This is a genomic window from Shewanella colwelliana (assembly GCF_001735525.1).
Classification (GTDB): domain Bacteria; phylum Pseudomonadota; class Gammaproteobacteria; order Enterobacterales; family Shewanellaceae; genus Shewanella; species Shewanella colwelliana.
In genome coordinates, this window is the sequence record NZ_MCBT01000046.1 from 113,773 (window position 1) to 171,443 (window position 57,671).

The following is a 57,671-nucleotide window of genomic DNA, read 5'->3' on the forward strand; positions in this document are numbered from 1 at the left end:
GTAATACCACCTCTTTTTGCAGCATAAAGTGCATATTCTCAATATGCTCTGCAAATTCGAAAAGATGAAACATCAGTGGTGTTGAGATGTTGTATGGCAGATTGCCAAATACTTTCATCTGCTTACCTTCTTCAACCAATTGGTTGAAGTCGAACTTCAATGCATCGCCTTGATGAATATCGAGTTTATCTTTTAGAAATGGGTGAGTTTTTAGCCTTTCAACCAGATCTTTATCGAGCTCAACAACGGTGAGTTTATCGATGCTCTCAGCGACAGGTTCTGTCAGTGCCGCTAGGCCTGGACCGATCTCAACCATTACGTGGTCATTATCGGGCGCAATCGCGCCTACGATACGGTTGATCACATTACTGTCGGTCAAAAAGTTTTGTCCGAAACGTTTTCTAGCGGTATGGCCTAAATGTACTTTATTACTCATTACTACTCTTCAAAGACTCGTTTTTAGTGGCTAGTTCAATAGCCTTGTTTAGTGCGCAGACGAAGCTGCCGATATCGGCTTCACCGGTTCCAGCAAGCGCAAGGGCTGTGCCATGATCGACTGATGTGCGAATGTAAGGTAAGCCCAATGTGATATTAACCGAACTGCCAAAGCCCTGCGACTTAAGTACCGGAAGGCCTTGATCGTGATACATGGCTAATACGACATCCGCATCTTCTAAATATTTTGGTTGGAATAAGGTGTCAGCAGGTAAGGGACCTATCAGACTTATTCCCTCAGCACGCAGTTCTTCAAGCGCGGGAGCAATAACATCTATCTCTTCTCTGCCAAGGTGGCCATCTTCACCTGCATGTGGGTTTAATCCACAGACATAAATTTTGGGCTGTTCAATGGCAAATTTTTCTACCAAATCATTGTGTAAAATCTTAATAATTTGATGTAAACGATCGCGGGTAATGGCTTTTGACACATAGGCGAGTGGAATATGTGTAGTCACCAGCGCAACCTGTAATCCTGGGGCTGCAAGCAGCATCACTACATCTTGGCAGTTAGCCTGGTGAGCGAAAAACTCCGTATGGCCACTAAATGGGATACCCGCTTGGTTAATAATCCCTTTGTGCACAGGCCCAGTCACGACGGCATCAAATTCGCCGCTCATATTCTTGTTGCCCGCATAGCTTAATGTGTCGATGACATAGGCACTATTTTGCTCATCCAGCGTGCCACAAATAGCTTCATTTGTTAGCTCAAAGGGAACAATGGTCAAGGTTCCGGCTTCTTGCGGTTTAGGCGGTTGACTCGGCTGATAGGGGCGCAGTTGAAGGGGCAAGCCAATTTTTTTGGCTCGCGCTGTCAATAAAGCTGGATCGGCACAAACAACAAGCTCAGCGGGCCAAGCGCGCTGAGCAAGTTGAATGACTAAGTCTGGACCTACACCCGCCGGTTCGCCGGGTGTGATTGCGATTCGTTTAGTCGTCAATATAATTAACCTCGATTAAAATCGGCATCGAATACTTCAATGTAAGCTTCAGATCTCATTTCATCCAGCCAGTTTTGCAGTTCTTCGTTAAATTTACGGCGGAAGATAAGCTGGTGTGCACGATTAGTATTGAATTTATCGGTTGCATCGGTTTTGCGTTTTTCTTCTAGTTGGACAATGTGCCAGCCGTGACTAGAGCGGAATGGCTCACTGATTTCATCAAGTGATAGTGCATTTAATGTTTGCGCAAACGCTGGTACATAGACGGATGGGTCAGCCCAACCAAGCTCACCGCCTTTCGCCGCAGAGCCTGGGTCTTCGCTATACTGGCGCGCTAAAGCGGCAAAGTCTGCTTCGCCATTGCGAAGTTGTTGCACAAATTTATCTAGCATCGCTTTTGCGCGTTCTTCAGATAAGATAGGCGAAGGCTTAATAAGGATGTGGCGTGAGCGCACTTCATCGATCTCTTGGGTCTGTAGCCCGCGCGCATCCATCACTTTAATTATGTGGAAACCAGCACCACTTCTAACTGGGCCAATAATGTCATTGTTTTTAGCTCCGCCAAGAAGTTCGGCAAACAGCGTCGGCATCTCGTTGATGTTCATGTAGTCCCAAATACCACCTTCTAGTGCTTTAGGACCTGACGACGAGGCAATGGCTGTTTGTTTAAAGTCAGCACCATCTTCAAGACGCTTCAATACGGTATTGGCACGCTTACTTGCCGCTTCCAATTGTTCACTCGTTGGGCTGCTTGGCACTTCTATAAGAATATGGCCAATTTGATATTCAACCTGTTGCATACCTTGCTCTTCAATCAACTTAACTAGGTTGTTGATCTCTTGTGCAGAGACTTGAATGCGTCGTTGTACTTGAATACGTTGAATCTCGCCTAGGGTGATCTCTTCACGTAACTGCTCACGGTACTGACCCCAACTCATGCCCTCTGCTTCAATTTTCTCGCGCATTGCTGCGGGAGTTATTTTCTGCTCTTTAGCGATATTGTCGATGGTTTGGTCAAGTTGCAGATCACCAATATGTAAACCGATACGATCAGCCATTTGCAGCTGCAGACGAGTCATGATGAGACGCTCAATGACCTGAGTACGCAATGCGGTATCTGAAGGCAATGCTTGTCCGGCAGCCTTTGCGTTAGCTTTGACGGTTTTAAGCATATTAGCAATTTCGCTTTCTAACACTATCCCTTCATTGATCTGTACTGTAACGCGATCTAATGGCTCATTTGCCGCCATAACGCTGTGGCTCATCGCCAATGTCAGAAAAGCAATAATCAGTTGTTTACAGGGTCTCATCCACAAAAATCCTTGGCATATTGAAGTCGGTCTTTACGATTAGTGGCCGACAACTTAATTCGATTATTCTGATTGGACTACAAGTCCGTATCTAGGTTCAGCAAAATATTAACTAAATATCAAAGCTAGTTTTTCAAATAGAGCGGCTTACGATAGTTGAATAGCCCATCATCAAGCATATCCGACACACCCAGTGGGCCAGAGCCACCTAATCCTTTAATCACAAAATTAAGATAGAAGCCGTGTTCGAATAGCTCTCTATCCTCAAATGTTGGTGCTAAATCGTCATCATAATTGGTTTTGATGCGGTAATGATAACTTAAGCGTACCGCCCAACAACAGGATTCATATTGAAAGCCTGTATAGGTTTCAACACTTCTGCTTTCATTGAGGTCGTAATACCAGTTGCCTACGATATACCAGTTATCGTTGATTGGCCAAGCTGCTCGGACACCCGCTTGTGAAATATTGACCGACTCATTGGTGTTACTGTTAACTAGGTCTGGCACATAGCGATAGCTTACCTGCATTAGCTTATTGATACCTGGGCGGAAGTCGAGCGTGACTTCGCTCTTCTTATTCTCACTCTCTTTGGTATCGTATTGAATTGCACCGCTGACAAACCAGTCGTTGTATAGCTGGGTATTTAACTCTGCTGCTAATACTGAGTTCGAGGTGTTTTGTTCCTCCAGTACGGTATTAGGCTGACTTGGGTCAATGAGGCCTACTTTGCTGTCTTCAAAATAGTAGATTTGACCTAAGCTAAATTTGAAGGTTTCGCGGTTATGTTCATCAAATAAGCGCGTGGTTAAACCTAAGGTCATCTGGTTGGCATCGGCGATTCTATCTAAACCTGAAAAGCGGCGATCCCTAAATAGTCCATAGTAGTCATCTTGTAGCAAGGCGGTGTCGTAGAGACCTATGCCAGTTTGGTCTTCATAACCCACATAAAGGTACTGGAACTGCGGCTCTAAGGTCTGGCGATAGTTGCTATCAAAATAATCGGTATAGCGCTCAAAGTTGATCTGTCCATGTATTCGCACTTGTGGCAAGGTACGGCTGACTGAGCTGTCGAGATCTTGATTGATACTGTAGTCATTAGTATCTTGCCAATAATTGGTTTGTAGTAACTTTATTTCGCTGGTTAACGAACCCGCTGGGCCGTGGATAGGTAGCGATAATGTTGGCTCAATATGTACGCGATTTGCGGTGGCATACTGATCCTCTTTATGTCTAAAGTTGGTCGCTTCACCAAGGATACTGAAATCTAAGCCTTGCCATAACTCAGGCGCTCGGTAGTTAAAGGCGACTTGAGGCATGACTTGATAGGGCGACTCATCTTCACCTAATACTTTAATATCTTGCACCCGAGCTGTGACGTCCCAATTATTGGCAAAATAGGCAATTTCGCCTATTCGCGATAGTTGATTGTCGGTTGCTCGCAGCACATCTGAATTGAGATCGTTAAAATAGTTATTATCAGAGACATCTGTAAAGTTAGCGAGTACTCGCCAATTGTCATCTATCGCCCCTTGATGCTGCCAATGATAAAGATAGCGGTCGGGGCTGTTAGGGATTAAGTCATCATTGCCCAAGTATTCAACATTAAGCTGACCTTGCTGGGCTTCTCCTGCTAAATACCTAAATTCACTTTTTAAAAACAGACCGCGAGCTGACATATAATGCGGTGTAAATGTAAGGTCATATTCAGGCGAAATGTTCCAGTAATAGGGCGTCGCGACCTCAACACCATTGGTGGTACTGGTACTGAACAGCGGGAAAAGAAAGCCTGACTTACGCTTTTCGGATACCGGAATAGTCATATACGGCAGATAGAACACTGGCACATCACCAATTTTTAGCTTGGCATCCCAAAGCTCTCCCCACTCCTCAGTGCTGTCGATTTTGATGGTTTCAGCTTCGAGCAACCAAGAGGTATCGCCAGGGGGGCAAGTGGTAAAGTTGGTATTGGTTAGATGTAGGTTATTGTCTTGAGTAATTTCAAGCTTCTCAGCTTCGCCATGTATCTGTTGTCCATGTAGCCAATATTGTGCGCCGGATAGCTCGGCACTATTACTGCGCATCTCGGCACTGAGTGAGTCTGCGGTAACAGTAAACATGCTGTCTTGAAATACCAGATTGCCATTGGCATCTAAGCGTTCGTTTGCTTGGTCCAATACAGCGTTATCGGCGGCGATATGGCGTCCACCTTGGCTAAAGGTCACGTCACCGGCAAAAGTGGCTTTATCGCCCATCTTAGCTGTTGAACTGTCGGAAACAATTTTAATTTGCTGAAGGTCAAGCGGTAGATCTCTATCGTCGCTTGATGGAACGGGCACAGGCGGTTCCACAAGGCATTGAGTGCTGGTGTCGACGGTGCTATCTAATTCGTCTGCCAAGAGAAGGTGCGGAAGCAGCGCTAAAGCCAATAAGTAACGGTTATGCATCTTTAATCGTTTTGTGAATTCTTAGTCTTGACAAATTATCGGAGAGAATAGTTGCATTTAATTACACAAGCAACTTAGCAAAAGAGATAGAATCATCTTAATTGCTGTTTCCATTTTGCTTTATAATAAAGCAATTTTTGCCTAAGAGCCATGAGGTGCCCTTGTCAGATCCAAGATTTATTGCCCTTTGTGATTGGATAGCGCGAACTTTAGGCGATGATGCCAAGGTTATGTTGATATCAGGTGATGCCAGTTTTCGTCGCTATTTCCGCGTTTTTCATCGCCAAGCCTCCTTTATCGCAATGGACTCTCCACCTGAGATGGTTCCAGTGCAGCCTTTTATCGCGTTAGCGAACGAATATCAACGCCAAGGACTGAGTGCCCCTTTGGTGATTGCTGAAGATATTGAATCGGGTTTTTTACTGCTAAGTGACTTAGGGGATCTGCAGCTGCTTAGTGTGTTAGATGAGGCCAATGTCAGCGCTTATTATCAGCAAGCCCTCTACCTTCTCGACAAAGTGGTTGCCATCACCGCCGCAGGTGGCGAGTCATTGCCTATCTATGATGATGAGTTTGTGCTGCGAGAGTTGCGAATCTTTTGCGAGTGGTTGGTTGAACATCACCTTAAAATTGTTATCGATAGACCAACGAAAGCCCTGCTTGATGAGACATTTAGCCTACTGGTAGCCAACGTGGCCGAACAGCCTAAAGCGGGGATGCACCGAGATTATCACAGCCGCAATTTAATGCTAGTAGAGGAAAACCTTGCGGTGATCGATTTTCAAGATGCTGTGATAGGCCCAATTACCTACGATGCGGTGTCGCTGCTGCGTGATTGTTATGTGCGGTGGCCAGATGCCATTGTAGACCCACTTAGAATGCAGCATTATCAGCAACTGTTATCGCTTGGTCTCATCAGCAAAGAAGTCAGTTTTCAGCAATATTGTCGCTGGTTTGATTTGATGGGTATTCAGCGCCATTTAAAAGCGGCAGGTATCTTCTGCCGCCTTAATTACCGTGATGGGAAACTTGGGTATATGCAGGATATTCCATTGACCTTGGAATATGTGGTGGATATTGGTAAGCATTATCCCGAACTTGACAGCTTTACCCAGTGGATAACTGACACTATTTTACCTCGAATGAGTCTTCAGTCATGAAGGCGATGATATTAGCTGCAGGTCGTGGCGAGCGATTGCGTCCGTTAACCGACACTTTGCCCAAGCCGTTGGTTGAGGTGGCAGATAAGCCGCTTATCGTTTATCACATCGAACGCTTGGCTGAGGTTGGGGTTACTGACATTGTGATTAATCATGCATGGCTGGGTCACAAGCTTGAGCAAGCTCTGGGCGATGGCAGTCGTTGGCAGGTTAAATTACACTATAGCGCCGAAGTCGAGGCGTTGGAAACCGGTGGTGGTATTAAGCAAGCTTTGCCACTGCTTGGCGATAAGCCATTTTTAGTGATCAATGGTGATGTGTTTATCGAACAATTACCACGGATACAGGGTCGAACCTTGAGTGATGCAAGCGCCTTGGTCGCATTGCGACATCACCAGGCGTACTTATGGTTGGTTGATAACCCCACGCAACACCCTGAGGGAGACTTTGCGCTTGCCGATGGTCAATTGTCTATAGAAGGGGAGTCAAAGCTGACTTTTTCAGGCATAGGCCTATATCACCCAAGCCTTTTTGATGATACGCCACAGGGACGATTTGGCTTAGCGCCTTTATTGAAGCAAAAAATGGCTGTGCAAAGTGTTGCAGGAGAGTATTTTGGCCATCTTTGGTGTGATGTTGGCACTCCTGAGCGTCTATACGCATTAGATGCCCAGGTTAGGGCAAAACAACTACGTGATTAATGTAAAGGTTAATGAATGAAAATTTGGGGTAAGTTATTTGGTTTTGCTATCGGTTTTATGTTCGGTCGCATCGTCGGTGGCATTATTGGACTCTGGCTGGGTCATCTTTACGATAAGAAAAGAGCTCAGTTAAGTGCGGTGATTGGCAATGGAACCAATCGACAAGCGTTATTTTTCAATACCACGTTTGCGGTGATGGGTCATGTCGCTAAGGCCTCTGGGCATATTACCGAAAATGATATTCGTATGGCGACGGCGCTGATGGACCAGATGCAGTTAACGGGTGAGGCAAGGCGTGATGCTCAAGCTGCATTTAATGAAGGCAAGGCCAGTAATTTCGACCTCAACGCCTGTTTAAAAACGTTTCGCTTAATTTCGATGGGGCGCAAAGAGTTATTGCAGATGTTTTTGGAGATACAGATCCAAACGGCACTGTCTGATGCAACGCTCGATGACAAGGAGCACGAAATATTACTTACCGTAGCTAAGGAGCTAGGCTTTAGCCGCCTTCAGCTTGATGAGCTGCTTAAACGTTGGCAAGCAGAGTTTAATTTTCACCAAGGTGGTCGCAACCAACAGACATCAATTGAAGACGCCTATGACTTGCTAGGTTTAACCGAGGCTGATTCCGATCAACAGGTAAAACGTGCTTATCGTAAGTTGATGAATGAGCACCATCCTGACAAACTCGTGGCAAAGGGATTACCCTCTGAAATGATGGAGTTAGCCAAGAAAAAAGCACAGGATATCCAAGCGGCTTATGATAGAGTGAAACAAGATCGTGGCATGAGATAGCCGTTGCTTGTAGGCCATATTATAGGGAGATTCGTGATGAAAATGAGATTAGTGTTCACAACAGGCATCTTGTCATTGTTGTTATCTGCACCGCTAATGGCTAACTCAGAGCTGTTTGTCGCGCCATTTACGGGCTACAGCTTTGCTGCCAGTGATCTGGATGCAACACAGAGCAACAGTGAACAGAATACGTCGGTTAAGATTGGTGAGTCGGGTCATTACGGGCTGATCATGGGGATGAAAACTAAAGACCCTGGCGATATTTACCTGCTTTATAGCCACCAAAGTACAGATATGCGAGCGGGAGGAAGCTTCACTCCCGACACCTTGGCAGATCTAAACGTCGATTATCTTCACGTGGGCGGGTCGCTCTATTTCCCTAATGGGTCGCTGCGGCCATATGTCACGGCAAGTGTTGGTTTAACACAAATGCGTCCTTCTGGTGAGTACTCAAATGAGTCACGCTTTTCTATGGGCTTCGGTGCAGGTGTCGAATATCAACTCAACAAGCGTTTCTCTCTTTTTGCTGATGCCAGAGGCTATGCGACGTTTGTCAGCAGCGACAATGCGCTGTTTTGCGATGCAAGTCAGTGCATTTGGAATATTCGCGCCGATATTATGTGGCAAGGTCAGGTTAACGCCGGCATTAAGTTGAGCTTTTAAGGCTGAGATGTAACAGATGAAAATTGTGATTCTTGACGGCTATACCTTAAATCCAGGCGATCTAAGCTGGCGTGGTTTTGAGGATTTAGGCGAGGTAAGCAGTTATGACAGAACGTCTCCTCAGCAACTTATTGAGCGCGCTCAAGATGCAGACGTATTACTGACTAATAAGACAACGCTTAATGTCAAAGATATCGCCGCATTGCCAAAGCTGAAATATATCGGTGTATTGGCCACCGGAACAAATGTCGTCGATGTCGATGCTGCGGCTAAATACGGGGTTGCCGTCACCAATGTCCCAGGGTATGGCCCTGATGCGGTGGCTCAGATGGTCTTTGCCCATATTTTGCATCATACGCAGGCCGTGGCACCCCATCATCAGGCCGTGATGGACGGGCAGTGGAGTCGAGGCGAAGATTTTTGTTTTACCTTGTCGCCGTTGCAATCATTAAAGGGAAAGGTGATAGGTTTGGTCGGCTATGGGGATATTGGCCATCAGGTGGCAGATATTGCGCGCGCTTTTCAAATGCAGGTGTTGGTTAACAGCCAAAAGCCAAAGCGTGATCTGCCTGAAGGCACCACGTGGTGTGAGCTTGATACCTTGTATCACCAAGCCGACATCATATCGTTGCACTGTCCACTTACACCAGCAACCGATAAGATGATTAACCACCAAAGCTTGGCATTAATGAAATCGAGTGCGCTATTGATTAATACGGCGCGCGGTGGGCTAATCGATGAACCGGCCTTAGCGCAAGCACTTGAGCGCGGGATCATTGCTGCTGCGGGGTTAGATGTCTTATCTACCGAGCCACCATCGGTCAATAACCCACTATTAACGGCGAGCAATGTGACCATCACACCACACAATGCTTGGGCGACGAGAGAGGCTCGACAAAACCTGATGGATATAGCTGTAGCAAATCTTCAGGGGTATCTGGTAGGTGAAAGCGTTAATCGGCTTTGTTAATGGGCTTGATGAACCAAAAAGGCGCATTTAGCGCCTTTCTTGTTCTTTCGGTTAGCAGATGTTAAAGAATAACCTCAACACTTGCTGCAACGTTAAGTGCTTTATTGACCGCTTCATCGGTTGAGTCTGCACGTGCTAAGCCTACGCCCAGACGGCGACGCCCATCGATTTCAGGTTTTGCAAACAGGCGTAATTGGGTATCACTTTCCTGTAATGCGGCCGCCATGCCCTGATAGCGAATATTACTAGACTGTCCTTCGGCCAAAATGACTGCTGATGCCGATGGGCCGTGCTGAGCAATATTAGCAATGGGCAGACCGAGAATTGCCCGCACATGCAGAGCAAATTCAGACAGATCTTGACTGATTAGAGTGACCAGACCTGTGTCGTGTGGGCGAGGAGAAACTTCTGAAAAGTACACATCATCCCCCTTAATAAACAGCTCGACGCCAAACAGACCATAGCCGCCAAGTGCCTGTACCACTTTTCGCCCGATCTCCTGAGATTTAGTCAATACGCTGTCAGACATTAACTGTGGTTGCCAAGACTCTCGATAATCCCCATCTTCTTGACGATGGCCTATCGGGGCACAGAAGTGGATGCCGTTAACGGCGCTAATGGTTAACAGAGTGATCTCATAATCAAAGGGGATAAAGCCTTCAACGATTACGCGACCACCGCCCGCACGGCCGCCTTCTTGGGCATATTGCCAAGCTGTGTCGATTTGGTTGGTGTCGCGAATAACGCTTTGCCCTTTACCCGATGAACTCATCACTGGCTTCACCACACAGGGTAACCCAATCTTTTCCACTGCAAGTGTAAATTCAGATTCGGTGTCACAGAAAAAGAAAGGCGAGGTTGGCAGGCCTAAGGTCTCTGCAGCAAGTCGGCGGATGCCTTCTCTATCCATGGTCAGTTGAGTGGCTTTGGCTGTCGGGACGACATGCAGACCTTCAGCTTCCATCTCTACCAGTGTTTGGGTCGCAATGGCTTCTATTTCAGGAATAACCAGATGAGGTTGCTCTTGCTCTATGATGCCACGAAGGGCTTGACCATCGAGCATGTTGATCACATGAAAACGGTGAGTGACTTGCATGGCGGGTGCATTGGGGTAGCGGTCAACACCAATTACTTCAACGCCTAAACGTTGTAGTTCAATGGCGACTTCTTTACCAAGTTCGCCGCAACCAAGCAGCATGGCGCGTAACGCACCTTTTGAGTGGGGAGTGCCTATCATTTTTGGGTACCTTTTTTTATTGTTAACATTTGGTCAGCGAGGCTGCCAATAGTGCTTTTATTTGCAGTTATCTTACCTTTTTGCAGTTAAATGAGTGGGTTTTGAGATGACAACTGTGTGCTCGATCACTCTGGACAGGTGGAAATATCATGAAATAAGCGTAAATGATGACTAGTATTGATAACGTATTGTTGAGAGAATGTTTTGAATTTGGCTGTGTTCACTAATAAAAACAAAGCGATAATTGCACAGGCTTGAGTGTGTTTAGCTTTTAAGGAGTGAGTGGTGTTTCTAGACTATTTTGCGTTAGGCGTGATCGTTTTTGTCGCGGTGTTTTTGTTTTATGGAATCATTGTGATCCATGATATTCCCTACGAGATTGCCAAGAAGCGGAATCATCCGCAGCAGGATGCATTGCATGTGGCGGGCTGGGTCAGCTTATTCACTTTGCATGCGATTTGGCCGTTCTTATGGATTTGGGCAACGTTATACCGTGAAGATCGCGGTTGGGGATTTAATCAAGTTGTAAAAAGAGAACTAGAACTCGAAGATGAAGTGAAGCAGCTGACACAAACCGTGGTTCAATTGGAGCAGCGTCTGCAAGCCGTTGAAGGCAGCAGTGCTCAAACCATTGCTGCGAGTCAAGCGCAACCATCTGTGACTGATATTAACGAGAAGGAGTCATAAGATGGATCTATTACTGATTTTAACTTATACCGCAATCTGTATCGCAGTGTTTAAAGTGTTTAAGATACCATTGAATAAATGGACTGTGCCCACAGCTATTTTAGGTGGTGTATTTATTGTTGGCGCATTAGTCTTGCTGATGAACTACAACCATCCTTACACACCATTTGCTAAAGAGGCATTCGTCTCTGTTCCCATTAATCCAGCGGTTCGCGGCGTTGTAAAAGAAGTTAACGTTAAACCGAATGTGCCAGTGAAGAAAGGGGATGTGTTATTCAAAATTGACCCTATCCCGTTTGAAGCAATCGTTATGCAAAAGCGAGCAGCATTAGCGGCTGCAGAGCTTGAGGTACCACAACTCGAAGCTGCGTGGCAAACGGCACAAGCCAGTGTCGAGCGTGCGACTGCCGATAGAGATAGAACTAAATCAGCGTTTGACCGTTACGAAAAAGGCCGCAAACGTGGTGGGGCAAACTCGCCTTTTACTGAACTTGAATTAGACAATAAGCGTCAGCTCTACATGGCATCTGAAGCGCAGTTGATGGCGGCAAAGTCGGAAGAGTTGAGAGTGCGTTTGGCGTTTCAGTCTAATGTCGACGGCGTCAACACTAAAGTGGCTGGTATTCGTGCCGAGCTTGATAAAGCGCTTTACGATCTTGATCAAACGGTTGTATTGGCACCGACCGATGGGATGGTGACACAAATGGCTCTACGTCCAGGTCTTGTCGCTGTGCCTATGCCTCTGCGTTCAGTCATGAGCTTTATTCCTGATGAAGAACGTTATATGGCTGGTGCATTTTGGCAGAACTCCTTGATGCGTCTCAAAGAGGGAGACGAGGCAGAAGTGATTTTAGATGGTGCGCCAGGCGTAGTATTTAAAGGGAAAGTGGCTAAAGTCTTACCAGCTATGGCAGAGGGCGAAATCCAATCGACAGGTAGCTTGATTTCATCAAGAATGTTAATGCAGTCAGGTCGGGTTATCGTGTTGGTTAAAGTGGATGATGATGAGATTAAACAACATTTCCCCGCTGGTGCCGCAGGTCAAATAGCCATTTATACTGAGCATTTTTCACATGTATCAGTGATGCGTAAAGTGCTGTTAAGAATGCAAGGCTGGTTGAATTATCTGTTTCATTAACGGCCTGCTTTGTTAATATCGAAAGGCCCGCTTGGCGGGCCTTTTTTGTGGTGATGAGTATTAAGGATTAGACAATGCAAGACGTTAGGGATCTTACTGCAGTATTACGCTCAAATACGCCGATAGTGGTGATTGAAACCTATGAAGAGCATCGAGTCATTGAGCTGTTAAAGCGTGTATCCAGTGTTCTCTACCAACCGCTATTTACCTGGAGTATCACCCAGGGCCTGACCCGCGCTGATGTGAAGATGGGGACACAGAAGTTTAATAGTGATCCAACCGATATATTGGGTCAGATAAAATCGACGACTCAGCAGGGGATCTATGTTCTGTGCGACTTTCACCCTTTTGTCGATAATGCGCCTAAAAATGTTCGGTTGCTGAAAGAGATCGCTCTCGAATATGAAGCATTGAAACACACGCTGGTGTTGGTGAGCCATGCATTCGATATTCCGCCTGAAATACAGCGATATTGCGCCCATTTTCGTATCTCACTGCCCGATAGCGCGCAACTGCAAAACCTGATTTATGAGCAGATAGACAAAGCCCGCAGTGATGGGTTAGTCCAAAGTGTCGATGATGATGCCGTGGTGAAGTTGGCCGACAACCTCAGAGGATTAACCTTTGATGATGCGCGCCGACTCGCCCATAAAGCGATTGTCGACGATGGTGCCATTACTCACTCCGATGTCGATCGTATTAACCAGGGAAAATTTAAGCTGCTAGATATGGAAGGTGTGTTGCAGTTTGAGTATGACACGAGTGATTTTTCTCAAGTAGCGGGCTTACACAACTTAAAGGCATGGTTAAACCATCGTGCTCCTGTAGCATCAAGTGTTGCAGCTTGTGCAGAAGATCTCCCTAAAGGGATTTTATTGCTTGGGGTGCAAGGTAGCGGTAAAAGCCTTGCTGCTAAAGCCGTGGCGGGGATGTGGCAGCGCCCATTATTACGCTTGGATATGTCGGCTTTATACAATAAATATATCGGTGAAACAGAAAAGAATTTACGTAATGCGTTGGCTCTTGCCGATCTGATGTCGCCTTGCGTATTGTGGATTGATGAGATAGAAAAAGGCTTGAGCAGTGGTAGTAGTGATGATGGTACCTCAAAGCGAATTTTAGGTGCCTTATTGACCTGGATGGCTGAGCGTAAATCTGAGGTGTTTCTCGTGGCGACTGCCAATGATATCAGCGCGTTACCGCCTGAGTTGATGCGTAAGGGAAGGATGGATGAGATCTTCTTTGTCGACTTGCCTGATGACAGTGTGCGCCAAGCCATTTTCGCGATTCATGTCAAGCGTCGTGCTCTCGATCCTGTTGATTTCGATCTCGCGCAGCTTTCAATGGCCAGTCAGGGATTTTCAGGGGCTGAGATAGAACAAGCGATTATCTCTGCTATCTATACCGCACGCGCGTCTAATGTCGCGGTATCTCAACAGGTGTTACTCAACGAGTTGATGAAGACTCGCCCTTTGTCGGTAGTGATGCGTGAACAACTGCAAGGACTAAGAGATTGGGCTAAGGGCAGAACGGTTAACGCACACCTGTCCTAGATAGTTAGTATTCACGGCGCAGAGAGGAGAGTGGGCTTAGCGAGTACGATAAGCCCATTAGGGTTATTTTTGTGGTGGGAACAGGGCCAAAATCGTTGCGACTGTTTTTTGAGTCTCTTCGGCTTTCTCATCGCCACCATTGTCAAAGTTAAATTTGTCGCTGCCACGCCAGATAAGGCGGTTGTTGCTGGTGTCGATAATATTAATCTGAATGGTTTGTATCTTAGCTGTGTTGCTGCCAACGGGTACACTAACACTGGTACCAAGGCTTACGCCCCCTGAACTTCCCCAGCTGCCAGTGCCCAAGCCGATTGAAACTCCAGAGTTCTTCGGCTTATCTTCAACTTTAAATGCATAGGTGACTTTAAATTGTGGATTTTCCTGCGTTTCTGCAAAACCTTTGGTGACTAATACAGCAGTAATGGCCGTCTCTACCCGTTTAGCGGTCAGCGGATCTGTGGTGTTTTCTGGCGTAAAAGTAGAGAACTGCTTAAGCTGATTAAAGTCATAGTTTGTGTCGTAGTCATAATTCGGCTTGGTCGCACAAGCTGTCAGCAGCAAACTTATTGCGAGAAGCGAAAGTCGGTGGATAATCTTCATAGTGAGTGACCAAATAGTATATCAATATAAATAAGGTGCAGTTATCAGCTTATTTATGCAAGATATTTTATGAATGAACTCATGAATAAAGTTTAGCCAGTTCTAAATAAATCAGTTATGTTTAAATTTAGACAATAAAGGGCCTGTGATAGGGGGCTAAAGTGTTATTAAAGTGTATAAAAGCAACAGCAAGCAAAGTTAGTCTATGGAGCAGTTAGAGTTTTTTGACATTCCCAGTCCCTGTATTGGTGTCTGTCAAACAGATGCTAGGGGCTACTGCAAAGGGTGCTTACGTAATCGTGATGAACGTTTTAACTGGTTACACTTCTCCGATGCACAAAAGTACGATGTGATACGTCTGTGTAAGCAGCGTAAGCGCAGACGTCAGCTTGCCTTGTTGAGGGCACGTAAGATTCAAATCCTTGAGGAGCGCGCAGCGGCAACACCCCATTTAGATTTTGATACCGACACCAGTTCAAATTAATGTTTCGAAATGGTCATCTTCTCTGATAGCCCTTTAACGACTCTGGGCCAACTTAGGGTAAATTTTGTCATGTTGGGTTCACTGTTCAGCTGCACTTTTCCGTTATGCCTTTCCATAATACGCTTGATAATCGCCAGCCCAAGTCCATGACCTTTATTTCCATTTTGCACCACTTTACTGCGGTAAAAGGGGTCAAAGATCTTAGCTTGATCTTCTGTCGCAATACCGGGACCATCATCAATGACCGAGAGGGTGACATTGCCACGTGATACAGACAGTTCGATGGTGATAGCCGTTGTCGCAAATCGCTGTGCATTAATGATCAGATTTTGCAGAGCCCGTTCAATGAGCGATGGGTCACCCATGACTTCAATCTTTTTAGGTTGCGGATTTAGTGTGATCGGCAGCCTATTTAACCCTTGTAATCGTGCTATGGTTTGCTGGGTTAGCTTAGACAAATCACAACGCTCAAATTGAATCGCTTTTCGCTGTGACTCTAAACTCGCGTAGGTGAGCAGTTCTTGAAGGAGGTTCTCCATCTCCTTAACATCTTGTTGCATCTCATCGAGAAACTCATTGCGGCGCTCAACATCCGAATCTGGGCGGCAGTATTGTGGCATGAGTGCTAAGGCAAATTTGAGTCGTGCCAAGGGGGTACGTATTTCGTGAGATACCGCATTGGATAGGTGTTTTTGATTTTCGATCAGCGCCCGAATATGTCTGGCCATTTCATTAAAGGTACTGGCCAACGGCTGCACTTGAGAGCGTGGCGATAGTTGTATCTGGGTGTCCCAGTTTGATTGTCCAAACTCTTTCGTCGCCAATCTCAAGATCTTCAAATCCCGCGACAGCGGCCAAACCCAGATCAGGGCAACAAAGGCCAATGAAAGGTAGAAAAATAGCGTGAATAGGCCTCTAAGTTGCTCTCTTGGGTCGATCTCTATCGGCCCCGCCATTAAAAATTGTTTGTCATCGACTGAGATAAAATGCAATTCATGTTCTTTGTCATGGGCGGCAACGAGAATTTGGTTACGGCTGATCGCTTCCTTGTCACCAAAGGCCACTTGATCACGATTAAGAAGTTGCAGAGGGTATGCCGGGTTATCATCGAGTTTATCGATAAAGCCTTGTCGCTGTTCCTCGGGGAATTGTGCGAGTAGCTGTGCAAAAGCGACCAGTGGTGCATCGGGTGCACCACTGTCGTCGACATTATTTTGCCAAATGCTGTCTAAGGTCCAGCCTATACCTAAAAAGCTGAGGCTTAATAGTAGGTATAGACTGATAAAGAGTCGTTTCACTTAACGTTCCGTTTAATTGTTCCAAGCTTCTGGTGCAAACAGGTAACCTTGGCCCCAGACAGTTTTTATTCTAAACGGTGTTTCGATGTTGTCGCCCAGTTTTTTACGTAGTCTTGAAATTCGCACGTCAATTTTACGGTCTTTGCCATCGAAATCTATGTTAAGCAGATACTGGTAAATATACTGACGGCTCAATACTTGGCCAGCTTGCGAGGCCAGTAACCAGAGTAGTTCAAACTCGTGACTGGTCAGATCCACTTCGGTATCGCCTAAGCGGATGGCTTGGGTGTGTGGATCTATGCTTAGTTTGCCAAAGGTTAAGCAGTGAGACTCTGCTTGCGGGGGTTTAGCGTTGCGGCGCAGTAGGTTGTTGATGCGAGCGACCAATAGGGCTGGGTCGACAGGTTTAACAACGTAATCATCAGCGCCTAACTCTAACCCTTTTATCTGATCTTCGTTTGAGCCGAGGGCACTCATTAATAAGATAGGGCCCGCAAAGTAATCGGGTAACTTTTCACACAGGGTTAGCCCATCCATTCCTGGGAGCATGATATCGAGTAAAATAATATCAGGCTTATAGTTGATAAGACGTGTGAGTACGGTATCACCGCGACGCTCGACTTCAACATGCATTCCATGCGACTTTAGGTAATCCACAATCAGATTTGCCAGACGAATATCATCCTCGACAAGTAACACTCTATGGGTTGATTGGGGTTCGGTCATTAGAATAGACTCCAAGGGTTGCGATAGCGTCGCCTCACTTGAGGTTCCGCTGTAGGGGTAACTTTCAATTTTACGCCAGCCAACGTTTGGTGGGTCTCCTTATCTACCATGACAAATTGGACATCTTTGTCGGTTAGCATGGCTAAGCTTAGCGAGTGTGTTGTTGGGCTGTCTGCACACCATTTAGTCAAACTCTCGTGGTCTGACATAATGCAAACGGTGGTTGGTGTATCGATTTCCCAGTTCAGCACCACAGTAAGGTCACAACTTTGCTCCTCGGCGGATGTGATGCAAAATTGAGGCGACAAAGTAATGCTAGCCTCAGAATCATTGTCTGCAGCTAAAGCACTATTAAAAAAAGAAATCAGAACAAAAACTGCCAGTAACAGCCTGTATGTCGTCAATAACACTCGGTTTAAAACCTATAGGCTGCGCCGACAAAGAAGGTGCTAGTGTTTTTCTCGTTGACTAAAGGACTGGCGACGATTTCATCGGCAAGTTCACTGTATCGAGCAAGAAAGATAAGTTCCCAGTGCTCATTTATTACATATTGAGTAGTCAATTCTAATCCTAAATTAGTCGCAGACGCTGCTTGAAATTTCTCACTCCAATAGACATTTTCGCTAGGTCGAACGCCGTAGTAATAGTTGACGACATCTTCACTTTTCCAGTCAGCCACCGCTGCTAGCTCAAATTTCCATTGTGCGATAGCAATGTTATATAGCCATTTTAGCTTTGCTTCCATGCCAGAATGCACGTCAAAAAGGTCATGGGCTACACTGAGATTGATTATACCAGCACGAGTGTAAATGAACGCTTCAACTCCGCCAAGAAGTGTAAAGTTTCTATCTTCTAAGTCATTGATCACAGGTTCAGCTTCCACACCAAAGGTACGGACTGTTCTTGCCACTGGCGTTGCACCCACGTTGAGCTGGTTGGTACCCGCGATAAAAATATTTGATGGGTCCCAACGGTAGAAATAAGCGCTATCGGCACTAAAGCTGGTGGTTAAATTAATCGTGAATTTTTCTTGTTCTGCTAAAGTGTAGCCAAGATTACCGTTATCGAAAAACCATTTGTCGCCATAATAGGCAATAGTGGGAGCAAGATATATAGGAATATCTTCGTAATTTTTAACGGGGTTAGATTTCACGCCGTAACCTAGTGCGATACCCAAATCCCAGCGTCCGACAGCAATACAGTCGCTATTCTCATCGCACATAGCAGCATCATTCGCCAAACTGGCAAATGGAAGAATTAGGGCTGTTAAAAGTAATACTGCAAGTTTCTTCATGATCTAGATTGATACACTTATTAAACAATTAACCTCTAGTATTACAGGTTACCATTGAAGCACTTTTTAAGCAGGTATTTCGTCGCTTTTGATGCAAAATGATACAGAGGCTGGCGAGCTGTAAACCTGTTTTAGCGAGTTTGTTGGGTCTCTCTTGTTAAATGTTAACTCTAGTTAGCTATAAAGTTTACAAACTTGTTGTAGCTGACGTTGTTGTTCGTTTAATGGCCGCTCTCTGGGGAGCGCGAGGCCAACGGTTCGCTGCAACTGAATATCTTGTATCGGTTTAAAAACGATATTTTTCTGTGCCAGTAAAGCAGGAAGCGCAGGTACAAGAGCCATCCCAACTCCAGCACTGACTAGGCCAACAGAATATTCAACGGTTTGAATGCGGGCTCTGACTTCCAGTTTGATCCCCTCTAGATCCATCAACTGTTGCAGATCGGCAAGGGCTTCGCAAGGGGCTCTATGGATAAAAGCTTGCCCATGAAGATCTCGCAATTGGAGTGATTTTTTTAGACTGATACTAAATGAGGGCGGGATTGCCAATAAGTAGTCATCATGCCAAATGGGGTGAAAGGCTTCATCAGACTTGAGCTGGCTAGTGGTGATAATTCGCCCATCACAGCTCTCATTGGCTTCAACCAGTGTTAGCTCCATATCAAGGCATGCATGGCTAAAATCCCTCAACAGCATGCTCATACGCTGTACCCCCAAAGAGTTGATTAACCCGAGTTTAAATGGCGTACGCGCTTGAGGTTCACTAAACAAGGCTTTTATCGCTTTGGATTCATTCAGTAGTTTTTGCGCTAAAGGATAAAGACGTACGCCAGATTCTGTGGGCGTGACCCCTTTGCCGTGGCGCTGGAATAACTGGGTATTGAGCTCTGCTTCTAGCTGACTTATCGCCGCTGAAATAGAGGGCTGCGCGATATAACACTTTTTGGCCGCCGCACTGATGGTGCCTTTTTCATAAACCGCGACAAAGTAACTCAATGCTCGTAGATTCATCTTTACCCTTACGTAAGATATAGAAAAAAACTATCAGTGATAAATAAAAAGAATATTTTTCCTAACCCAAAATTATGCCTATGCTAGTCAAATTAGCAAGAGATGAATAAGTCATAAATGGATCTCAATTACCATTCATCGACGCTACCCGATAATCATTAACAGGCAAGGAATAGTCCCATGGCTCGAGTGAATTTTGATTGGCAAGACCCGCTGCAGTTTGATGCGTTACTGAGCTCAGATGAGCGCATGATCCGCGATATGGTTCATGATTACGCTCAGGAAAAGTTGATGAGTCGTGTATTGATGGCCAATCGAAACGAAACCTTCGATCGTGAAATTATGAATGAACTTGGAGAGTTAGGATTGTTGGGGGCAACGCTGCCAGAGGAGTATGGCTGCGCGAATGCCAATTATGTCAGCTACGGTTTAGTGGCCAGAGAGATTGAGCGTGTCGACAGCGGCTATCGTAGTGCCATGAGTGTGCAGTCTTCTTTAGTGATGCACCCTATCTATAGCTATGGTAGCGAAGCGCAGCGGCAAAAGTATTTACCCAAACTCGCAAGCGGCGAGTGGGTGGGATGTTTTGGCTTAACCGAGCCAGATGTCGGTTCTGATCCTGGAGGTATGAAAACTCGAGCCGTTCGCACCGAAGGCGGTTATCGGATCAATGGTGCAAAGATGTGGATCACTAATTCACCCATCGCCGATGTCTTTATTGTGTGGGCCAAGCTTGATGGTGTGATCCGTGGCTTTATTCTCGAGAAGGGAATGAAAGGCTTAACAGCCCCTAAAATTGAGGGGAAATTTTCCCTGCGCGCATCTATCACCGGTGAGATTGTAATGGACAATGTCGAGGTCGGCGAAGAGGCATTGCTGCCTAATGTCGAGGGGCTGAAAGGCCCCTTCGGCTGTCTCAATAAAGCACGTTATGGCATCGCTTGGGGCGCGCTGGGCGCAGCCGAATTCTGTTGGCATGCTGCGCGCCAATACAGTTTAGACCGGATTCAGTTTAATCGACCTTTGGCGGCGACTCAGTTAATACAAAAGAAGCTCGCAGATATGCAGACTGAGATCACCATGGGATTGTTGAGTTGCCTGCAAGCGGGTCGATTAATGGATCAAGATGCACTGCCAGTCGAAGCCATCTCGTTAATTAAAAGAAACTCCTGTGGCAAAGCGTTAGATATCGCCCGCGTTGCAAGAGATATGCATGGTGGCAATGGTATTAGTGATGAGTTCCATGTCATTCGCCATGTGATGAATCTTGAAGCTGTGAACACCTATGAAGGCACCCATGACATTCACGCCTTGATCCTTGGCCGAGCACAAACTGGCATTCAGGCGTTTGGCTAAACAGTAAAACGGGCGATTATTCGCCCGTTTTCTTTTCAACACAGATGTCTATCTATCCGCTCATGATGTGGGTTGCGGAGGGATAATTGCCAGTACACAGGGGTAGAGTAGATTGGAAGATAGAGCTATCGCCCTCGATCGACAGTTTGTCGACAGGGTAATCAATCAAGACTTTTTATCGATAGAACAGGGGTGGGATCATCGTCGCTTAGGCTTAAGCGATGCCGATTTTATCGGATTGTTTGAATCACAAATTAAGAGCCGTTTGTTGGATCTTGAGTCACGGCAGATGCGTGCCCGAAATCAAGGCTTCTATACCATAGGTAGCTCGGGTCATGAGGGGAATGCCGCTTATGGCTTGGCACTGCGACCGACTGATATGGCTTTTTTACATTATCGCAGCGCTGCTTTTATGATTGAGCGCGGCCGCCATGTCGCTGGTGAGACGCAACTGTGGGATATGTTGTTGTCCTTTGCTGCATCAAGCGACGACCCAATCTCTGGCGGTCGTCATAAAGTGTTAGGTAGCAAGCGTCTCAATATTCCACCGCAAACATCAACCATTGCCTCACACTTGCCTAAAGCGGTCGGGGCGGCATTGAGTATTCCTCTGCTTGAGCGTTTAGATTTACACAGCGATCTGCAGCCACAGGGTATAGTCATGTGCAATTTTGGCGATGCGTCCGCTAACCATGCCAGTGCACAAACCGCAATTAATGCGGCGGGGTGGGCGGCGTATCAGCAAGTACCGCTGCCGCTGATGTTTGTATGTGAAGACAATGGCATCGGCATTTCAACGGCAACACCAAAAGGGTGGATAGCTGCCAATTTTAGTGCGCGTCCTGGTATCCAATATTTCGCTTGCGATGGACGCGACATTCTCGATACCTATCGTGTCAGTAAGCAAGCCGCAGACTATGCGCGTCAGCGGCGCAAGCCAGTATTTTTGCATGTGCGTACAGTGCGCTTAATGGGCCATGCCGGCAGTGATGCTGAAATAGCCTATCTGAAGAAACAGCAGATTTTAGATAACGAGGCCCAAGACCCATTACTTATCACCGCTAAACAGGTCATTGCTGCTGGGCTGTTGTCGCCTGAGCAGGTAGTAGCCCTGTATCAAACCACAAAAACACGTATAGCCGCGATTGCTGCGGTTGCAGTATCCCAGCAAAAGCTTGATTGTGTGCATAAAGCGATGAGTTCAATCGTGCCGCCATCCTTGGCACAAGGCAGTGAGAAAACACCGTTAAGTGATGAGCAGTATCTCAGTCTTTTCATTGCCGATAAGAATAGCATCGGAAAGCCTGTGCACATGGGGAAACTGATCAACTTTACACTGACTGAATTGATGGCACGGCAGCAAAATATCCTTGTGTGCGGTGAAGATGTTGGCAAAAAAGGCGGTGTTTACCATGTCACTTCACGCTTGGTTGAGCGTTTTGGTCCCAATCGAGTGATCAATACCTTGCTCGACGAAACGTCGATACTCGGCTTGGCTATAGGCATGGCGCATAAAGGCTTACTACCTATTCCAGAGATCCAGTTTTTAGCTTATGTGCATAATGCGGAAGATCAGATCCGCGGCGAAGCGGCCACTTTGCCATTTTTTTCCGATGGGCAGTTTACCAATCCCATGGTGATCCGTATCGCAGGACTGGGCTATCAAAAAGGGTTCGGTGGACATTTCCACAATGATAACTCTTTAGCGGTTTTTCGCGATATACCTGGGTTAATTTTAGCTTGCCCCTCTAATGGTGCCGATGCGATGGCCATGCTTAGGGAGTGCGTGCGAATGGCTGATGAGGAGCAAAGACTCATTATCTTTTTAGAGCCAATAGCACTATATATGACTAGAGATCTCCATGAGCCAGGTGACAACTTGTGGAGTGCTACGTATCAGCCACAAGCCACGGCAACCCGATTACCTTTTGGGGAGTTAGGTATTTATGGGACGGGCAAGTCGTTATGTATCATCAGCTATGGTAATGGGTTCTATCTGAGTCGTCAGGCTGAAAAGAGATTGGCAGCGCTGGGTGTTGCGTGCACTGTGATAGATCTTCGCTATCTCGCGCCATTGAATGAAGTGGCCATCGCCCAGCAGGCAGCCCAATGTCAGCATGTGTTAATTGTCGACGAATGTCGGCGCAGCGGCTCAGTGAGTGAGGCTATTACTACCTGTTTGTATGAGCAGCTTGGTGATGAATGTCCCAAACTTGCGCGCCTAACGGCAGAAGATTGTTTTATCCCTTTAGCTGACGCGGCAACTTTGCCGTTGCCCAGCCAGCAAAGCATTGTGACCGCAGCGCTAACATTGCTGGGTATTGATGAACAGATTAACTCCCCACGTTCGAAGGAAGCATAATGAGTCAAAATAATGCCGAAGGCACTGGTGCAGGCAAAAAGCACAGAGCACTGGTGGTTGCGCCAGGTCGGGGGTGTTACAACAAAGATGAGCTTGGTTATCTTAAACGGCATCATCAAGATAAGTTGGCGTTTATCGATAAGATTGACCAATATCGGCATGGCATAGGACAAAGAGGAATTGCTGAACTCGACGCACAGGCGAAGTACTCTTTCAAACTGCACACCCCTGGCGAAAATGCTTCAGCGTTGATTTATGCCTGTGCGATGGCCGATTTTATGGATATCGATACCGCAGAATATGAGGTTGTCGCAGTCACGGGTAACTCCATGGGGTGGTATATTGCCTTGGCGTTGGCTGGAGCCTTGCAGCCCGATGCTGCCATTAAGTTGATTAATACCATGGGCTCAATGATGAGTGACGGTCTAATTGGTGGGCAGTTGATCTACCCTGAGATGAATGAAGCTTGGCAAACAGATTTAACCGTCAGTCGCTTGGTTGATGACGTGATTAATCAAGTCAATCAAGCCTCGGGCTGCGAATTGTTTACCTCTATCTATCTCGGTGGTTACCGTGTGCTGGCAGGGAATGAGGCTGGGATGACGCTGGCTGAAACGTTGCTGCCGCGGATTGACGATAAATACCCGATGCGCTTGTATAATCACGGTGCTTTTCATTCGCCACTGCTCAGTGATATTTCGGATAAAGGGCGAGCGGCGTTGCCTGAGTCACTGTTTAACGCACCAAGGGTTTCTTTGGTTGATGGACAAGGGAAAATCTGGTCGCCATATAGTACGGATACGACCGCATTATATGATTATACCTTAGGTAAGCAAGTGATTGAACCTTATGACTTTTCCAAGGCGATCGCAGTTGCTGTCAAAGAGTTTGCTCCAGATAAAATAATTGTTCTGGGTCCGGGTAACACCTTAGGGGGACCTGTTGCTCAAGCGTTAATCCAGCAGCAGTGGTTTGGCTGGCAGGATAAAACCGATTTCAGCGCCGCGCAACAGGCTGCTCCTCGATTAATTGCTATGGGTCATGATAAGCAGCGTTTTCTGGCTACATCCCATGATATCGAGACGTGCTAGGTTCTTGCGATAGTGACACTTTATTGTACTTAAGGGATAGCAATTGATATTAAGCACATTATGATAGAAGTTTGAAGTTATGATCGATATAGGTGGTTTGTGTCCCAATTACATTGTCAATCTAGTGAGCCTGCTGGGTTAACCGTTCGTCATAGTGGCGCGAATGATATTCAGGCTATTTGCCAGTTGTATGCCCAGCCCAGTTGTTATGCTGGCACGTTGCAGCACCCATTTCCCTCATTAGATAGCTGGCAGAAACGTTTGGAAAGTCTGCCGGAAAATAGTTACAGCTTAGTGGCTGAGCTAGAGGGAAGGCTTGTTGGTCAAATCGGCATGGAGGTTTTTAGTCGCCCAAGGCGCAAGCATGTTGCCAATATTGGCATGGCAGTGTGCGAATTAACCCGAGGTAAAGGTATTGGCAGTCAGTTGCTTAAAGCGATTATCGACTTGGCGCAAAACTGGCTTGCAGTCACTCGCATAGAGCTTGAAGTTTATACCGATAATGTCGCTGGTATCGCGCTGTATGAGCGCCATGGCTTTGTCATTGAGGGCACGGCTAAACAGTATGCCTTTAGAAACGGTGTCTATGTTGATGCCTATTTAATGGCACGCATTAGTCCACTTGGATAACTGATCTAGATCAGGTCTAGCTAGGGTTTCTTTGCGGGCGTTATAAAGTGAGGGGTGGCTCTCACTTATGTGGCGTTAGTAGATGTCGCTCGCAATAATGGTGCTTGCTGAATTATCCTTTGCTGTTATTAAGCCTGTGACCTAACGGCTATTGTGGTTTGCGTCTCGTTTCGCCTTGTTTTTGTGATGTGGCCACCTTTTGGTGCGCCTTTAAAACTATCTTGCTGAATTTAAACAGATATTTTACAAAATTTGATTCTTTATTTTGCTACACCTCCTCAATATCTATCTAACTATCTGTATTAAATAGGTATTTTCGTTTCGACTTAGATTGCTGCTACGCATATTGCCTGCTTGTTAGCCTTGCTCTAGAATCCGCCGCTTGCTGAGTGCAGCCCTTTTGGCTACACGACTTTCGCTTGATATTTCCACTAGGGGAACTTGATGTCTACAAAATTGGCTAACCCAGCGCCGTTAGGGCTTATGGGTTTTGGCATGACCACTATTTTACTTAATATCCACAATGCGGGATATTTTCCGATTGATGCGATGATTCTAGCCATGGGGATTTTTTATGGCGGTATAGGTCAAGTGATTGTGGGCATTATGTGTTTCATGCGTGGCGATACTTTTGGCACAACTGCATTTACCTCTTACGGGCTTTTTTGGCTGACGTTAGTTGGGCTTATATTAATGCCTAATGCAGGGATCGCTGCTAGCCCTAGTCACTTTATGGGCTGGTATTTGGCACTGTGGGGAACCTTTACCGCATTCATGTTTGTTGGGTCTTTGCGCTATCCTCGTGCTAAGCAATTTGTGTTTGCGTCATTGACCCTGTTGTTTTTCCTATTAGCGGCAAGAGATTTTACTGGTAGTGAATTGATCGGCACTATTGCAGGCTTTGAAGGCATTATTTGTGGGGCGAGTGCCATTTACTTTGCAATGGCGCAAGTGATTAATAATGAGTTTGGGCGCACCATTTTGCCTATCGGTGAGCTTAAACGCTAATTAATAAGTCGTGAGTCACTGAAATTAGTTCTATAAAAAAGGCTGCTCAATGCAGCCTTTTTTATGAATCATGGCCTAGTTTTTAGCGATAGGGCTTAAGATGATCTCAACACGGCGGTTTTGAGCACGACCCGCTTTAGTGTCGTTACTGGCAATAGGGCGAGACTCGCCCATGCCATGAGAGGCGATGCGTTGGTTAGCAATCTGTTGTGACGCTAGGTAATTTGCCACTTCGCTTGCGCGCACTTGAGATAGGCGAAGGTTGTAAGATTCGCTGCCAGAGCTATCAGTAAAGCCCATGATATTGAGTTTGGTTTCATCATACTCTTTACCCACTAAGGCAACACTGTTAAGTACTTGCTTAGCACGGTCACTGAGGTGTGATTGATCGACACCAAAAGTGATCTCATTAGGCATATTGAGAATGATATCATCGCCGCTACGGGTAACACTTACGCCTGTTGATTGCAGCTGCTTACGCAACTCTGCTTCTTGCACGTCCATATAGTAGCCAATACCACCGCCAACTGCCGCTCCCGAGGCCGCACCGATCAAGGCGCCCTTACCGCGATCGCTTTTGCTGGAGGAGGCCACTCCAATTGCTGCGCCTGCAATAGCACCAATAATCGCGCCATTGGTTGCTTTAGCATTTTGGCTTTCATTGGTGTAAGGATTGGTGGTTTGACAGGCAGAGAGCAAAAGGCTTGCGCTGACGATCATCCCGATGAGCGAGAGTTTATTGTTATGCATAGAGACCCCAAACGATACGCGGTGGCGCATCATTTATCTGTATTGACTAGAATGGTCGCGATTGTCGCATTTATGTTGCAAGGCATTAAGCAGATTATGCTTGTCGCTGTTTAACTGATGGTAAATTAGCCACATATCGCTGGCGAACATATGGTTTCACCAGCGAATTTACCTATTATTAGTTTTGCTGCGATCCCTGTATGTTACGGATAAACTCGCAAGCGGGTTGGTCGAGGTAGCGCTTGGAGATGTAGCTTTGGCTGCGTGCTTTAGTGATAAGAAACCCTTGTTCGGTCTCTTTTATCTGGTCCATTTCATCCCACAACACCTTAGTGTCAACATAAAGTGATTTTGTGGTTATTCCCAGCTCGTCTATGGTTAGGTCCACTTCATTACCTGCCGCTTTACTCCACATCTGGCGCAGTAGCCACCATGGGCGTTTGAATTTGATACTCAGGCCTTCGAGAAAACCTAAACCGATAATAAACCAAGATGCGTAGTTATTCGCACCGGTCAGCAGCAGCGCTGTGCCGATAACAATAAAGATGATGGCCTTGGCATACACTTTTTTCGACGGATTAGAGGGAACTGATTCATCGAAACATTCACTATAGTAGGACTTGTCGAGAATAAATTGTGTGGTATAGCGAAAAGAAGTGTCCATTAAAGTCACTCATTTGAAAAATTGTCCTTAGTGTAATGACAATAGAATTTTGTGCAAATTTATACTAGCTTTAAAGTTTGAAATGTTAAATCTGTTAGATCGCCAGGGAGCTTGTGATGTCATTTGTACCAAAGGGATATGTAAAGTGCCAAAAGACGCAAGTATTTGCCGTTAACTCTATCCCAGCTATCTATCGTGAGCGTCACTTTACTCGTCGCGGGGTATACGAGCAGATCCATGTTATTCGTGGTGAACTGATGTTTTACGGCTACAAAGACAAGGAAGGCGATGTTGAGCGAGAGGTAAGATTAAAAGCCTCTGAAACCGCGATCTCTCATCCTGAATATTGGCACAGTATCGCACCGTTAACCGACGATACTCAGTTTGAGATTCATTTCTATATAAAACCAGAAGCCTTAAACAACCCTTAAACAACCGCTTAGCCAAGCAAGGTTTAGCTTAAGTTTTCTTTGTGGCCACCTCTGCCTAACTTTTCTTCAACCTTTCCTTTTGCTGATTGGTAGAAATGGTGGCAGATGAACGCTGCGTTAACAATCATTAACATGACTCTTACAATTAGCCTGGTTAGAGTGCTGGCTAATCACTGTTCAACTTATTCTATCAACACTACTCGCTAAGGAAAGCCGATGACTGTTAATCAAGCCAATAAAGCCCAGCAAACCAAAGCTAAGTCGAGTGTAAAACACGAGAAATTTAGCTGGATGGATATTGTTGAAATGGATACCCATTTTGCGTTGTTTCAATCCATGAGGCGTTCTAAGACGCTGACCATAATGGTTATTATCGGTATGGTTTTAGCCGCTGGATTTGTGTTTTTTCTCTATAAAATGGCTGGTCATTAGGTGCAGCGACTGGCAATAGGGCGATAGACTCACAAAGGTTTAATGAAAGGAAGATGTTTATGGTTGCAGGCTTTGTTACTGAACTCTTTATCTGGTTCTTTTGGGAGTTATTGCTCTCATTTGTGCTCTATACCACCGGCGCAGTAGTGCTTGCGGTATTCTCATTTGGTCGGATACAAAAACCACTCTATTGGCCAGCAATGTTCCATCATGAAAAGCGTTTAGCCAAAAATGACTTTTATAGCGTTTACCTAAGTGGGTTTTTCTTTTATTTAGTCCTCTTTGCCTTGATTGTATGGCTGTAACTCTTGGGTTGAGTTAACCAAACAATCTTGGCAAGGCTTCTGCTAGGCGGCTTCGTAGTGATTGCGCTGCGCTGGCAGATCACTTAAATATTGAACAAACTCTACCTCATAGCCGTTGGGGTCAATAAAATAGACATTGCGTCGATGTGGATTGACTGCCCCATCTTTATCTACAGCAAAGCCTTCATCCGCTAAACGTTGGATCACAGCCTCGATGTTGTCGGTGACAAAAGCAAAGTGCGCTAAGCCAACTTGGTGGCCGGTTAAGTCTCTATTTTCTCCTTCTCCATCATCATTGAAGGCAAGGTATTGATAGTCATCGCCAAAATGAACCCAGCTTCGAGGTTTGCCGTACCAATTCCCTTGCCCACCCCCTCTAATATGCCAGTGGGGAAACGCGGCGCGATAAAAGCTTAGTGTATGGTCAATATCGGTCACGACTAGGTTGATGTGCTCTAGGTGAATCATGGTTTAACTCCTTATTTTATTGTTTATATGTGGTGGTGTTACATACCATAAGCGTATTCTTGCTGCTTGGGATAAGCGCGATTTTGATGTGCATCTCTAATGGATAGCAGTGCACCGCTGTATTGGTGGAGCATATAGAGGCTGTAATCTATGCGTGATCTTAGGTCTTCATCGCGCGGGTTGACTGGCAGGTCACTGTCTAATACTTGCTGGACATTCCGTATGATGAGGTGATCAGGAATAGGGACGATTTTATTGTTCTTTAGCGCATTCATTTTCAGCTCGGCAATGGGATAGGCGCCGCTTATTCCACTCGATACCGCGACAAGTAATGCAGGCTTATGCGCCGTGTTTTGTCCATCAATCATTAAAAGAAAGTTCTTTAATAGCGGAGAGGCCATTCCGCCCCATTCTGGTGTGATAAGGACGAGGGCGTCAGCGTGCTTAACTTGCTGGTTGAGTGTCTCAAAGCCACTGCCATTAAGTGATTTAGTTCCACTATCACCATCCCAAAAAGGCAGGTTAAATCGACACAGTTCAAAGTGAGACACTGACGTGAAGCCGTGGTCTTGGCGGGCAATATACTGTGCTACTTTAGCACTTTGTGATGCGGTTCTCTGACTGGCACTGATGATAAGCAACTTCATAAAGTAAACCTTTTTGTTTATTTAATATTTGTAAGGTAAATGTTTTACTTAAGTTTGTAAAGAGTAAAGTAAATAAAAAAGTTTACTTAATTGCTGGATCGGTAATAATGTCACCATGAACAAGCCTGTGCGGAGTATTAGGTGTCAAAAAAAACCAGTGAGAAAATTGTCGACTATCTAAAGATCAATGGCCCAACAACAGCCAAGGTGCTGGCACAATGTTTTAGCTTAACCACAATGGGGGTGCGCCAGCATCTTCAAGCATTGGAAGATGATGGCCTGTTGTCTGTCGAAGATAGAAAGGCGAGCCGCGGGCGTCCAACACGTTATTGGGCGCTGACCGAAAAAAGCCACCCACTGTTTCCGGATCGCCATGATGAACTGACCAGTCAACTGATTGAGTCGGTGAGAGTCGTATTTGGTGATGGCGGATTGGACAAACTGATTAGTCACAGGGAGGCAGCCAGTCAACAGCTCTATCATCAAGCGCTGGATGGCCATGAAACGATTCGAGATAAGCTTGATGCATTGGCACAATTACGCACTCAAGAGGGCTATTTAGCGACGGTAGAGATCGATGAAAATAGCTTTTGGTTACTAGAAAATCACTGTCCGATTTGTGCTGCTGCCACAGTATGTGCGGGGTTTTGTCGCTCAGAGTTACAACTTTTTCAACACTTATTTAAAGGCATGGCTGTGGTGTCCAGAGAGGAGCATATTATTGAAGGTGCACGCCGCTGTGCCTATAAGGTGGTGCCATGTTAATCTGGTTAACCGATGGAATCTAAGCGTTTTCGGTTAGACCGCTTTATTAGTGGCAAGCTGCAGATACCCAAAAAACAGATACGGCCCATGCTTGCTGCGGGGCGCGTGCGAGTCGATGGTATTATCGCCCGCGATATGGATCAAATTGTGGATCAATTTTCCCATGTGGTGGTTGATGATATCACGCTGCAACAGCACAGTGCTCACTACATCATGTTGCACAAGCCGATTGGTGTAGTGTGTGCGACCAAAGATGAGCAGCACACCACGGTTATGGAGCTACTTCCGGCTAACTCACCTCAAGATCTGCATATTGTTGGACGCTTAGATCTCAACACCTCCGGACTGGTGTTGCTGACCAATGATGGTCATTGGTCTCGGCAATTGATGTCACCGACACAAAAGATCCCTAAGCAGTATCTGGTTACTCTAAAACATCCCCTGACGCCCGCTTATATTGAGGCATTTACTAAAGGTTTTTACTTTGAGTATGAGGATATTACCACTCTGCCCGCCGAGTTGCAGATCTTAGGGCCAAACCGGGCATTGGTGACGCTCTACGAGGGCAAATATCATCAAATAAAACGAATGTTTGGCCGCTTTAGAAATCAAGTCATGGCACTGCATCGCATTGCTGTGGGCAATATCGTGTTAGATGAAAACCTACAGTCAGGGCAGAGTCGGCCACTCACTAAAGCAGAACAGGATTATTTTTAAAACACAGTTTTTTGTGAGAGCTTAATCATTGTATGAGTAAGGGCTATTTATTACCTTGTAAAAATTGTGTTATATCTATTAGATAATTCAAATTAACTTGGGCCCTTATGACCAGTCAGACATTAAAGAAGATCCGTGAACTCGATGTTTTTTGCTTGATGGTTTTTAAGGTCATTTTTCAAACGGGCCATGCAAATATTGCGGCGAAGCAACTTAATGTCTCTGCGCCTAAAATTAGTCGTTGCTTGAACATGTTAAGAGCGACATTTAATGATGAACTGTTTTACCGGCGCCAATTAGGGCTGAAACCCACTCCTCTAGCAGAATCTCTGTTTGAACCCATTTGTCAATTTTGTGACTCAGTCTTAAAGATAGAGCAGTCGATGGCAGATAAAGGCTTAGAACATACGCGCGATAGCCTTAAAATTGCCGTAACCCCAAGCATTATGGCTAGCCTCTCTCTAACTTATGCACGCAGTAACGAGCGCACAAATATTGGCCGCGTGCAGTTCATCTTATGGGACAGCGATTCTGCTGATTTGATTCATAATGGAGAGGTTGATTTGGGGGTCGCATTTGATCCCTGTGACGACCACGTGTTGTGCAGTGAACCCGTTGCCAGCTTGTCGCACATCTGCATTGCAGCAAACGAGGAGCACGATATCTGGTTAGTACCCGATGGCGTGACACTCGAAGAGGTCTGCAAATACCCATTTTTATGTCTCAACAGTAAAGGCTTCAATGATAAGCTTGACCCGTTAGAGGTGTTCGCTCGTCAATCAGGTATAGAGATAAAAAATATTGAGCGTGTGGGATCAAGAGATGAGTGGTACAGCAATATCCTCACCATGCACTCGTTGGCCTTTCTCAGCTGCTCAGAGGCGGCTATTTGTGGCTCTTTACCCGGTATTAAAGTGATGCCGCTAAGCGACGCTGAAGTGGCGCGATTACACGGTGAAAGCATGGCCCCACAGTACTTACTGATTGAAGCTCCCGAAGATTACCGTCGCTATTCCAACGATCAAAGATCATTATTTATTCAGTTAATCAAGCAGCTAGTATCAAAAAGTTGATTTCAATTATTGAAATTCACTATTTCACATCTTGAAATTTCTGTTAATGAATCTTTAAATTGTTGTCACAAGTTGGAATCAAATTTATAACATTCAAGCGTATCTCCCTTATATTTGGTGTACTGCAATAGCAGAAATACCAAGAAAGGGATATGGCGATGAAAAAAAATAATAGATCCTTATTAGCCATGGCACTGGTTTGTGCCATGGGTTTGAGCGCATGTGGTAGTGATGGCGAAGATGGTAAAGATGGTGCACCAGGAACCCCTGGTACACCCGGAACGCCTGGTACTCCAGGAGCACCTGCGGGTGCAACTGTTGATACCGTCACCACCGCAGCGGACTTTATGTTAACCCTACAACCTGCAGATATCGTAGTAGTTGGAGCTGATGACTTCACTATTAAGTTCACTGCAACTGGTAAAAATAGCAAAGGAGATGATGTTCCATTTACAGGCCTTGATAAAGTGGCGTTGTATGTCACCAATCTGGTTGCAAACGACACTGATACTGGCGCGCCAATGTTGTGGTCTAACAATGCATTGGTCAATGAGTTTGGCTCTAGCATGTACTGTACCCCAACAGGTAAAGCCACAGCGCGTGGTGGTGCAGAAGTTGACGCGTGTACCTTAGTTGAAGACGCAGAAAACCCAGGGACTTATATGGGCTCTTGGGAACATGATGGTAATGCGCCTGTTGTCAGTGCCGACGGCGATCCAAACAGCTTATTCAGAGTCATGGTTCGTACGTATAACATAACTGATGCTACGGGTGTTGGTATTGGTGACAAGTTACTATCGACTCCTCTTGATTTCACTCCTGCAACCGGTGAGCTTGCCGTTTCTACCAAAGACTCAGTATCAAACGCGGCCTGTATTCAGTGTCACAGTGAGCTAACGGGTTACGGTGAAGGCGATATGCGTATCGCAAATATCGGCGCACACCATAACTATCAGAAAGTTGAAAACTGTATTACTTGTCATAACCCAGCTTACGCTGGTGGACAGGATGATCCAGAAAAAGGCTTTAATGCTAACTGGAATGCAATGATCCATACCATCCATGCTGGTGGCGTACTTGCTGAAGATGGCTTGTTAGTGGGTGATGCATTAGATGAGTTTGCTGGGGTTCACTTCCCTGCTGAGCTAAGTGAATGTACCACTTGTCATGATAACGGTACGCAGTGGAACGACAACATCTATGCAGAAGCTTGTCTCTCTTGCCATATGAATGTTGACTTAGCCACGGGTGAGAATCACCGCGGTATCATTCCTGGTAGCGATGCGGCCTGTTCTGGTTGTCATGGTGCAGGAAGTTTGAGCCCAATGGTTGCTCATAATGTGGGTGGTCGTGATAAGGTCTCTGATGCATTTGCCTTCGACTTTACCTCTGCCGTGGTTACAGCAACGGCTGACCCTGCAGTATCGACTTTGACCGTTATGGCTAACGTGACACTTAATGGCGCAGCAGTGGCTGATGGTACTGACTTTAGTGAATACATGACCAGTACTCGTCGTGGATTGCTAATTGGTAATCTTGACGCTGATGGAACACCGACTCGTGGTTTAGGTATGTCAGTGATCAGTGATGTCGTGAGTTTGTCTGGCGGTGTATTGACTGTTGCTAAAGATTTTGATGCAACGCGTTTAATGGGTCCTATCTACGTGACGGCTGAAGTTCAAGTCTGTGCAGAAGGCGATATGGTTGTTAAATGTACCACAAATACAGATGGTGACATTGAGCAGCTTGGTGTAGCCAATAGCGCGCCAATCAAGTACTTCAATTTGTCAGACCCGACTGCTGCAACAGTAATTGCTCGTATGGACGATCCTGACCGTGTCACAGTGAGCGAAGCTCAGTGTAATACTTGCCATGGTAACCTAACACATGTGAAAGGGACTCACGGCGCGACTGAGTTCACCCAATGTATGGATTGCCATAATAATACGTGGTACGGATCTTTCCATGGTGATGTTGCTTACGATACAGGTGAAGTTGATGCCGATGGCGATCCAATCTTTGCCAATGTACCAGGTCTAACCTTTAGTAACCGTGATCTTGTTACTGTAGCTCACCGTTTCCACAGTGGTTCGTGGGATGGCGGCGGAATCTACTTTGATAAGAATATGGAAACTGTTGGCTACCCAGCGCTTGCAACAGACTGCCAAGCTTGTCACAAAGAAGGTGCTAAATTGTTTGCCGCTGATGGTGGATTAACTTCTGGCAAACGTGCAATTAAGGTGAGTGCAACAGAGTATATCTCACCTATCGCAGAATCTTGCCGCTCTTGCCACATTCAAGGTTCAGCGCTTGCGCACTTTGAAAGCAATGGTTCTTATGTTGAAGGTTCACCTGCTACAACGGCTGACCTACCAGTAGAATCTTGTGCAACGTGTCACGCCGAAGGTAAAACATACGGTGTTGATAAAGTCCACATGGGAGGCGGACACTAGATAATACTTAGATATATTATCTAGATAATAATAGTTCTCTTAAGGTGGGCTCACCCCTGCTAGTAGCCCACTGAGATAGAAGTATTTTGGGGACCTTTTAAAGGTCCCCCTTTTTTTGCTTAGCTAACTCAGCCACTCAATCGTGCTTTGTTGCTCGCCATTGGCCTAAGTGGCATATCGGCATACCAATTCCTTTAGGTTAGTTTCTGTTTTGCCGTTATTGGACTAAGTTAATTAGATACTGCACCACAATTTCGGACGATATGATTGCAGCACGAAATACCTTAGAGCGCGCCTTTCTCATTGCAATAAAAGAATCTTTTATTGCATTGCTTCCTTTTATTGTCGTCAATTCATTGCTGGCACTGGTGTTAGCTATTGTGGATGTGTGGCAACCCAGTTGGCAGCAGAGTGATCGCTATTTATGGTTAAGTCAGTTTGGCCAAATTCTATTTAACTTCTTTCCGCTGATGGCGTTATTGTCACTGTCATTTCACTTTTCGAAATACCTTGAACTTTCAGCGGTGGCGGTGGCCTCGGTTTCCATTGGCTCATTAATCGCCTTACATATTGACTCGCACCAACAGATGGCGATGACCCAAGGTTTTTCGTTTCTATTTGGTGATGCAAGGGCGATCATCCTACCGATTTTAGTGGCTTATCTGTTGCGATTCTTCATGGGGATTAAGGCGATTAACTTTCTTAAAAGCACTCAGCTAAGTAGCTATCTTAAATTGCATCTCAACCTACTGTTTCCTTTGATCACCTGCTTTATTGCGGTGACCATGGTGATGTATGCCAGTAGCTTCTTACTGGGTCAGCTGTTTGAGTCCTTTAAGCTGGCGCTTGAGAGCAGCGGTTTATTTAGTCAGCTAATTGTCAGGGTGATCTCTACCCATGTCTTGTGGTGCTTTGGAGTGCATGGCGATATTGCTTACATGTTGGTGTTTGGTATCGATAATGGGTTACAGCAAATCGCCCCTAACTTAACGCTGTCGCAATTTACCGATCTGTTTGTGTTACTTGGTGGTAGTGGTGCAACGCACTCATTGCTCATCGCTATTTTTATCGCCTCAAAAGATAGAAATATGCTTAACGTCGCTAAACTATCACTGCCGTTTGTGCTGTTTAATATCAATGAGATTTTGATTTATGGCTTGCCTATTATCTTTAATTTGCGGCTTATATTGCCTTTCATTATTGTGCCTGTCGTTAACACGTTAGTGGGCTATCTGCTTGTGAGTGCGGGGTGGATAACGTTTAGTGGCAATGAGTTTCCCTGGATAATGCCTATATTGTTAAATGGGTTTGTGGCTGGCGGCAGTATGGCCATTCCGCTATTACAACTACTGCTTATCGCCGTTGGTGTGGCCATCTACCTGCCGTTTGTGCGCCATTACAGCTTGCAGGGCAAAGGTGATAATTTTGATAAGGACCTTATTAAACGTATTCAGTTGCAAATTGATATCGACAAAATTGCCGAGCGAAACTATACCCTGCGTCAGAGCGAAGATTTACAAACTAACGTCGCCTTAGAGAAAACCATTAAAGAGGTGCTCAATGGTGAACTACTGCTCTACTATCAGCCTAAGGTGTCATTAGTCAGCCGCTGTGTGGTGAGCTATGAAGCATTATTACGATTGAAGAACAGGTCAGGGGAGGTGGTTGGGCCCTATTTTATCCCAGACTTTGATCAAGCCGGTTACGGTAATTTAATCGACAGTTTTGTGATTAACCGCTTGGCGAAAGATATGCGCCAATGGGCAGCTGAAGCGTTTCATCCCAGAGTTAGTCTTAACCTCAACCCAAATAGTGTGGTGGATAAAGCCACCCAAGACTTGCTGGTAGAATGTCTGGCTGACTATGCGCAGAGTATCGATATCGAGCTGTTGGAGTCTGCTTTTATCTCCGATCTGCAGAGTGTCGAACAGAGCATGGTAAATCTAAGGGCCTATGGCTTCTCGTTTGTGATTGATGATTTCGGGACTGGTTACTCCAGTATTAGCTTACTGAGTAAAATCAAAATTGATGGTATCAAGCTAGACCGAAGCATCTTAGAAAATATTAAGCACGAGAAGGGGCGTATCTTATACCGGCATACCTGTATGCTGTGCAAAAGCCTAGGGTTTCATTTGGTTGCAGAGGGGGTTGAGACTATAGAGGAGGAGATTTTTGTCCGTTCGGCAGGGATAGATACGGTGCAAGGCTGGTTGTACGCTAAAGCGCTACCAAGGCAAGATGCCAAGCATTTCGCGATACTGCAAGATAAACTGAGCGAAAGGCAATTAGCAGGCACTAAAAAGGGAGCCGAAGCTCCCTAATCGATTATTGACTGCGTTGTAGTTTTAGCAACCATTTACCGTAGAGGTATATGCCGACAGCCGAAATGGTACCGATAGCGGCAATGATGTACCACGCCATACCAATATTATGGGTGTTATACAGCAATGTCGTCAGTGATTGCGCCGACTCGCCGGTATAACTTACCAAAGTGGTAAAGGCTTCCCCTTGAGGAATGGCGGCAACATCGCTTGGACTCATGCCTCGCTGGGCAAGTAGCTCCAGAGAGAAAATCTCTTTCGAGGCATAGATCTCATACAGCTTAGGACCGAAGTAACCTTCAAGGCCCCAACCTATCCCTTGCGGTAGCATGACAAAGCCCAAATACATCGCCTTCTTGCCCTCAGGGGCAATGTTCCCCATGAACTCATTTTTCTTGGGGCTAATCATCATTTCGCCAAATGAGAACATCACAATCGCTAACACTATCATCCACGCCGCATTGGTCGCGCCAATTAATACAAATGCAATGATGCTCAATAGGCAGCCAGCTAACATGGCGGTGGTAATGCGATACTTTGCCGTCAGGGCGGCTACAAGGAAGCAGCTGGTCATGATCATCCCCGCATTGAGGTTAAGCATCCCTTCTGGCATCACTTTCGTGCCAGTATTGTCCAGACCCAGCCAGAACTGTAAAACACCATTAGAGGTCCCTTCAGGGCCAAATAGGCTGGTGACTATCACGCTAGTATCGACCCACTCAGCGATATGAATTGGCAGAACATCAAATAACGAGTTGAACAGGAACCAGAAGCCAGCAAACACCAACATATAGTAGATAACCACTGGTTTTTTCAGTTCATGCCAGGCGTCTTTCCACAGGGCTTGTTGAGTGATCTCACCGCTTTTGATTTTGCGGTTACGCTCCATGCGCTCCTCTTTTCCTGGCTCTTTGTAGGCAAGCAGGAACAGGAAGTTAAGCGAGATAATGGCCGCACAAGCATAGAACACATTGTCCCAAGAGAGTTGGCGCATATGCACGGCAACCAGTGGACCTAAGAAGCCACCTATGTTGACCACTTGGTAGAATATCCCCCAAGCCATTGAGGTGTTTTGTCTACCGGTTGAGAGCACCAAGGTGCCTTGAATACCGGGTTTAAATATCCCCGTTCCCCCTGCGAGCAATATTGCGCCAAACAGGAATCCCCAGAAGTTGGGGAAAAAGGCCATCACTAAATAGCCTGAGATCTTGATGATGGTGGAGGCAAAAATGGTTTCCTTGTAACCGACGCGGTCTGAGATACCGCCAGTAAACACAGGGATAAAGGTTTGCATTAAAGCCCAAATTGAGATGATCACACCGTAGTCGTGCAGGCTGATCCCTAAGCCACCTTCGGAAACTGGTGCCTTGGCATAAAGCCCCGCACTGGCTTTGACGCCGTAGTAAGCGATACGCTCAACCAGCTCCATGCCGCCGACTATCCAGAATATATAACTTAAGCTGGCAATGGAGGCCCACATACCCAGCTGCTTAACTTCACGCAGATCATTGTCTGCGTAAGCATCTTTGGAGTCGCTCATACCCTTCCTTTTACTCTTATTTTATTGTTGTTTTATTCGCAATGATGTTGATCTTGCGATAATCGCTTGTGATTGCAGAGCACACTTTACCTAAATTTGAAGCTAAAAACCAAAGTGATTGTAACGAGCGGGGGGGTTGCGGTGCTGGTAATAAAAAAAGAGCGCCATCGGCGCTCTTTTTAGTGGCTTTAGATTGTCGCTATTGGGCTATAACGGCCAAGCTTGCGTACCATCAACGGGTACAGCTTGTAGATCTAGGCCATAACAGTAGTCACCTGGGGCATACACATAAACAGACTTAGGCACTAAGGGGTAGCCAAAGCTCGCAACTTGGGCTTTAGCTGCATCAGTGGTGGCTAGCCCCCACATCTGATAGAAGTCACGATAGTCCAGATGGGTAGAATAACTCATGGCAATCATCAAAAAGTCATTGTTACTGATGTTTTTAGCGCTCTGTAAACTAAAACTGTCAAACCCAATGCTTGCCCGTTTGGCGATCCAAGTGGCGTCATCGGCTTTCGCCCGTTCAAATTCACGCAGTAAAATGTGCACTCGTGCAAGCAGGTGCCAGCCATTTTGCAGTGCGCCCAGTTTCTGCGCCGCCACCATGGTTTGCAGCATGGTGGCCATGCCGTTTGACCAGCTGGTCAGTTTGGCGGCCTGCATGTAAGCAAAAGGGTCGGCTTGATTTTGGCTCGCTTGCAGTACATCAAACTCATCTTGGATCGATAGACCTTGGCATGACGGCAGCTTGCCGCTCTCCTTGTAAGCCCGTGACTTGGTGTAATAGGAGTAAGGGTTGGTGGACGCATGTCCTTCGTGGCCATCGAAACGCAGACGGCCCTTCTCTAAACCATGGCCTAGCTCATGGATATCGCCATGACCTGTAGGGCTGAATGACCAACTGGCATCATAGGGATTCCCCGAGCAACCCGAACCACAAGTAGGTTGATCGGCATTCATGTGTTTAACCATATCTAGGTTATCTATTTGCCAGCCATTAAGGGTTGCAAAGTCAGTGATCTCACTGACTTCATCAATCAATGGTCCTTTAAAACCTGCCAATAGATGTGGGTAGTTGTGCACATGAGTCATGATTGCCTGCGCCATTTTTTCTGGGGTATCCCAAAGTGGCTCGTGGCTCATGGTTTTTTTCATCTTATCGAGGCGAGAGTGCACCTCAAAGTGGGCGGTGGCGAGCTCGGCCCAATCGTAGTTACCTTTTTCTAACGCTTGCATAAAGGCACTGCCATCCATGCCTTCGCGCCAGTATGGGTGTTGACCTATATGGCTAACATCCAAGGTCACAGGTAGGTCATTGGCGCTAAACTTTACCTGTAGTGGTCCACCGTAAGGTGAGGTGAGTTTGATGGTTTCACCTGGTTTTATTTCGATATGGGTGGACTGTAAAAACTTGGCGCGGTTGTAGCCATTACTGGCAAATTCATGGGTCGAGCCTGAACGCTGGGTATTAATAAACACCCAAGTGCGTAATGCGCTGTTGTCGCTACGCGTGATGGTTAAGGTTTGCCCAGGGATCCCATAGACGCCTGCGGATCTAAAACCTTGTTTACTCACAAGGTTAATTCGCTTATCACTTGGGGTAATGTGGCTAAAGTCAGTGCGGCTAAAATTACCTAAGTCTTTAGGTACAGCGTTGATATCACGAGTGTTATACACAGTATGGTCGGCATAGAAGGCTTTTAGGTATTCCATTGTTGGTGTGGTCGCCACATCCATCGGATAGCTAATCTCCTGGCGGTAGCTGTCGCCGAGCAGGATGAGATACTTATACAACTGATGGTCGCTGAGAGCGAAGATATCGCGCTTGGCGCTATCAAACCCCATGATGCTTGCCCGGATCTGATTAAGGCCTGCGCGGTACTTATCCTTAAAGTTAGCGTCGCAATCGGTGGCGCAGTTCGCTAAGTTAAACGGCGGCGTCTCATCTTTAAATAGGCTCAGCCAGATCTGCTCATTAGTCAGTGAAGGCTTAGCATCGAACATGGCAGCATAACTTGACCAGTCGGCTTTATCGGCACCGAAAAAGTTTCCTGGGCCGCCAGGGCCTTGCATAGAAAAGCCCATTGCACCTAGTACGGTTTGGGTCAGCGGTACACTGTTCCAGCTGTGCATATGCATATAGAGCAGCGGGGTCTTATTGTGTTGCAATGTAGCAAGATTTTCAGCCACTAAGGCGTCATTAAAGGTTTCTGTAGACCCAGTGACCACCAGTTCAGCCTCAGCAAGACAACTACTCAGCTGCGCTTCAACGTTACAACGGCTAACTTGCCAGTTAGGAAATTGCGTGGTTAACCATGCGCTGATGCGGCTGCTGCTCCAGTCGCTTATCAAAAATAGCCTGATCTGTTTTTCTTGAGCAAGAGTGGTCGCATCTTGATTGGCTAACCAACCTAATAGCTGCTTCATGCTCGGTTCAAAGTCGAGGTTATTGCCGTTGTGCATGCCTGAGATAATGTCACTGCCAAAGGCGGCATTGCGCTGAGTGTTGATCTCACTGGCGGCAGCGAAGAGTCGTCCACCATTACCTCTGATCAGTTCAAAACTCTTACTGCTTGGATAGCCATTAGCGCCAAGGCTCATCTGGATCATTTGTGAGTGCTGACCAGAATCGTAGCGCACCACATTATCTTGGTAGATAGTCTTAAGAAAGGCGCTGTGCTCTTGTCGATAGCTGTTAATAAGCTTGAGTGCGCGATCTATCACTTTGGTTTCTAACCCTGTGATCAAACTGGCATCTCCAACACGGGACGCGGCACTAATTTGATCTTTAAGGCTAAGGGTCAGTTGATCTTCGCTGCTTTTTCCTGCGCCATCGGTCACCGTGAGTGACAGGGTTATATCGGCATCTTGTACTAGGCTATTGGCATCTACCGTAACCGACGCACTGTCGGTACCAGTCAGTTGTACGCTGGGGCCATTAAGCTGTTGCCACTGATACTGGGTTACGCCCTCGTTGTAGACGGTAACTTGGGCGGTCAGTGTTTGCACTTGATGATTCCATGCTTGCAGATCTGGCCCTAGGGCGACAGTAGGCGCCTGTGCTAAAGGCGGCGTAATGTTGCCACCATTGCCGTTATCACCGCTATTATCGCCGTCATCAGAACCGCCACCGCAGCCCACTAAACCTAATATCAGACAGCTTGGGATCAACCACTGCTTCATTTTTAACATCCATTAATGATTTTGCTACATTGTGATGACGTTTCAGGCTTAATGCAAACAATAGAGTTAAATAACTAATTAAAACAAAGGTTAAGGCGAGATTTTGACGTTTTCGGTTATTTTGACGCTGTGGTTAAGGTAAATATTAATGTGAAATTTAATCTTTAGACTCACGCGTAGAGTGATTTGATTTCGATCAATGAACATTAGGGTTTTAACAAATGTGATCTACTACTATGTAGGTATTATTGTTCACTGGCACTATGGTTAACTAAGGAGTTAATTTTGACTCTGTAACATTAACTTCAGTAAGGGAATATGTCATGTCCGCCACTCACACTCAGTTTGAACAGGAAAAGATAGGGCAAGGAAACGACCCAGAGATGGTTTTTTTTGAGCGGATAAAGTCGGTGCGTTTTCAGCTTAAGCTGAATGTATTTTTGGTGGTTATAGCGCTTATCTTTTTAGGGTATAAAGGGATATCTGGTATGCAAGACGCCGGAGACTCCATCGGTGAGCTTTACCAGGAGGGGATGCAGCACAGCATTCGGGCCGGCAAAGTGCTAAACGAGCTCGAAAAAGCGCGCAGTGGCTTATTGCTTGGGTTTCAGCATGATCCCAATAGTCAGTTTGCCGATATGCACAATCATCCGTTGTCATTTCATATCGATGCTACCGAGGCCTCAATCCAGCTGCTGCATAGTATCGTCGACAATGAGATATTAAGCTCAGATTTAGATGACGATGAGCGTCAGCAAGTCAACCAGTTGGTGAACTTGCTCGATAAAGTCACAGAGGATGGCTTTAAGCCTGCGTTGCAGGCACTCAGAGCGGGTGACTACAGCCTCTCAAACCAACTATTGTTAACCCAAATTAACCCCCTATTTAAAGATATTACCGCGCAGGCACAATCCTTTTTAGACTTGCAGATTGATGAGGCGAAGCAGAGTTTTGAGCTGTCACAAAGTAATGTCTCTGTTTACATCGTACTGGTCGCTATCTTCTCGGGGATTAGCATGTTGGTGATTATCTTCAGCTCGACCTTAATCATTCGTCGGGTCAGTGATTCTGTGACGCAATTAGAAAGCACTGCAATAGAGATTGCCTCTGGTAACTTAACCAAGCGGATAGCGCTTGATGGGAATGATGAGTTTTCTCATATTGCGGATTATGTCAATCGGATCACCCGCGGTTTTCAGCAAGCCGTTAATAATACCCATCAATCAACATCACGCCTTGCCAGTTCTGCCGAAGAGAATGCAGTGGTCTCAACACAGACCCAACGCAATGTGCTTGATCAGCAGCAACAAACCCAGTTAATTGCCACCGCTATCCACGAATTTACCGCAACCGTGCGCGAGGTTGCTCAAAGTGCAGCGGCGGCGGCAACAGCATCAGAGGAGGCAAATAGTGCCGCTCATGGCGCGCAAGTTGTGGTCAATGAGAGTATTTCAGTGATCGAAGCCTTAGCGGAAAAACTCGATGGTGCCAGCGAAGCGATGACACTACTGGCGCAGCATTCCAATGAAATTGGCACTGTGGTTGATGTGATTCAAGGGATTTCAGAACAGACTAACTTACTGGCACTGAATGCCGCGATTGAAGCGGCAAGGGCGGGTGAACAGGGTCGAGGTTTTGCTGTGGTAGCCGATGAGGTGCGCTCGCTTGCTAAGCGCACGCAAGACTCTACTGAAGAGATCCAGAAGATGATCCAGCGGCTGCAACATGGCGCCCAAAGTTCGATGCAGATGATGCAAAGTGGTACCGAGCAGGTGAAACTCAGTGTCGACAAATCGCAATCGGTACGCAACGCCTTGGTGCAGATCATGGACAGCATTGAGCAGATCAATGCCCTGAACGCGCAAATCGCCACGGCGTCTGAGGAGCAAAGCTCAGTCACCGAAGAGATTAATATTAACATCACCAATATCAGTGATATCTCTGATCAAACGGCGGCAGGAGCACAGCAGAGCAGTGCAGCGACAGCGGATCTGGCCAAATTAGCCGAATCGATGGAGGCGGATATCGCTCACTATAAGGTGTAATACTAATTGGTATAACAATGTTATTAGCGCATTAGGTTAATCGTTGACATGTTAATTAAGTAGGCTGCGGGCAATACCGCAGCCTATTTTGTTGATTGCTTAGCGTAATCATAGGCAATGGATGCTCGATTGATTATAATCAAATGATAATGATTTTAGCCTAGGTATGAAGATGGAAAATAAAACAGCCCGATTCACGGTACTAATGGACCCGAGTAAAAAACAAGCGTTTGAGCAATTGTGTGCCTCGCAAGATCTTACCCCCTCCCAAGTGGTGCGTCAGTTGATCAGAGGATACCTAGAACAGCATGATGTGAGCTATGGTCAACAGAAGCCAACTCACAATCCAAAAGTTAAAGGCTAAGGTTTTTAGGTTTAGCGGATAATGTTGGCTAGCCGTATTATGATAATTTTATTATAATGCCATTATCATTTCTGGTCGGCGTTTAGCTTAGTACCTAGAACTAATATTTTTCGACCAGATAGTTGGGGTCGACTATTTTGTAAATTAAAGAGAGTTTGTGATGAGCGATACTATCCCACCATGCCCAAAATGTGAGTCTCCTTATGCCTATTCAGACGGCACTTTATTGATCTGTCCTGAATGCGCGAATGAGTGGAACCCAAATGAAGAGATCGTTGATCCAGATGTCATCATCTTGAAAGATGCCGTGGGCAACTTATTGGCTGAAGGCGATAAAGTCACGCTCATTAAAGATCTTAAAGTGAAAGGCTCTTCACTTGTGCTTAAAGTCGGCACTAAAGCGGTGATTAATCGGTTTGTTGACGCTGACCACGATATCGACTGTAAAGTGGATGGCAATGGCCAGATGATGCTGAAATCTCAATTTGTAAGAAAGCAAAACTAATAGCAATCAGTATAAAGGTGTGATGGCTATGCGCTAAACATGCAGAGTCGAACGCTTTCTTATACTGATTGGTATCACTGCGGTTTTACATTAAAAAAATACCTGCCAAATGCAGGTATTTTTTTGAGCGAAACCTTAAGCTGAAAGGCACCTAGGGAGCTCTCACCACGCTAGCATCTGGCGACTAAAAGTACCACCGGCTGGCCAGTTGCCACTGCTGCTCAATCAAATCATAGGGCAAGCCTTGTTCAACACGGGCTGCACGTATTGAATCTATACGATTGTATTCGGCTTGAAGATACCAGCCTTTGGTTAACCTATATTGATAGGATGCGGTAACAGCATAACCACGCTCATTATTGTTATCATCGGCAGTGGCATCATTATCGGTGACATCAAACTTCTCTAATCGCACACTAAGGCGGTGTTGCTGCCAACGTCGACTCAGCAATAAATAGGCAGCCTGATATTGATTATCAACAATGTCGCGACCATCAGGAGACTGCATCAAGGTATCGCCATGCATATATTGGGCTAGCAAAAGAATGTTATAGGGTAAGTGCCATTTATTGTCGATATGAATAAATCGAGTTAACCAAGCATATTGCCCCTTTTCAACGACTCGAGTGTTGGCATTATTATCGTAGTAACCGATAGACAACTCTCCCTTTCCCTTGTAGCGCCACTGCCCCTTAGCGTGATACCCAAAGCGATTATCCAGTTCAATAAAGGGATCTGATGCTTGAGCCTGTTTTGTGAGCGTCCCGTTTTGTAAGCTAGGCATATTGCTCAGCGGCAAGGTTTCTTGCAGCAAGGTTTGTCTCGAACTATTGGTCCAGCCATGCCATGCCAACATCGCGCCTGCGGTATCATTGTGTTGAAATAGCGTGGCAGACAATGCAAAGTCATGTGGACTATTGCTTATTTTTCCGAGTCGCTCGACAGAGAACTCAGCACCAATATGGCGAAACTCTTCCCCTAACCAACTGTTGATTGCCGAGTAACTTAAGGTATAGGGTGACGACCATGCTGTGGCAATGTTTTCCAAAGAGATATTGGGGTACATCAGGCCAAACTTAGCTTGCAGTCGCAGGCCATTTTCAAAGGGCAGGCCTCGATAGTTAATGAAAGCTTCTGTGATGCCGAGGTTATCATTTACTCCATCTAGATAGCCGTTCGCCGTTATCTGAGCAGATAACGGGTTGTCCCAGTCTAACTCATAGCTGACACCCGCTTGTGCAATAGAGAGATGGCTACCCTGATCAAATCGAAACTTGCCTAAGCCTCCATCTACATAAGTGTCAATGCCATCGGTGTAACTGGCTCTAATATCAACAATACCGCTAAACTTATGTTCGGCAGCGATAGCATCTGCCGCAATAACACTTAGCATCCATAGCCAATATCTCATCCTTGCCCCTTGTTAATTGAGTTCAACCACCGTGTTGTTGGCGTTTACTTGGTAGAGCGATTGTGCCAGCCAAGTCGTGAGCGCTTGTGCGTCAATGGGTTTAGAAAGGTAAAAACCTTGCCCCATTTCACAACCACGCTCGGTTAACCAGTTCAGTGTCGCTTGGTTTTCAATGCCTTCAGCGACAACGCGCAAGCCTAAGTTATGGGCCAGTTGCAGGGTCGAGTTAACAATGATCTGATCATCGCTATTGACCATTAAGTTCTGCACAAAGGATTTATCAATTTTAAGCTCATCCACTGGCAGTTGTTTAAGTTGTGCAAGCGACGAGTAGCCAGTACCGTAATCATCAATCGACAGCTTTAACCCATGTTGTTTCAATAAGGATAGCTGCTTAATCGCGTTGTCAGGATCGGCCACAACGGCATCTTCAGTGATCTCTAAGGTGAGCGCCTCAATGGGCACTTTTTTATCTCGAATCGCTTGCAGTACATAATCACAAAACTCACCATCTTTTAAGTTCTCCGCAGAGATATTTACCGCAATGGCCAAGTTGACGCCCTGAGCTTGCCAGGCGAGATACTGTGTCAGCGCCGAGTTTATCACCCAGCGGGTTAAGGCATTCATCTGGCCCATTTTTTCAGCGATGGGAATAAAGGTATCTGGTGGGATCATACCTCTATCTGGGTGTTGCCAACGGACCAAGGCTTCCACATGTGTTACCTTATTTTGTGCCAGGTCGAGTTTAGGTTGGTAAAAAAGTACCAACTCATCATTGGCAATGGCCGGTTTTAGTTCATTAATCAGCTGTAAGCGGTCGACACTATTAACGTCTATTTTCTGGTGATAAACTTGAATATCTAAACGGTTTTTCTTTGCATATTGCAGCGCTGTGTCAGCTTGTCTTAACAGTGTCTCCAAATCGCTAGGATAGTGGACATAACTGAGCCCAATAGTCACCTGCAAGTGCAGTGAGATATCTTGATAACAATATTCCGCTTCAATCGATTGCTGAATTTGGCCAATTAACTGCCGTAACGCTTTGGGCTCTGAATGCTCAATAGCCACCACAAACTCATCACCATTAAGACGACAGACTAAATCAATATGACTAAAGCTGCATAGACGGCGGCCTACCTCTTCTATCACCTTATCGCCCACTTCATGGCCTAAGGTGCCGTTAACTTCTGTCATGCGGCGAATATTAATTTGACACAACGCCAGCGGCGATTTTTGCTCAAACCAGCTTTGCGTTACTCGGATTAACTCATTTTTATTGCCAAGATTGGTAAGTGGGTCGTGATAAGCCTGAAACGCTATTTTGTTTTCGCGACTCAATATCGCCTGCTGCATCTCAGTGAACTCTTGGGCCAACGCCTGCATCTCTGTACTTGAGCCAACCTCAACCTTGGAATGATAGTTACCTTTCGCAATAAAGCGCGCCTGAGTGATCAATTGGGTTATCGGTCTGGTGACCCCGCGTGCGATGACATAGGCAACCATTAACGACAATGGCAGCATTAACAGAATCAATATGAGTTGTTGCAGCCACTGTTTTTGCGATGACGCGAGTGCATCTTGGCGGCTTAAATACATAAAGGCATGTAATTGTTTACCCTGAACATCGCCTACGAATGATTGCCACAACAAATACTCTTCATTGCGTTGGCTGCGCTGAATGAAGTTAGCCAGAACTTGTTCGTCATCGCTGGATAACTCACTGCCAGACAAGCTAATAATTTGCTGGTTTTGCTTGTCGTCACTCAGTACAAAACCTGTGTTGAGTCCGGTTTGTTGTGACAAGGACAGGGTCAGAGAGTCACCGATAATGTAGCCAAAGCCTATCCAACCGATAATGTTGGCAGCGCCACTGGTGATGGGCGCAAACTTTAATTGATAGACATGATCACCTAATAAGTACAGTGGGTTATTGTTATCAAATTCAGACCCTAATGGCGAACGAAATAGATCGCCTTGCTCTGGTCCCACTTTTACCTTGCCTTGGTTAACGCCATCAATGGTTAACAGTAGCTCGCCAATGATCTCACCCTCTTTATCAACGGCAATCGCCAGATCGGCATTAATACGCTTGCGATGATTATTGAGAGCAACGAGAAAGCTGCGACGGTCATCATCAATAAACACCTCTTTAAGGCCAAAGTCTTTTGCGGCGGTTTCGGCAAAGGCAGACAGGTAGTAGTTACGGTTATTGTATTCAGACTTAAACACCAGCTCCGCAATCGACAATTGGTTGCCCAATTGCTGCTGTTGGAGTCGGTTGTTAGCGTAGAAAGTGATAGCAAAAGAGATCGCCTGTACGGCAATCAATAACAGCATGAAAAAAGCGAATATCCTGGTTTGTATTCGATTAAACATATCGAAAATTAATATCCTTCCAAAAATTCAAAATCGTCTAAACTCTGCTGTGACGGTATGTCAGCCATCGGGGCATCGACCGTAATGGTTAATGCTTGTGCCAAAGGCCATTGACTCTCAACGGTGACAAGGTTGTCTTGGCTGAGCAGTTGCGGATGCCAAATCACCACTTGATATTGCCCCGGGGGCACCGACTCAAAGTCGATAAATCCGTTAGTGTCGGTCACACCAAAGTAGGGGGTATCTACCACTAATAGATGACCACTCATCCAGTCATGAATGTTACAGCCCATGGAGATATGGCCCACTTGGTCAAACAACATCGCTTGTTGGGCATTGTCCTTACGCAGCTTGAACGAAAAGCGTTTTGGCCCAGAAGCGGAGTAGATATGATGGGTGATATCGTCATCATTCACAAATTGTAGTTCATAACCTTTTTGAATCACGGTGATATAGGGCGTGAACTGCTTATTATTTTGGTGGATTTCGATTGGCTCTCTTATGGCGTTATCATTGGGTTGATGGCTTGATGCGCCATGTAAATAGACCACCATACCTGTCATCGCATCACCGTCACTATTGGTGATCGTCACCCCTTGAGCCCAAGCAGTGTTTACTGCCGAAATCATCAAAGCGAAAATCAGTGCTAACCGTTTATTGATACTTTTGTTGCCCACAACAACCTCTTTGTCTAATTGATACTCATCACAGCGTTGTGCAAGTAACACTGATACGTGATTAGCACTAATAGAACGGCGATGGCCAGTATTTATTTCATTATGGCTAATATAACCTGAACTCGGAACAATAAACGTACCCTAAACAGCCCTTTACTTTGCTAACTGTGTTGTATCTCTTGCTGTAGACAGTCCATTGGCCGTCAATTAGGCATAAAAAAAGCAAAACCTAAGTTTTGCTTTTTAATCGTATCGCTGAGTCGCTAGCTGTTTAGGGTTAACCTTCTAGCTTGGCAAGCTCAGTTTTTTGCTCGGTGAGCTTGTCCATATCACGCTGGTATTCCGCTTGCTTAGCGCGCTCTTTTTCAATCACGGCAGCAGGGGCTTTCGCCACGAAACCTTGGTTAGACAGCTTACCTTCGATACGCTTAAACTCGCCAGCCAGTTTCTCAAGCTGCTTGTCGATACGCGCCATCTCTGCCGCCACATCGATAAGACCCGCCATTGGGATCAGTAGCTCCATGTCACCAATCAACTGAGTGGTTGACATAGGTGCGGTGTCGTCGTCGCCAAGAATGGTCATGCTTTCAAGTTTAGCCAAGGTCTTAAAGAAGGCTTGGTTAGTCTCGATTCGGGCCTTGTCGCGCTCGCTCACACCACGTAGTAGTGCATTAAGCGGCTTGCTTGGGGCGATGTTTAGCTCAGCGCGGATGTTACGTACCGCAGTGATCACTTGCTTAACCCACTCAAGATCTTCCATCGCAACCGCATCGACTTTGTCCGCCTGATACTCAGGGAACGCTGCCAACATCAAGGTGTCACCTTCAACGCCTGCTAGTGGCTTAACGCGCTGCCAGATAGTCTCAGTGAGGTATGGCATCATTGGGTGCATTAGACGCTGCATCGCTTCAAGAATCGTCACCAAGGTATGGCGAGTACCACGAAGCTGCGCGTCAGTGCCGCTTTGCATTACAGGCTTAGTGAGCTCTAAGTACCAGTCACAGAACTGGTTCCAAGTGAACTCATAGATGGTGTTTGCCGCAAGATCGAAGCGGTAACTTTCCATGTGCTCGTCGTAGGTCTTAACAGTTTGATTAAACAGCCCGATAATCCAGCGATCGGCTAATGACAACTCCATTTCGCCGCCATGCTGGCCGCAATCTAGCGGCTCGCCTGCTGCATCGCTGTCAGCATCCGATTGCACTTCTGTGTTCATTAACACGTAGCGCGATGCGTTCCAGATCTTGTTACAGAAGCTGCGGTAACCGTCGAGACGCTTCATGTCCCAGTTGATATCACGGCCAGTAGAGGCCATTGATGCCAAGGTGAAACGCAGTGCATCAGTACCGTGAGCTTCGATGCCATCGCTAAACTCTTTACGGGTGCTCTTTTCAATCTTTGCGGCTAGTTGAGGCTGCATCATGTTGCCGGTGCGCTTCTCAACTAAGGTTTCAAGGTCGATACCGTCAATCATATCCAGTGGATCGAGCACGTTACCCTTAGACTTAGACATCTTGTTACCCGCTTCATCGCGGATAAGGCCAGTCACATAAACCGTCTTAAACGGCACTTGTGGTTTGCCATTTTCATCTTTAATGAAGTGCATGGTCATCATGATCATGCGCGCCACCCAGAAGAAGATGATGTCAAAACCTGTCACCAACACGTCGGTTGGATGGAAGGTTTTAAGCGCCTGCGTGTCTTCTGGCCAGCCTAAGGTCGAGAAGGTCCATAAGGCTGAGCTGAACCAAGTGTCCAGTACATCAGGGTCTTGGCGTAGCACTACGGTATCGGCTAAGCCGTGCTTAGCACGTACTTCGGCTTCGTCGCGGCCCACATACACTTTACCCGCTTCGTCATACCAAGCAGGAATACGGTGTCCCCACCATAGCTGGCGAGAGATACACCAATCTTGAATGTCACGCATCCAAGAGTTGTACATGTTCTCATACTGCTGCGGTACAAATTTGATATCACCGTTATCAACGGCTTCCATGGCGGTTTTTGCCATTGGCGCTACAGCCACATACCATTGGTCGGTCAGTAGTGGCTCAATCACTACACCAGAGCGGTCGCCATAAGGCACTTTTAATCCGTGTGGGTCAATTTTGCCCAGCAAGCCTAAGGTTTCAAACTCTTCAACGATGGCGCTACGGGCTTTAAAACGGTCAAGGCCGGCATAACGCTCAGGCAGGCTGTTATCTAACTCGTTGTTGGCGGTACCGTCGGTGTTAACCACTTCAGCCGTCGAGCGAATCGCCGCATCAATCGTTAAGATGTTGAACATAGGTAGCGCATGGCGCTTACCCACTTCATAGTCGTTAAAGTCGTGGGCTGGGGTGATCTTCACACAACCTGTACCAAACTCCATATCCACATAATCGTCGGCCACAACCGGGATGCGACGGTTAACGATAGGTAGAATGATAAACTTGCCAATAAGTGATTGATAACGCTCATCATCTGGATGCACCGCAACTGCACTGTCACCTAACATGGTTTCAGGGCGCGTGGTGGCCACTTCAAGGTAATCTTTACCGTCAGCGGTCAGTGCGCCATCGGCAAGTGGGTAGCGGAAATGCCACATGCTACCTTGCTTCTCTTTGTTCTCAACTTCGAGATCAGAGATTGCAGTGTGTAATTTTGGATCCCAGTTAACGAGGCGCTTACCACGGTAGATGAGCTCATCTTCATACAGACGAACAAACACCTCTTGTACCGCTTCAGACATCCCTTCGTCCATGGTGAAACGCTCACGATCCCAATCAACCGATGCGCCAAGGCGACGTAGCTGCTTAGTGATGGTGCCACCGGACTGGTTTTTCCAATCCCAGATACGCTCGATAAAGGCATCGCGACCTAAATCGTGACGGCTCTTACCCTCTTCGGCTTCCACTTTGCGCTCAACCAGCATCTGGGTGGCAATACCTGCATGGTCGGTACCCACCTGCCAAAGGGTGTTTTTACCCTTCATGCGCTGGTAACGGGTTAACGTATCCATGATGGTGTCTTGGAAGGCATGACCCATGTGCAGGCTACCCGTCACATTTGGTGGCGGGATCATGATGCAATAGTTGCCCTTTGACTCATCGCCGTGCGGCTTAAAGTAACCTTTCTCTTCCCAGTCTTGGTAGAGGCTTTGTTCGATTGACTGCGGGTTGTATGTCTTTTCCATAGGAGCGTGTGCTTCTCAAACTAATTAATTGGTTGTTGGGTCGTTAGGGCGATCCCTAACTCGCGATACTGACGATAACGATCGCGGGCGGTCGCTTTCATGGCTGCATCGTTAGCAACGAAGTCGATAATCTGGCCAAAGTTTACCGCAAATTGCGGCGCTTGGTCTGCAAGATTAATCAGAAGATGACGATTTTTATTGGGGCCGAGCTTATCAAAGCCAATTTCCACTGGCGCGCCGCCCGTTGGCCCTTCACCTTTTAAGTTATGGGGCACAAATGCTGTGGGTTCAAATTGCCATAAAATTTCGTCAATGGCGTAGCTCTGTTGTTGGTCATTACAGTGAACATACACCAACTGCTGCGCTTTATAGGCGGTTTCGGCAAGTTGGCACGCCAAACGGTAAACGTCATCCGTTGCCGATGCAGTGGTTTGTGCGGCTGATTGCTCTGCCACAGAGGCTGTTTCTGGCATCAGGTAAAACAAGGCGTTAGGCATTATCTGGCTCTATGTCGGCTGAGTCTGACTGAATGATTGACGAAAGGGGGAGATTTTACACTAAAAGTGGGGTGTTAAACCATAGGGGGAGGGGATTTGTCGAATAACAAATTGGGTAATATTGGGGTTTTGTAGGCCAAGGCCTTTTGGGAGGTTTAGCTAGCCAACTGTTGCGTTAGCCTTCATTGTTATCAATCGCCTGTCCGGCGGGGAATGTGCAGATACTTCTGCTCCACGCCTTAAATCCGTCCGTGGAGGCTCGACGATGGCATCCCTGCCATCAACGTCCGCAGCCGCATCTGCACAGGGTTATTAGCTCTCTTCGATTTAACCCTGTGGGAAGTTTTGGCGGCTTTGTTATTGATTTAGTGTGTTTGAAGGTCGTACCTTCACTGTTATCTATCACCTGCGGTGGGCTTATGTGCAAACACATTTGTGACACGCTACGAGCACTTCCCTGTGAGCTCTACCTCGGCATCCATGCCTCGGAAGGTCAAAAATGTGTTTACACTGGATTATCTGTCTCTTCGATTTAACCTTATGGGATCACAAGTAAAGGCGCTTAGCGTAGATCTAAAACACCAGGAATACAGCAAGCGCTGAGCAATGAGTGTCTGAAGAAAGCAGGATTATATTCACTGAGAGATGGATGGATCGCAGTTCATTTAGAACACCTAATCAGAAAATGAATTAGGTGTTCTAAATGAACCGCCCTCGGCTCTGGCATCCTGCTTCGCCCTACCTCCTAAATCCATTTAGTCGTGTGCGGAGCCGCATGCAGGGTGGCGTGGAGGCTGGAGGCTAGATACCTCTGGCTACCCGATTAGCATTATGACTTAGCCAATACTTGCTTGTATTCATCAAACATTTTTTTAAAAGCAAATGCAGGTTCTGGGTTACTAAACATATAAACCTCATTAATTCCCGATTTAGAAATAAAATGAAGCTCTCCATACTGAACTACTGGTATTTGATAATTATCAGCAAAGCGTTTATCCCTATCACCATTTTTATTTGCCTTAGCCCATGTGTGATCTACAACCTCAGTATCTGTTGGTACACTCTCACTCTCAATAAAACTTACTAGGGTGTAATGAATATCAATGTCTAATATATCAATTAATGCAAAGTCATTGTTATGTTCAACAAATATGAACTGTGGAAAAATATTTAGATCACCACCATTAGCATTTTCAAAATAAAGAGCTTTATAATCACATAAAATTTTTGAGTTATCCGATCTTTTAAGAGCAACAGATTTACGCTCGATTGAATTATTTGCAGTGGTTCTCTCTATTACTCTATCAATTCTCTGTGATGTTGTTACATCCCATACTTTCTGCGTTGACATAATTTCTGAGAATTTATCATCAAGAGCTCCAAAAGCAGCCTCAAGCCGATCAGTTAATGATATATCTAAGCCAAGTTGATGTTTTTCGTATTCTGATTTCAGAGTATCTAGTTCTGCTTTAAAAATAAGAATATTTTTCTCTTTAAGTATTATTTTTTCTTTAAACAAAAATTTTATTGGTAACCAATTAATCCAATTAAGTTCCGATTCGGCAGATTTGAGAGCTTTAGTCGCCAAAGTTATTTTTGATCTTAGCTTATTTTTACCACTTTCAATGTTCTGTAACGTGGATTTTAGTTCATTTAAATTGCTAGAAGAAAGTTTACCAATAACTTTACTTTTGAAAAAAACTTTCTCAAAACTATTCATACAACTCCTTTAGAGTGACTATTCAAAAAAATGCTAACGCCTTGTTAGTGTTATTTGTAGTGATACCACCAATTACCATTATTTTCTCTATCAACTGTTTCTTGTGACTCAATATCAAATGTGACATTAGCTCTAGCTTGAATAGGCCAATTGAATTTCTCAAGAAGCGTTTTCATCGACGATAAGAATGAGCCTTTGGATATTAGTGAGACCTAGCAAGGTACGCTACCTTGTAAGGTAGGAGACCAAGCATGTAAATAAATGGGGGCAGAGTAAACTTTTAAGGGATTTGATTGGCGCATGGTGGTTGGCTTTTTCATTCCCTGAATGGCGTGGTCGATGTTTGAGTCGAGTTGGCCTAGCTCTGTCCTTGATTGGTGATACTTTAATCTATTTTATAGCGAGTATTCAACAAGCTGTGTCACATTTTATTGCAATTTTTTCAGTAAAAATAGTAGCTTGTATCGATGCCACTCAATGAAGCTAAATCGAAGAGAGTTAATAACCCAGTGTAGATGCGGCAGAGGGTATCGAAAACATGGATGTTTTCGTTAAGCGGCCATGGATGGCGTACAGCGTCCCGAAGCAGTATCTGCACATCCCCCGCCGGGCAGGCGATAAATTGCCACGAAGGTTCGACTTTCAAATCACCTGTAAATACAAATTAGGCCAAAGATTCCTTCTCAATCGCCCACAATAGAGTTAAATCGAAGAGACGTTAGATACTCAGTGTAAACACGGTTTTGGCCCTTGGCGACAGGATGTCGCCGTGGAGCCTCCATGGATGGAATCTCGGCGAGCCAAAAGAGTGTTTGCATATTCGTCGTTCCCTCACATCCCTGTGATCACGACATTGGTGCTTCCATGCACTGCACCCGCCCGACAGGCGTTAAGTAGCAATGAAGGTGCGACCTTCAAAATAGCCGCTTCCAAGCCAAATGTTAAAAATGACCAACCTTCATTCAAAGGTAACAGTCGATACTAGGACTCACTTGATGATATTAATACATCAAATTTAGGGTTATCTCTTAGGTTGGCAAAGTCGGCTTCGTTGGCGGCCACTTCCTTAAATGAAGCACTGTTTTCAATGGCTTGCTCTAAGTCTGATAGGGCGCGGTCTTCTTGTCTTAAGCAGGCAAATGCACAGGCGCGTTGGTACAGAGCATGGGCATTGGCACCATCGACCTCAAGTACGCGGTTACATAGGCTTAATGCCCAGTTGAACTCGCGCATCTCCATGGCGGCATCGGCTTTGTAGGTCACGGCTTCTAAATCACCAGGACGAATACTTAAGATCTCATTGTAGACAGAGATCTTCTGTTCAGGTGTTTGTGCACTCTGTGCATGCAGCCATAGAGTATGGATCTCGTTGATGATTTCGATTTCACGATTATTCTTAGTGATGATATGACTTTTGCGTTTAAGGTCGCGCTCAAGATCCTTAAACTTATTCTCATATTGTTCGGTGATTTTCTGTAGCTGTTCGGCGGCGAGTTTGGCGGTATTGGTCTTAATTTCTCGCAGTGATTGCCAGCCAATAAAGGCGATGAGTGAGGCGACACCAGCGATGATATAGAAGAAGTAGGTCACGGTGACGTTGGCGTAATTGAGTGATTTATCAGCCACCGCCAGTTCTCGGTCGGTAATATCTACCGTCATCCGGCGCTCTAAATCTTGCTGCTCCATTCTTAGGGCTTTGAGTTCATCCAAGATATAACGCTCAATCAGTGGTCTGTCTAATAGGTCTAGGTCTGAGTGAGCCACAACATCTGTTGTTGCTGTGGGCTGGGTGTCAACTGCAGCGACGAGTTGAGGAGCAAACGTGACCAGTAACAGGGCCAGTAGTGGCAAGATAAAACGCGGCATAGGGCATTCCTTTAATACAGCTTTGGGACAATCAAATTTAAATTAGGGCCACCCTAACAATTTAGCCCTCTAGATGCTAGCCAATGCGTCCATCTAGGGCGATTGAGATGCTATTAATTGATGGGCGGGGGAGCAAAAAGCAGATAGAAGCGCTTTTCTAACAGTTCTTTTCGCGATAAGCGTATTTGATAGCAGTTTTGATAGCAGTTTGGCATAGCCATCTTATATCCCAAAGGACGGGTGACAATGTCTGATCCGCCTAGCGACGTAATGTGTGGTTAACAGTGGTAAACTGCGTGTCTGTTTCTTTTAGTGTTTTCATCATGACGTTCGCTAACCTTAAGCTAACCGCCGCAATCATCGACAATTTGCCTCACGAACTCACCACCCCAACGCCGATACAGCAGTTGGCGGTGCCCGTTATTTTGGCCGGGCGCGATTTAATTGCGCTGGCCCAAACCGGCAGTGGCAAAACCTATGCCTTTGGCCTGCCACTGCTGCAAAACATCGACGTGTCAGCCGGTTATGTGCAAGGGGTGGTGATAGTGCCGACAAGGGAGTTGGCACAGCAAGTCGCCACAGCTTTGCAACCAGTGGCCCTAGGGCTTGGCATTAAGGTCAGCGTATTGTGCGGCGGCATTGATATTGAAGCGCAGCGCGCTGAATTAGTTACCTGTCCACAGCTGGTGGTAGCTACTCCCGGTCGGCTGCTAGCACTGTTGCAGCAACAAGCGTTGCAGCTTGAGGGGCTCAAGCAGTTAGTGCTGGATGAGGCCGACAGGCTGATGGAGATGGGCTTCTGGCCCGATGTTGAGCGCATGATGACCTATATGCCCGCGCGTCGCCAGACCTTGCTGTTTTCCGCTACTATGGCGGCCAATTTAACGGTGCAAACAGACAAACTGTTATTCCAGCCGCAACATATTAAGGTATTGCCTGAGCGCGCTGCTGCTAACGACGTCACTGAGCGCGTTTACTTAATCAATAAGGGGGATAAAGCTAGGGCCTTAATTGCCTTGTTGAATCAATCGTCATGGCCCCAGGTATTGGTGTTTGTTAATGGTCGTGATGACACTGACAAATTACTCAAAAAGCTGCTCAAAGCGGGAATCGATGCCACTGCATTGCACGGTGATAAAAATCAGCAAGCGCGCGAGCAAGCCTTGGCCGATTTTAAAGCGCAGCGGGTGCGGGTGTTAGTGACTACAGATCTCTTGTCTCGCGGCATTCATGTTGAGGCCTTACCTGTGGTGATAAATCTGGATCTGCCCACGAGTGCCCCAGTTTATGTGCACCGTATCGGACGCACTGCGCGCGCTGGCGAGT

General features: G+C 46.1%; 50 protein-coding genes (2 of these 50 only partly in view). 26 read left to right on the forward strand and 24 right to left on the reverse strand.

From position 1 onward, the window contains the following. The 4 genes from rsmA to lptD all read right to left on the reverse strand — a co-directional run. Positions 1 to 436 carry the 5' portion of a 16S rRNA (adenine(1518)-N(6)/adenine(1519)-N(6))-dimethyltransferase RsmA gene (rsmA, locus tag BEL05_RS16000; protein WP_069671785.1) on the reverse strand. 374 nt of this gene lie to the left of the window's left edge, so 436 of the gene's 810 nt are visible here — the first part of the coding sequence; it begins with the start codon at positions 434 to 436; its stop codon lies off the left edge, out of view. Continuing rightward, on the reverse strand, positions 429 to 1,436 hold the full coding sequence (gene pdxA, locus BEL05_RS16005) for a 4-hydroxythreonine-4-phosphate dehydrogenase PdxA (protein WP_069671786.1): 1,008 nt from the start codon (positions 1,434 to 1,436) through the stop codon (positions 429 to 431). Before pdxA ends, rsmA begins: the two co-directional genes overlap by 8 nt. 5 nt (positions 1,437 to 1,441) lie before the next feature. After that, positions 1,442 to 2,746, reverse strand: coding sequence for a peptidylprolyl isomerase SurA (gene surA, locus BEL05_RS16010; protein ID WP_069671787.1), 1,305 nt, complete (start codon positions 2,744 to 2,746; stop codon positions 1,442 to 1,444). 125 nt (positions 2,747 to 2,871) lie between these two features. Further along, positions 2,872 to 5,193: an LPS assembly protein LptD gene (lptD, locus tag BEL05_RS16015; RefSeq protein ID WP_028762379.1), complete on the reverse strand. Its 2,322-nt coding sequence runs from the start codon at positions 5,191 to 5,193 to the stop codon at positions 2,872 to 2,874. 155 nt (positions 5,194 to 5,348) lie between these two features. Between lptD and BEL05_RS16020 the strand changes: the two genes are divergently transcribed. From BEL05_RS16020 to BEL05_RS16040, 5 genes are read left to right on the forward strand one after another with little or no spacing between them, the layout of a single operon-like run. Next, positions 5,349 to 6,353, forward strand: a complete 1,005-nt coding sequence (locus tag BEL05_RS16020) for an aminoglycoside phosphotransferase family protein (RefSeq protein WP_028762378.1) — start codon at positions 5,349 to 5,351, stop codon at positions 6,351 to 6,353. Beyond that, positions 6,350 to 7,054 (forward strand): N-acetylmuramate alpha-1-phosphate uridylyltransferase MurU, encoded by a 705-nt coding sequence (murU, locus tag BEL05_RS16025; RefSeq protein WP_028762377.1) that lies wholly within the window; start codon positions 6,350 to 6,352, stop codon positions 7,052 to 7,054. Before BEL05_RS16020 ends, murU begins: the two co-directional genes overlap by 4 nt. A gap of 15 nt (positions 7,055 to 7,069) precedes the next feature. Further along, positions 7,070 to 7,849 carry a co-chaperone DjlA gene (gene djlA / locus BEL05_RS16030; RefSeq protein ID WP_028762376.1) on the forward strand — a complete coding sequence of 260 codons (780 nt, stop codon included), beginning with the start codon at positions 7,070 to 7,072 and terminating at the stop codon, positions 7,847 to 7,849. 36 nt (positions 7,850 to 7,885) lie between these two features. Further along, positions 7,886 to 8,512: an outer membrane beta-barrel protein gene (locus tag BEL05_RS16035; protein ID WP_245687014.1), complete on the forward strand. Its 627-nt coding sequence runs from the start codon at positions 7,886 to 7,888 to the stop codon at positions 8,510 to 8,512. 16 nt (positions 8,513 to 8,528) lie between these two features. After that, on the forward strand, positions 8,529 to 9,482 hold the full coding sequence (locus tag BEL05_RS16040; protein ID WP_069671788.1) for a D-2-hydroxyacid dehydrogenase: 954 nt from the start codon (positions 8,529 to 8,531) through the stop codon (positions 9,480 to 9,482). A 61-nt stretch (positions 9,483 to 9,543) separates the two neighbouring features. On the opposite strand, the gene purT is transcribed toward BEL05_RS16040, so the two are convergent. Beyond that, positions 9,544 to 10,719: a formate-dependent phosphoribosylglycinamide formyltransferase gene (purT, locus tag BEL05_RS16045; protein ID WP_028762373.1), complete on the reverse strand. Its 1,176-nt coding sequence runs from the start codon at positions 10,717 to 10,719 to the stop codon at positions 9,544 to 9,546. 285 nt (positions 10,720 to 11,004) lie between these two features. Between purT and BEL05_RS16050 the strand changes: the two genes are divergently transcribed. The 3 genes from BEL05_RS16050 (at position 11,005) to BEL05_RS16060 (ending at position 14,097) form a co-directional block, all read left to right on the forward strand. Next, the gene (locus BEL05_RS16050) at positions 11,005 to 11,406 is read left to right on the forward strand and encodes a DUF3302 domain-containing protein (RefSeq protein WP_028762372.1); all 402 of its coding nucleotides are present in this window, start codon (positions 11,005 to 11,007) and stop codon (positions 11,404 to 11,406) included. A 1-nt stretch (position 11,407) separates the two neighbouring features. Next, the gene (locus BEL05_RS16055) at positions 11,408 to 12,544 is read left to right on the forward strand and encodes an HlyD family secretion protein (RefSeq protein WP_028762371.1); all 1,137 of its coding nucleotides are present in this window, start codon (positions 11,408 to 11,410) and stop codon (positions 12,542 to 12,544) included. Between the two features lie 74 nt (positions 12,545 to 12,618). Beyond that, the gene (locus BEL05_RS16060; protein WP_028762370.1) at positions 12,619 to 14,097 is read left to right on the forward strand and encodes an AAA family ATPase; all 1,479 of its coding nucleotides are present in this window, start codon (positions 12,619 to 12,621) and stop codon (positions 14,095 to 14,097) included. A gap of 63 nt (positions 14,098 to 14,160) precedes the next feature. On the opposite strand, the gene BEL05_RS16065 is transcribed toward BEL05_RS16060, so the two are convergent. Next, positions 14,161 to 14,697 (reverse strand): DUF4136 domain-containing protein, encoded by a 537-nt coding sequence (locus BEL05_RS16065; RefSeq protein WP_028762369.1) that lies wholly within the window; start codon positions 14,695 to 14,697, stop codon positions 14,161 to 14,163. Between the two features lie 205 nt (positions 14,698 to 14,902). Between BEL05_RS16065 and BEL05_RS16070 the strand changes: the two genes are divergently transcribed. Beyond that, complete coding sequence (locus BEL05_RS16070; protein ID WP_069671789.1) at positions 14,903 to 15,181, forward strand: DUF1289 domain-containing protein; 279 nt, start codon at positions 14,903 to 14,905, stop codon at positions 15,179 to 15,181. Here the strand turns inward: BEL05_RS16070 and BEL05_RS16075 are convergent. From BEL05_RS16075 to BEL05_RS16095, 5 genes are all read right to left on the reverse strand, one after another. Next, the gene (locus BEL05_RS16075) at positions 15,178 to 16,479 is read right to left on the reverse strand and encodes a sensor histidine kinase (RefSeq protein ID WP_069671790.1); all 1,302 of its coding nucleotides are present in this window, start codon (positions 16,477 to 16,479) and stop codon (positions 15,178 to 15,180) included. The two genes, BEL05_RS16070 and BEL05_RS16075, sit on opposite strands and share 4 nt — an antisense overlap. A 12-nt stretch (positions 16,480 to 16,491) precedes the next feature. Next, the gene (locus tag BEL05_RS16080) at positions 16,492 to 17,205 is read right to left on the reverse strand and encodes a response regulator (protein WP_069671791.1); all 714 of its coding nucleotides are present in this window, start codon (positions 17,203 to 17,205) and stop codon (positions 16,492 to 16,494) included. Beyond that, entirely contained in the window at positions 17,205 to 17,615 is a 411-nt protein-coding gene (locus tag BEL05_RS21315; RefSeq protein ID WP_259655961.1) for a DUF3019 domain-containing protein, read from the reverse strand. Before BEL05_RS21315 ends, BEL05_RS16080 begins: the two co-directional genes overlap by 1 nt. Positions 17,616 to 17,620: 5 nt before the next feature. Continuing rightward, positions 17,621 to 18,499 (reverse strand): MipA/OmpV family protein, encoded by an 879-nt coding sequence (locus BEL05_RS16090; RefSeq protein ID WP_069671792.1) that lies wholly within the window; start codon positions 18,497 to 18,499, stop codon positions 17,621 to 17,623. 174 nt (positions 18,500 to 18,673) lie between these two features. After that, complete coding sequence (locus BEL05_RS16095) at positions 18,674 to 19,510, reverse strand: LysR family transcriptional regulator (protein WP_028762364.1); 837 nt, start codon at positions 19,508 to 19,510, stop codon at positions 18,674 to 18,676. 180 nt (positions 19,511 to 19,690) lie between these two features. On the opposite strand from BEL05_RS16095, the gene BEL05_RS16100 reads away from it, so the two are divergent. The 5 genes from BEL05_RS16100 (at position 19,691) to BEL05_RS16120 (ending at position 25,957) form a co-directional block, all read left to right on the forward strand. Further along, entirely contained in the window at positions 19,691 to 20,866 is a 1,176-nt protein-coding gene (locus BEL05_RS16100; RefSeq protein WP_028762363.1) for an acyl-CoA dehydrogenase, read from the forward strand. A 112-nt stretch (positions 20,867 to 20,978) separates the two neighbouring features. Then, positions 20,979 to 23,228, forward strand: coding sequence for a dehydrogenase E1 component subunit alpha/beta (locus BEL05_RS16105; RefSeq protein ID WP_069671793.1), 2,250 nt, complete (start codon positions 20,979 to 20,981; stop codon positions 23,226 to 23,228). Further along, the gene (locus BEL05_RS16110; protein ID WP_028762361.1) at positions 23,228 to 24,319 is read left to right on the forward strand and encodes an ACP S-malonyltransferase; all 1,092 of its coding nucleotides are present in this window, start codon (positions 23,228 to 23,230) and stop codon (positions 24,317 to 24,319) included. The genes BEL05_RS16105 and BEL05_RS16110 overlap by 1 nt, the downstream gene beginning before the upstream one ends. A 99-nt stretch (positions 24,320 to 24,418) precedes the next feature. Further along, on the forward strand, positions 24,419 to 24,949 hold the full coding sequence (locus BEL05_RS16115) for a GNAT family N-acetyltransferase (protein WP_051412870.1): 531 nt from the start codon (positions 24,419 to 24,421) through the stop codon (positions 24,947 to 24,949). A gap of 444 nt (positions 24,950 to 25,393) precedes the next feature. Beyond that, positions 25,394 to 25,957, forward strand: coding sequence for an acetate uptake transporter (locus tag BEL05_RS16120; protein WP_028762360.1), 564 nt, complete (start codon positions 25,394 to 25,396; stop codon positions 25,955 to 25,957). Positions 25,958 to 26,032: 75 nt separating this feature from the next. Here the strand turns inward: BEL05_RS16120 and BEL05_RS16125 are convergent, their stop codons facing one another. Both BEL05_RS16125 and BEL05_RS16130 read right to left on the reverse strand, forming a co-directional pair. Next, positions 26,033 to 26,707 (reverse strand): YiaD family glycine zipper/OmpA-like lipoprotein, encoded by a 675-nt coding sequence (locus tag BEL05_RS16125; RefSeq protein WP_373316142.1) that lies wholly within the window; start codon positions 26,705 to 26,707, stop codon positions 26,033 to 26,035. Positions 26,708 to 26,885: 178 nt separating this feature from the next. Beyond that, positions 26,886 to 27,371 carry a YcxB family protein gene (locus BEL05_RS16130; RefSeq protein ID WP_069671794.1) on the reverse strand — a complete coding sequence of 162 codons (486 nt, stop codon included), beginning with the start codon at positions 27,369 to 27,371 and terminating at the stop codon, positions 26,886 to 26,888. A gap of 116 nt (positions 27,372 to 27,487) precedes the next feature. Between BEL05_RS16130 and BEL05_RS16135 the strand changes: the two genes are divergently transcribed. The 3 genes from BEL05_RS16135 (at position 27,488) to BEL05_RS16145 (ending at position 28,539) form a co-directional block, all read left to right on the forward strand. Further along, complete coding sequence (locus BEL05_RS16135) at positions 27,488 to 27,802, forward strand: TehB-like domain-containing protein (RefSeq protein ID WP_028762357.1); 315 nt, start codon at positions 27,488 to 27,490, stop codon at positions 27,800 to 27,802. A gap of 216 nt (positions 27,803 to 28,018) precedes the next feature. Then, positions 28,019 to 28,234, forward strand: a complete 216-nt coding sequence (locus BEL05_RS16140) for a hypothetical protein (RefSeq protein ID WP_069671795.1) — start codon at positions 28,019 to 28,021, stop codon at positions 28,232 to 28,234. Positions 28,235 to 28,293: 59 nt separating this feature from the next. Continuing rightward, positions 28,294 to 28,539: a hypothetical protein gene (locus BEL05_RS16145; protein ID WP_069671796.1), complete on the forward strand. Its 246-nt coding sequence runs from the start codon at positions 28,294 to 28,296 to the stop codon at positions 28,537 to 28,539. Between the two features lie 42 nt (positions 28,540 to 28,581). On the opposite strand, the gene BEL05_RS16150 is transcribed toward BEL05_RS16145, so the two are convergent. Both BEL05_RS16150 and BEL05_RS16155 read right to left on the reverse strand, forming a co-directional pair. Continuing rightward, positions 28,582 to 29,007 (reverse strand): VOC family protein, encoded by a 426-nt coding sequence (locus tag BEL05_RS16150; RefSeq protein ID WP_069671797.1) that lies wholly within the window; start codon positions 29,005 to 29,007, stop codon positions 28,582 to 28,584. 38 nt (positions 29,008 to 29,045) lie between these two features. Next, on the reverse strand, positions 29,046 to 29,654 hold the full coding sequence (locus tag BEL05_RS16155; RefSeq protein ID WP_069671798.1) for an NADPH-dependent FMN reductase: 609 nt from the start codon (positions 29,652 to 29,654) through the stop codon (positions 29,046 to 29,048). A gap of 141 nt (positions 29,655 to 29,795) precedes the next feature. Between BEL05_RS16155 and BEL05_RS16160 the strand changes: the two genes are divergently transcribed. The 5 genes from BEL05_RS16160 (at position 29,796) to BEL05_RS16180 (ending at position 36,983) form a co-directional block, all read left to right on the forward strand. Further along, positions 29,796 to 30,419: a helix-turn-helix transcriptional regulator gene (locus BEL05_RS16160; RefSeq protein ID WP_028762352.1), complete on the forward strand. Its 624-nt coding sequence runs from the start codon at positions 29,796 to 29,798 to the stop codon at positions 30,417 to 30,419. 12 nt (positions 30,420 to 30,431) lie between these two features. Continuing rightward, the gene (locus BEL05_RS16165) at positions 30,432 to 31,136 is read left to right on the forward strand and encodes a pseudouridine synthase (RefSeq protein ID WP_069671799.1); all 705 of its coding nucleotides are present in this window, start codon (positions 30,432 to 30,434) and stop codon (positions 31,134 to 31,136) included. 107 nt (positions 31,137 to 31,243) lie between these two features. Further along, a complete protein-coding gene (locus BEL05_RS16170; RefSeq protein WP_069671800.1) occupies positions 31,244 to 32,209 on the forward strand; it encodes a LysR family transcriptional regulator in 966 nt (321 codons plus the stop codon). Between the two features lie 158 nt (positions 32,210 to 32,367). After that, the gene (locus BEL05_RS16175) at positions 32,368 to 34,662 is read left to right on the forward strand and encodes an OmcA/MtrC family decaheme c-type cytochrome (RefSeq protein WP_069671801.1); all 2,295 of its coding nucleotides are present in this window, start codon (positions 32,368 to 32,370) and stop codon (positions 34,660 to 34,662) included. A 263-nt stretch (positions 34,663 to 34,925) separates the two neighbouring features. Beyond that, a complete protein-coding gene (locus BEL05_RS16180; RefSeq protein ID WP_069671802.1) occupies positions 34,926 to 36,983 on the forward strand; it encodes an EAL domain-containing protein in 2,058 nt (685 codons plus the stop codon). Positions 36,984 to 36,987: 4 nt separating this feature from the next. Here BEL05_RS16180 and BEL05_RS16185 read toward each other — a convergent pair whose 3' ends face one another. Next, positions 36,988 to 38,523, reverse strand: a complete 1,536-nt coding sequence (locus BEL05_RS16185; protein WP_028762348.1) for an MFS transporter — start codon at positions 38,521 to 38,523, stop codon at positions 36,988 to 36,990. Positions 38,524 to 38,730: 207 nt separating this feature from the next. Beyond that, on the reverse strand, positions 38,731 to 41,709 hold the full coding sequence (locus BEL05_RS16190; protein WP_069671803.1) for an ImpA family metalloprotease: 2,979 nt from the start codon (positions 41,707 to 41,709) through the stop codon (positions 38,731 to 38,733). Positions 41,710 to 42,032: 323 nt separating this feature from the next. Between BEL05_RS16190 and BEL05_RS16195 the strand changes: the two genes are divergently transcribed. The 3 genes from BEL05_RS16195 to BEL05_RS16205 all read left to right on the forward strand — a co-directional run bounded on the left by BEL05_RS16195 (position 42,033) and on the right by BEL05_RS16205 (position 44,623). Then, complete coding sequence (locus tag BEL05_RS16195; RefSeq protein WP_069671804.1) at positions 42,033 to 43,754, forward strand: methyl-accepting chemotaxis protein; 1,722 nt, start codon at positions 42,033 to 42,035, stop codon at positions 43,752 to 43,754. A gap of 172 nt (positions 43,755 to 43,926) precedes the next feature. Further along, entirely contained in the window at positions 43,927 to 44,118 is a 192-nt protein-coding gene (locus BEL05_RS16200; RefSeq protein ID WP_028762345.1) for a ribbon-helix-helix protein, read from the forward strand. A gap of 160 nt (positions 44,119 to 44,278) precedes the next feature. Further along, on the forward strand, positions 44,279 to 44,623 hold the full coding sequence (locus tag BEL05_RS16205) for a zinc ribbon domain-containing protein YjdM (protein ID WP_069671805.1): 345 nt from the start codon (positions 44,279 to 44,281) through the stop codon (positions 44,621 to 44,623). Positions 44,624 to 44,807: 184 nt separating this feature from the next. Here the strand turns inward: BEL05_RS16205 and BEL05_RS16210 are convergent, their stop codons facing one another. The 7 genes from BEL05_RS16210 to BEL05_RS16240 form a co-directional block, all read right to left on the reverse strand. Beyond that, positions 44,808 to 46,034 (reverse strand): hypothetical protein, encoded by a 1,227-nt coding sequence (locus BEL05_RS16210; RefSeq protein WP_069671806.1) that lies wholly within the window; start codon positions 46,032 to 46,034, stop codon positions 44,808 to 44,810. Between the two features lie 12 nt (positions 46,035 to 46,046). Beyond that, a complete protein-coding gene (locus BEL05_RS16215; protein ID WP_245687015.1) occupies positions 46,047 to 48,371 on the reverse strand; it encodes an EAL domain-containing protein in 2,325 nt (774 codons plus the stop codon). Positions 48,372 to 48,418: 47 nt separating this feature from the next. Beyond that, a complete protein-coding gene (locus tag BEL05_RS16220) occupies positions 48,419 to 49,087 on the reverse strand; it encodes a cupredoxin domain-containing protein (RefSeq protein WP_139151906.1) in 669 nt (222 codons plus the stop codon). A 277-nt stretch (positions 49,088 to 49,364) separates the two neighbouring features. After that, positions 49,365 to 52,262, reverse strand: a complete 2,898-nt coding sequence (locus BEL05_RS16225) for a valine--tRNA ligase (protein WP_069671809.1) — start codon at positions 52,260 to 52,262, stop codon at positions 49,365 to 49,367. Positions 52,263 to 52,282: 20 nt separating this feature from the next. Beyond that, a complete protein-coding gene (locus tag BEL05_RS16230) occupies positions 52,283 to 52,759 on the reverse strand; it encodes a DNA polymerase III subunit chi (protein ID WP_069671810.1) in 477 nt (158 codons plus the stop codon). An 829-nt stretch (positions 52,760 to 53,588) separates the two neighbouring features. Then, the gene (locus BEL05_RS16235) at positions 53,589 to 54,479 is read right to left on the reverse strand and encodes a hypothetical protein (protein ID WP_069671811.1); all 891 of its coding nucleotides are present in this window, start codon (positions 54,477 to 54,479) and stop codon (positions 53,589 to 53,591) included. A gap of 981 nt (positions 54,480 to 55,460) precedes the next feature. Beyond that, complete coding sequence (locus tag BEL05_RS16240) at positions 55,461 to 56,345, reverse strand: tetratricopeptide repeat protein (protein WP_069671812.1); 885 nt, start codon at positions 56,343 to 56,345, stop codon at positions 55,461 to 55,463. A gap of 323 nt (positions 56,346 to 56,668) precedes the next feature. On the opposite strand from BEL05_RS16240, the gene BEL05_RS16245 reads away from it, so the two are divergent. Beyond that, positions 56,669 to 57,671 carry the 5' portion of a DEAD/DEAH box helicase gene (locus tag BEL05_RS16245; protein ID WP_069671813.1) on the forward strand. 233 nt of this gene lie beyond the right edge of the window, so the window shows 1,003 of its 1,236 coding nt (coding positions 1-1,003); the start codon lies at positions 56,669 to 56,671; its stop codon lies beyond the right edge, outside the window.

What these genes read in the sequence shown, in the direction of transcription:
- BEL05_RS16125 (WP_373316142.1), bottom strand. Translation starts at nt 26,707, where the DNA reads ATGCATAACAATAAACTCTCGCTCATCGGGATGATCGTCAGCGCAAGC.
- purT (WP_028762373.1), bottom strand. Translation starts at nt 10,719, where the DNA reads ATGATAGGCACTCCCCACTCAAAAGGTGCGTTACGCGCCATGCTGCTT.
- BEL05_RS16165 (WP_069671799.1), top strand. Translation starts at nt 30,432, where the DNA reads ATGGAATCTAAGCGTTTTCGGTTAGACCGCTTTATTAGTGGCAAGCTG.
- BEL05_RS16185 (WP_028762348.1), bottom strand. Translation starts at nt 38,523, where the DNA reads ATGAGCGACTCCAAAGATGCTTACGCAGACAATGATCTGCGTGAAGTT.
- BEL05_RS16180 (WP_069671802.1), top strand. Translation starts at nt 34,926, where the DNA reads ATGATTGCAGCACGAAATACCTTAGAGCGCGCCTTTCTCATTGCAATA.
- BEL05_RS16230 (WP_069671810.1), bottom strand. Translation starts at nt 52,759, where the DNA reads ATGCCTAACGCCTTGTTTTACCTGATGCCAGAAACAGCCTCTGTGGCA.
- BEL05_RS16135 (WP_028762357.1), top strand. Translation starts at nt 27,488, where the DNA reads ATGTCATTTGTACCAAAGGGATATGTAAAGTGCCAAAAGACGCAAGTA.
- BEL05_RS16035 (WP_245687014.1), top strand. Translation starts at nt 7,886, where the DNA reads ATGAAAATGAGATTAGTGTTCACAACAGGCATCTTGTCATTGTTGTTA.
- BEL05_RS16145 (WP_069671796.1), top strand. Translation starts at nt 28,294, where the DNA reads ATGGTTGCAGGCTTTGTTACTGAACTCTTTATCTGGTTCTTTTGGGAG.
- BEL05_RS16100 (WP_028762363.1), top strand. Translation starts at nt 19,691, where the DNA reads ATGGCTCGAGTGAATTTTGATTGGCAAGACCCGCTGCAGTTTGATGCG.
- BEL05_RS16110 (WP_028762361.1), top strand. Translation starts at nt 23,228, where the DNA reads ATGAGTCAAAATAATGCCGAAGGCACTGGTGCAGGCAAAAAGCACAGA.
- murU (WP_028762377.1), top strand. Translation starts at nt 6,350, where the DNA reads ATGAAGGCGATGATATTAGCTGCAGGTCGTGGCGAGCGATTGCGTCCG.
- BEL05_RS16170 (WP_069671800.1), top strand. Translation starts at nt 31,244, where the DNA reads ATGACCAGTCAGACATTAAAGAAGATCCGTGAACTCGATGTTTTTTGC.
- BEL05_RS16210 (WP_069671806.1), bottom strand. Translation starts at nt 46,034, where the DNA reads ATGAGATATTGGCTATGGATGCTAAGTGTTATTGCGGCAGATGCTATC.
- BEL05_RS16200 (WP_028762345.1), top strand. Translation starts at nt 43,927, where the DNA reads ATGGAAAATAAAACAGCCCGATTCACGGTACTAATGGACCCGAGTAAA.
- BEL05_RS16205 (WP_069671805.1), top strand. Translation starts at nt 44,279, where the DNA reads ATGAGCGATACTATCCCACCATGCCCAAAATGTGAGTCTCCTTATGCC.
- BEL05_RS16090 (WP_069671792.1), bottom strand. Translation starts at nt 18,499, where the DNA reads ATGAAGAAACTTGCAGTATTACTTTTAACAGCCCTAATTCTTCCATTT.
- BEL05_RS16195 (WP_069671804.1), top strand. Translation starts at nt 42,033, where the DNA reads ATGTCCGCCACTCACACTCAGTTTGAACAGGAAAAGATAGGGCAAGGA.
- BEL05_RS16130 (WP_069671794.1), bottom strand. Translation starts at nt 27,371, where the DNA reads ATGGACACTTCTTTTCGCTATACCACACAATTTATTCTCGACAAGTCC.
- djlA (WP_028762376.1), top strand. Translation starts at nt 7,070, where the DNA reads ATGAAAATTTGGGGTAAGTTATTTGGTTTTGCTATCGGTTTTATGTTC.
- BEL05_RS16140 (WP_069671795.1), top strand. Translation starts at nt 28,019, where the DNA reads ATGACTGTTAATCAAGCCAATAAAGCCCAGCAAACCAAAGCTAAGTCG.
- BEL05_RS16215 (WP_245687015.1), bottom strand. Translation starts at nt 48,371, where the DNA reads ATGCTGTTATTGATTGCCGTACAGGCGATCTCTTTTGCTATCACTTTC.
- BEL05_RS16155 (WP_069671798.1), bottom strand. Translation starts at nt 29,654, where the DNA reads ATGAAGTTGCTTATCATCAGTGCCAGTCAGAGAACCGCATCACAAAGT.
- BEL05_RS16040 (WP_069671788.1), top strand. Translation starts at nt 8,529, where the DNA reads ATGAAAATTGTGATTCTTGACGGCTATACCTTAAATCCAGGCGATCTA.
- BEL05_RS16060 (WP_028762370.1), top strand. Translation starts at nt 12,619, where the DNA reads ATGCAAGACGTTAGGGATCTTACTGCAGTATTACGCTCAAATACGCCG.
- BEL05_RS16055 (WP_028762371.1), top strand. Translation starts at nt 11,408, where the DNA reads ATGGATCTATTACTGATTTTAACTTATACCGCAATCTGTATCGCAGTG.
- surA (WP_069671787.1), bottom strand. Translation starts at nt 2,746, where the DNA reads ATGAGACCCTGTAAACAACTGATTATTGCTTTTCTGACATTGGCGATG.
- BEL05_RS16175 (WP_069671801.1), top strand. Translation starts at nt 32,368, where the DNA reads ATGAAAAAAAATAATAGATCCTTATTAGCCATGGCACTGGTTTGTGCC.
- BEL05_RS16240 (WP_069671812.1), bottom strand. Translation starts at nt 56,345, where the DNA reads ATGCCGCGTTTTATCTTGCCACTACTGGCCCTGTTACTGGTCACGTTT.
- BEL05_RS16070 (WP_069671789.1), top strand. Translation starts at nt 14,903, where the DNA reads ATGGAGCAGTTAGAGTTTTTTGACATTCCCAGTCCCTGTATTGGTGTC.
- BEL05_RS16120 (WP_028762360.1), top strand. Translation starts at nt 25,394, where the DNA reads ATGTCTACAAAATTGGCTAACCCAGCGCCGTTAGGGCTTATGGGTTTT.
- lptD (WP_028762379.1), bottom strand. Translation starts at nt 5,193, where the DNA reads ATGCATAACCGTTACTTATTGGCTTTAGCGCTGCTTCCGCACCTTCTC.
- BEL05_RS16080 (WP_069671791.1), bottom strand. Translation starts at nt 17,205, where the DNA reads ATGACCGAACCCCAATCAACCCATAGAGTGTTACTTGTCGAGGATGAT.
- BEL05_RS16150 (WP_069671797.1), bottom strand. Translation starts at nt 29,007, where the DNA reads ATGATTCACCTAGAGCACATCAACCTAGTCGTGACCGATATTGACCAT.
- BEL05_RS16225 (WP_069671809.1), bottom strand. Translation starts at nt 52,262, where the DNA reads ATGGAAAAGACATACAACCCGCAGTCAATCGAACAAAGCCTCTACCAA.
- BEL05_RS16190 (WP_069671803.1), bottom strand. Translation starts at nt 41,709, where the DNA reads ATGAAGCAGTGGTTGATCCCAAGCTGTCTGATATTAGGTTTAGTGGGC.
- BEL05_RS16095 (WP_028762364.1), bottom strand. Translation starts at nt 19,510, where the DNA reads ATGAATCTACGAGCATTGAGTTACTTTGTCGCGGTTTATGAAAAAGGC.
- BEL05_RS16065 (WP_028762369.1), bottom strand. Translation starts at nt 14,697, where the DNA reads ATGAAGATTATCCACCGACTTTCGCTTCTCGCAATAAGTTTGCTGCTG.
- BEL05_RS16235 (WP_069671811.1), bottom strand. Translation starts at nt 54,479, where the DNA reads ATGAATAGTTTTGAGAAAGTTTTTTTCAAAAGTAAAGTTATTGGTAAA.